We start from the raw sequence: 49,493 nt of genomic DNA, 5'->3' as shown, positions 1-49,493 counted from the left end.
GGAATTTCAGGTTTTCGCCTGATTCAAATCGTTCAATTATTTTCTCGTTCGTGTAGTTCATTCAAATTAATGGCAACTTGTTATATAAAAACAAATATAACAGTTTACATATTATAATTTCGGGATAACAAAACTTCTGTATTGTTTTTATTGGATTTTGTTATTGACTGAATTATAGTATCCAAAGGACTACTAATTTGCATTAAATCTTTATGAGCGACGTGTGTATAAATCATAGTCGTCTCTGGCTTAGCATGACCTAATAACAGTTGTATATGACGTAAATCTACTCCGTTTTCCATTAAATGCGTAGCATAACTATGGCGTAATACATGTGGTGTCACTTGCTTTTTTATACCAGCGTAACCACAACTTTTCTTTAAAAACTGACGTACGCTAGTTGCAGAGTATGGCCCTCCGTCACGCCCTTCAATGATAAAAATATTTGGCTTGTAGGTGTTTAAATAATTAAATATTAAAGGTTTTAAAACTTCGCTCATTACAACACTGCGGTCTTTTCGGCCTTTACCTTGATTTACTCGTAATAAATTCCTGTCAAAGTCCAAAGAACTGATTTTTAAATCTAATAATTCTCCAATTCTTAAGCCGCAAGAATATAAAAGTCCAATAATAGCTCTATGCTTTAGATTTTTAGTCACTTGAATAAGGTCAAGAATTTCTTCCTTAGATAACACTATTGGCAGTTTTTTACTCTTTTTTGGACGTTTTAAGTCATCGGGTTCCAATGAAGGTAAATTACAATAATCAATAAAATATTTTAAAGCACTAACACATTGCCTATGACTACTAATACTAAAATTCTCACCTGCCAATACAATTTCAAAAAAATAATCGATATCCTTTTTCTTAATGTCTTGTATATCTTTTGGCTTATAGAAATTCATTAACCGTAATACAAAATAGCCGTAAGAACGAACCGTACTTTCACTTAGCCGTTTGCCTTTAAGAAAACCAGCATAATCCTTTAACAACTCTTTATACGTTGGCGGAAGAGCCTTAAACATTTCTATCATGTTCAGACTTGGTTTAATTTTTATTAGAGGTTGATACGTATTTCGAATAGGTTTTTTAAACTGACTGTAATCAACAAAATAACTTTTGCTTCTAAAATAATTGAATAACGTATGTATGGTACTTTTCGAATATAGAACATAATACGTCTTGTGAGTCTGTGACCACGCAACCCCTTCAACCTCCTTAATAATTGCTTTTGTTATTTCTTTATCATCAAAACCTATGGCTATTTGATTGTCATTATTATGATGCAATTTAGATAATGTAATCTTCATGATATTAGTCGTTTACGGAGTTGTTATAAAGATGTAAATTACGCTAAAATCATGGTTTATTTGAGATATAAATAAAGAAGCTACAAATTGTAGCTATATGTTAGACAAAAATAAGAGGGCAGAAGCCCTCTCGTAATTGTTATAATCAAAAATTGTTACTCAGCACTTTCCTCCATAGTATGATACACATTCTGAACGTCATCATCTTCTTCTAACTTTTCTAGAAGCTTTTCAACATCTTCCGCTTGTTCTGCTGTTATCTTTTTTGTGACCTGTGGAATACGTTCAAAACCAGAAGAAATAATTTCAATAGTGTTCTCCTCTAAATAGGCCTGAATTTTACCAAAACTCTCAAATGGCGCATAGACCATAACGCTTGTATGTTCAACTCCGTCTTCATCTTCGTCGGTATCTTCAAAAATTTCATCAACCCCAGAATCAATCAACTCTAATTCTAATTCTTCTAAGTCTAAATCATCACCTTTAATTTTAAAATTACAGGTATGATCAAACATAAAAACCACCGAGCCAGAGGTACCTAAACTACCATCCGTTTTATTAAAATAAGAACGTACATTAGCAACGGTACGTGTATTATTATCTGTTGCAGTCTCAATAAGTACAGCAATGCCATGTTGAGCATAACCTTCAAAAAGAACTTCTTTAAAATCTCCTAAACTTTTATCTGAAGCACGCTTTATAGCACGCTCTACGTTATCTTTAGGCATATTTACAGCCTTGGCATTTTGTATAACAGCTCTTAAACGTGAATTACTATCAGGATCTGAACCACCTTCTTTTACGGCCATTACAATATCTTTACCAATACGTGTAAAGGCTTTACTCATAGCAGACCAACGTTTCATTTTCCTTGCTTTTCTAAACTCAAAAGCTCTTCCCATCTTAATTATATTTTTAGTTCCTGTAAAGCAGGAATCTGTTAACGATTATGTTTTATCTCGTGCCTTCAATAACACTGAAATTAGACGTGGTAAAATTTTTACAATAGCAAATCTAAGAAAATATTGAAATTGTTTGAATAGGAATGAAGCTAAATGTAAAAAAAAATATAAGTTTCAAGATAAAAAACACTCAAAATAAGATATATGATTCCTAAATAGAAAATTGTCTATCAATAATTTCACTCGGCACACTAAAGTCAGGCCCTAAATGCGTTATTACTTTAAATTTTTAGTTCCAACTATCAACTCTCAATTAGTCCTCAACCTCCACAATAGCCTCAATCGCTTCTGCTAATTTAAAATCTTTAAGTGTTACACCATCCTCATCATGTGTGGAGAGCGTTATTTTTAAAATATTATAAGTATTACTCCAATTAGGATGATGATTTTGTGCTTCACACTCAAAAGCAATTCTACTCATGGCACTAAAGCAGTCTTTAAAATTATCGAATTCAAATTCGGCATGAATCGCATTGTCGTAATAATCCCAATCTGGTAAATGTAATAGCCTCTTTTCTATGGTAGTTTCATCTAATTTCATAATATTGATTTTATAAGTTTAAATGTAATAAAATGATAAACCGTTTCAAGTAATTTTAATGAGATTATTTTTCACACTTCACACTTCACACTTCACACTAACCACTCACTTCCCAAGTTCCTCTAATATTTCCTGACTCGTAATTTGAAGATGTTTAGGAAGTTTATTAAACTTAGGAAGCACAGCCAAATACCGATCTTCATTAGTGGTATAAACCTGTTTTAATACCACTTTTTTATTTGTGAGAGTACTGATAATTTCTTTGGTATAATCATCATGATGTACTAAATCGGTACTTCCTAAATGAAAAATTCCAGATTTATTTCTATTAATAATATAATGAATTTGCTGTGTTAGCTTTTTATCGAGCATCACATTCATAATTAAATTCGGAAATACTTCAACAGATTCATTTTCTAAAATGGCTTGTTTTAGTTCTTCTATTCGTGGGGAAGTCGCACCAAATATCATCGGAACTCTGATAACAGCAACTTGTTCTTCAGGAAGACGTAAGATTAAATTTTCAATTTTTATCTTGAAATGTCCATAAATACTATGACTTAATGTTTTGTCTAATTCATAACTCGGAAATTTACTGTAGGCATCGAATACGTTGGTAGAGGACAAGAAAATGATTTTAGAACCAAAACTGAGTGCGTATTCTGCAATGTGTTGGTGCACAATAGTCTGTGCATTAAAATTTCCACGAAGTGCAGAAATAATAATAGTCGGTTTAGTTGCCTCTAAAACCTCATAAACATCATCTTCTTCCAAGTTGTAATGAAAAAAATGTTTATTGGCTTCAAAGGCTTTTGTAGGCGTTCTATAAGTTCCGAAGGTTTTAAAATAGGGGCCTAATTCCTTATAAATGGCATTACCAATATAACCGCTAACTCCAAGTATTAAAATACGGTGTTTTTGAGGATCTAAATGTGTCTTCGTCATTAATCAAACTACACTCTAAATTTTAGCCTTTATAAAAAGGGGCCTTTACAACAGTTGCAGGGATCGCTTTTTTACGCACCTGAATAAATATTTTACTATCTACTTTAGAAAATACCGTAGGTACATAACCCATACCAATACCAATACCTAAACTAGGACTCATAGTACCAGAAGTCACTCTTCCAATCGTTTTTCCGCTGCTATCTACAATATCGTAACCGTGACGAGGAATACCGCGCTCATCTAATTTAAAGGCTACTAATTTATTTTCTGGTGTATGCTCTTTTTCAGCTTTTAACGCTTCACTATTAGTAAAGTCTTTGTTGAACTTACAAACCCAACCTAAACCAGCTTCAATGGGCGAGGTAGTATCATCAATATCATTACCATATAAACAATAGCCCATTTCTAAACGCAACGTATCTCTCGCTGCTAAACCTATAGGTTTAATTCCGAAATCAGCTCCTGCTTCAAAAACTTTATCCCAAACTTGTTTTACTTCCGAATTTTTGCAATAGATTTCAAATCCACCACTACCAGTATAGCCTGTAGCCGAAATAATAACATTATCAACACCTGCAAAATCACCAACTACAAAATTATAGAATTTTATAGCAGATAAATCATGACTCGTTATCGACTGCATTGCTTCAACGGCTTTTGGTCCTTGTATAGCCAATAACGAATAATCCTCACTTATATCTCGCATCTCAGCACCAACATCGTTTTTAGAGGCTATCCAATTCCAATCCTTTTCAATATTACTCGCATTAACGACTAATAAATACGTTTCTTCCTTTAATTTATAAATAATTAAATCATCTACAACACCACCATCATCATTTGGTAAACAGCTGTATTGCGCCTTGCCAACTTCTAACTTAGAGGCATCGTTACTCGATACGTTTTGAATCAGTTCTAAAGCATGTGGACCTTCAATTAAAAATTCACCCATATGAGAGACATCAAAAACACCAACCGATGTTCTAACTGTTTCGTGTTCTATATTTACACCTTCATATTGAACAGGCATATTATAGCCCGCAAATGGAACCATTTTAGCACCAAGTGCTTCGTGAGTAGACGATAAAGCAGTATCTTTCATTCTGAGTTGTTTTAATTTTAGATGTGCAAAACTACATAAATTTTACGAAGAACGTCCTAAATTAATACTAAGGAAATTTAGGGTTTATTAAAGAAATCAGTCTCAAGTTTTAAGGTTGAAATTATAACGGACATTTTAAAAAATCATAATTTAATATTAAAGGATTTTTAATTATAGCCATGTAGTAGTAAAAGCGTAGCCATATATTTAAAAATAATCCCTCTCATTTTTAAAGTTGAATCTAGTTGACCTTTCGTGGATTACCCTTTATGTCAGTTTCAATGGTGATATGCTTTTTCTAAATGCGTTAATTCTTTTCCGAATCGGAACAGTTTCTTTTAATGCGATATTAGATATTAGTAAAAATTAAATCTAAAACAATAATTATGAAAGCGATTTATAGAGATGTGATTGAAGCCTGTCAGAAATGTATAGTAGATTGTAGAATTTGTCTTACAGAAATGGCCGGAAAAGAGAGCATAAACGATTGTCCAAAGTGTTGCTTACAATGTGCTGATGCTTGTGATAACTTACTTAAAATGATGACATCAGATAGTGCTTACGTTAAACAATACGCCTTACTATGTGCCGAAATTTGTGACTATTGTGCAGATCATTGCGAAGAGCATAAGCACGAACATTGTATAGAATGTGCTAAATCGTGTAGAGCATGTTCTGAAGCGTGTCGAAAAATTGCAGCATAATAAAACAATTAACATTGAAATCAAAAAATGGCCATACTAGGAAATATAATTAAAGGAGTTATAGAGTTGAAGGATACGTTTACATCTGAAGTAATTCATGAAGAAGCTCAAGAAAAAGTACTTAAGGAATTGCTTGAAACAGCAAAAAGTACGCAATTTGGTGCGCAATATGATTTTGAAACCATACTTGAAGCAGCTAACTTACAACATAGTTTTGCCAAGCATGTGCCGTATTTTGATTACAATAAAATAAATACACAATGGTGGCATAAATACCATGAAGGAGAAAGTAATGTAACTTGGCCAGGGAAACCATCATACTTTGCATTGAGTTCTGGTACCACAGGTAAAACGAGCAAACGTATTCCTGTTACCGATGATATGATTGATGCGATAAGAAATGCAGGAATCAAACAGGTGTTTGCCTTAAATAATTTTGATTTACCTGCAGATTTTTTTGAAAAAGAAATCATGATGCTCGGTAGTTCTACAGACCTAGAGGAAAATAATGATCATCTCGAAGGAGAAATTAGCGGTATTAGCGCAAGTAATATTCCATCGTGGTTTAGAGGCTACTACAAACCAGGTGAAGAAATTTCACAAATTGAAGATTGGGACGAGCGCGTGCAGCGCATTGCAGAACGTGCTAAAGATTGGGACATTGGGGCATTAAGCGGCATTCCGTCTTGGATAGAATTAATGCTTCAAAAAGTAATAGACTACCACAATCTTAATAATATTCATGAAATTTGGCCAAACTTACAAGTTTATACCTCGGGTGGAGTGGCTTTTGGTCCTTATAAGAAAAGTTTTAATGCCTTATTAGGAAAGCCAATCACAGTTATTGATACGTATTTGGCTTCCGAGGGTTATATTGCTACACAAGTACGACCAGAAACGGATGCTATGCAGCTCAATACGGATAACGGTATTTATTTTGAATTTGTACCCTTCAAACCAGAATACATCAATGAAGATGGTTCGCTTAATGACCGAGCCCCAGCCTTAACTTTAGATCAAGTTGAATTGAATCAAGACTACGTTTTAATTATTAGTACAGTCAGTGGAGCTTGGAGATACCTTATTGGAGATACTATTGAATTTACTGATGTTGAACGTGCCGAAATTAAAATTACAGGAAGAACTAAGTTTTTTATGAATACAGTAGGTTCGCAATTATCAGTTAATAAAATGGATGCAGCTATGCGAGAATTAGAAGAGCGATTTAACACTACAATTCCGGAATACACCATCTGCGCCAAACGAGGAGATGATGACGAGTTTTATCATTATTGGTATCTAGGCTCGGATATAAAAGGTGTTGATAATTCCATTATTGCAGACGCTTTAGATCAAAGCCTAAAAACAGCAAATAAGAATTATAAAGTGGCTAGGAGCAAAGCCCTTAAAGGTGTGAAAGTAAAAGTGATTTCACCAAACCGCTTTTATGATTGGAACGAACGAAACAAAAAGAAAGGCGGCCAAGTAAAAATGGAACGCGTTATGGGAGAAGAAAAATTTGCGGATTGGGAAGCATTTATTAATGAGTCTTAAATTATGTATTATTCAAAATATAAAACTCAATTATTATTGAGTTAAACCATGAAAATATCATCATAATTCTATTCAGAATCCCGTTCTTCTACCAAATGCATTATTTCTTCAGGCGATAAATAATATTTCTTAATCCGATCTTTATATGATTGTGTGATATCTGCATTATTCAAAATAAAGTCTTTCGTTTTTAGAATGTAGTTTTCCATGCCATGAGCAACAGCAAAAGAATCTGCGGCGCGTTCTGCCTCAACAATATGGTTTTGCGATAATAGATATTTAAGACCGAACCATATAAGGTTGGGCTTGTTTCGGTTTTGGTAATCCATAATATGTCCCAATTCATGACCAATCCAACCAATGAAAATGTCGTTGGGTATATGCCGAGTTAAAAACTCTTTATCTGCAATTTGAAACTTTTCACTAATTAGAATCACATAATCTCTGTTCTTTCTACTTTTAAAGAAACTGCCAAATGTTGGTCTAGCTTGCATCGTCGATTTCTTAATATTTTTTTTAAATCGGAATTCAATATTAGTATCTCCTAATTCAGGATAATACATTAAAGCTTTATTTACGTTCGTTTTTATATCTTCAGGAATAATGTGCTGTGCACTCATAGTTTGGTTTAAGGTTATTAAGGTGATGATTATGAAGTTTTTCATAGTCCTGAAAAATAAGGTTTAAATCTGATGACGTTTAAATGATATCATCAAAATATTAACCCATTTAAATTCAAAGCTGTTAGACACCGTTAATAAGCTCTATTATTTAAATTACTACAAAATGAAGCAAGGAATAGCTATTGTATGTAGTATTTTTGTGCTTAAGATTTTAACTTAAGATTCAGGAGGAAAATATTTGTCTTTTCAACGTACCCAAGAAAAATTAAAAATACTTGCAGATGCTGCAAAGTATGATGTATCGTGCTCGTCTAGCGGAAGTAAACGTGCCAATACCAATAAAGGATTAGGAGATGCTACAGGCATGGGGATTTGTCATTCCTATACTGAAGATGGTCGCTGTGTATCTTTATTAAAAATTTTACTAACTAACCACTGCATTTTTGATTGTGCTTATTGTGTTACCCGAAAAAGTAATGACGTAAAGCGCGCTGCTTTTAAAGTGCAGGAAGTGGTGGATTTAACCATTAACTTTTATCGTAGAAATTATATTGAAGGGCTTTTTCTAAGTTCAGGAATTTTTAAAAGTGCCGATTACACCATGGAACGCTTGGTGGCTGTCGCGAAGAAATTAAGATTAGAAGAAAACTTTAACGGTTATATTCATCTAAAATCTATTCCTGGAGCTTCAGATGAATTGATGCGTGAAGCCGGACTCTACGCAGATCGGTTAAGCGTTAATATTGAAATTCCCACAGAAGCCGGACTTAAAAAACTGGCACCAGATAAAAAGCGTGAAGATTTTATAAAACCGATGATTAAGGTGAAAAATGAAATCATTCAGTATAATGCCGAAAAGAAAATCATTAAAAGCACTCCTAAATTTGCGCCTGCTGGTCAGAGTACACAAATGATTATTGGAGCTAGTGGAGAGAATGATTTTCAGATTATGCAAACGTCTAATCATTTTTATAAGAACTATAATTTAAAGCGTGTATATTATTCGGGTTATGTACCAATAAGTTATGATAATCGTTTACCGCAAATAGGAAGCGCTGTGCCGATGCTTCGCGAAAACAGGTTGTATCAAACGGATTGGCTCATGCGGTTTTACGGTTTTGATGTCAGTGAAATTTTAAACGAACAACATCAAAATTTAGATTTAGATGTAGATCCCAAATTGAGTTGGGCTTTGCGAAATCTCCATGAATTTCCTGTTGATGTGAATACCGCAGACCAGCGGATGTTAGCTAGGATTCCAGGTTTAGGAATGAAATCTGTTTTTAAAATTATAAATGCTAGACGCTTTAGGAAATTAAATTGGGAACATTTAAAAAAAATAGGGGTTGCTTTAAATAGAGCACAATATTTTATGGTCTGTGATAGTAATCAGTTTGAAAAAAGAGATTTAACCTCAGAAAAGATTAAAGGCTTAATCCTTCAGAATTCAACAAGTAAGTACCAGAAAATGTTGAGTAATCAATTAAGCTTATTCGGATAGATGCAAGCAAAAAATCTTATTTACGATGGCACTTTTGACGGCTTTTTATCAGCTGTTTTTTACGTGTTTGAATTTAAATTGAAAGGGGTAACCATTCAAAATGAATTTACCGTACAACAAGGTTTATTTACAGAGAATGAATCAATTTCTACAAATGAAGTTAAAGCTAATCGTGTGTGGAATGGCATAAAATCGAAGTTGTCATCTAATGGCAGTTACCAATTATATTATGCTTTTTTAAGTGAAGAGGTAGGAGTAGAGGACTTGCTTTTAGATTATATACAGTATGCATTTTCGCAAAGGAAAAAAGTAGATAAAGATTATTCACATCCTTCAATTTTAAAAATAGCCCAAATCGCAAAATCTGTAGGTAGAGAAAAGCATCGTATGGAAGCTTTTGTGCGCTTTCGGTTGACCAAAGATGACATCTATTTCGCGAGTATTGAACCTGATTTTAATGTCTTGCCTTTAATAGAAAAACATTTTAAAAGACGTTATGCCGATCAAAAATGGGTGATTTATGATATAAAGCGTGGCTATGGATTATTTTATGACTTAGAAAAAGTAGAACTTATAAATATGGAGTTTCCTGAGAATTTCAACTTTACTAAAACCGACGATGCGTTTTTTGCCAACCAAGAATTCGAATTTCAAAAACTATGGCAAGATTATTTTAAAGCCACCAACATTGAATCGCGCAAAAACATGAAACTTCATATAAGACATGTACCAAAGCGTTATTGGAAATATTTAAGTGAGAAGCAACCTAATTAGATTTTAGTTTACTTACGTAAGCTTTTGCCCAATCTTCAATTCGCGGTCCAAAGCATTCTAAAATAGCATCGACACCAATGACACTACCTTTTGCTAAACGACCTAAAACGGCAATAGGGACATCGTCTTTATCTTCTGGTGTGATAACATAGCCATCAGGGGATGTTTCAATTCCTAATTTTGAATGGATAGGTTGTATCAAATCATTTTGAAGTAAATTTTTAATCAGAGGAGTGTTAATGTCAAGTAATTTTGGGGCATCCAAAACACTATTAATCATCACAGAGCAAGTAACAGATTTACTTTCAGAATTCGTTAAGGTCCAACCCTCAGCTACTAAGTCTATATTAGGATCAGTGACAAAGTCTAATGTTAAAATATCGGCATCAATTAATGCTAAAACTTGCTGCATACTTTCAATTGGTGGTCCGTAAGAATAGCGTTTACTGCGCTCATCTAAGGCTATCACTTTTTCTATAATATCAGTGTTCACCTTAGCATGAGAAAAACCTTTATATAACGTCGGCTGACAATGACGCCAAACTTGTCCGATACAGAAATCAAGTGAAATAGGAATGGTTCCTAAAGCCATATTTATATAATTCTGAATTAACTTATACGTGGAAATATTATGATCTTGAATTAAAGGATGACTAAAATTTTCATCAGTTAACCAACTTAAGATTAGGCGCTCTAAATCCGATGGACTTAAAGAGTTCGCAATACCTTTGCCTTTTAAGTCTAAATAGACCCGCGATGTGATTTTGGCAAAAGGATTTGTTAAAAAATCAATGGAATCTATTTCAGTTGATTGTTGTGAAACGGCTTCAATTTCAGATTTAAAAAAATCTAATTCTTCTTTCGTAGGTTGGTACCATAAATCAATGCTTTCGTTTAGAGGTTTTGGAACCAAGGGTAAGCCGTCTAAAGAAAACGGAATTAGTTTTAATTCTTGTACTTTACTTTTATAATAAATGGTTTCAAAAGTGTCTTTATTAATCACTTTAAAATTCCCAAAATCATTAATAGTCAGATAACGCATCACATCAATCATGGCCAAGCCAAAACCTCTTAAACCTATATTGATATTCGTTTTATCTTTAACAATGTTTAATTGGGTAACTGGGTAAGCGTTTTCAAAAAGCGTTAATGATTTATAAGACGCAACATGTGATTGCCATTTTTTTAATTGGTCAGATGGCATTGTAGATTGGTGTCCAATGGTTAGAAGTAAATCATCATAGGTCCAAACTTTATTATGAGTAGCAATTTCTAGTTTCTGATCTTTTAAATTAATGCTTCTGACTTCCGCTTTTATAAATTTGAAAGATTCTAATTCGTTTAAAACAACTTCTAGGGATTTATAACGCGCATTAAGATAGTTTCCGAGTTTGTTTCTTGCAGAAAATGAATCAGGCTTATCACTATTTTGAGAAAATTGACACCACTCATGGTAAGACGGGAATTCACCAATTATAACATTACTATAGTTTATTTGAGGTCGCTTTTCTATTCCTGCTAAGGCACGTTCTGTAATATTAATCCAGTTAGAATCGGGTTGCGATTTATCCCAAACATTTCCAGTTCCAGGACTACTCGTTGCATCAAAAATATGTATTATCGGTCGCTCCCTAGCTTTGCTAAGCTCGGTTAGAAGACTTTCTAAAGCGTACAGACCTCTTGGTCCCATACCTATGATTGCAAGTTGTTTCATACGAATTAAAATAAAAAAACCACCTCTTTAAAGGTGGTCTTAAATATATAATTTTAAATTTTTTAGAATTGGTATCTTATTCCTAAAGCAATGTCCAAATCAAGATCATCGTTAAAATCACCAAACCCTAGTTCTGGTCTAAAGTCTAAAGACAATAATAAAGGAAAATCAAAACTGTATTCTATACCAACATCACCAGCAACGAAAGCAAAGGTATCATCAAAATCATCACCAGCATTATTATCGTAGCTGTAAGACCCAAGTCCACCACCAGCACCAGCATACCAATTAAAACCCCCTTCAATGTTCCAAACCCACTGGTATAAACCTGCTAATTTAAATCCATCATAATTACTTCCGCTTCGCCATCCTAAATCTACTTCTAATCTGTTGTTGTCACCAAGTGCACGTTGGTATGAAATCTCCGTACCAAAACCATCACTATCACCTAATCGTAATCCAATAGCATTATCTGCTATTTCTTGTGCGTTAGATAAACTTGCAAATCCTATGGCGAATACACCTAATAAAAATAATTTCTTCATAATAATATTGAGTTTTAAATTCTTAGTTTTAGCATTTTGTTGGTTGCTAATTTCTATAACGACAAAATTAGAATATAATTGGGTGATCTGCTTTATTTTTAAGACAAAATTATAACTCATTACCATAGATTGTTAACCCTTATGCAAAATGATATGATAAAGGCACTTAAAGCCTTAGAAACAACTATAGAAGGTGATTTGCACTATGATGATTTAATGCGAAAGCTATACGCTACCGATGCATCAGTGTATAGAAAATTACCCTTAGCTGTGGCGCTGCCAAAAAGTATTCAAGATATTAAAGAACTAATAGGTTTTGCAAACTCACAGAATACGTCATTAATACCAAGAACGGCCGGAACCTCTTTAGCCGGACAATGCGTAGGGGGGGGCATTGTGGTAGATGTTTCTAAGTATTTTACTCGGATTTTAAATATTAATGAGTCTAAAAAAACGGTAACAGTGCAACCTGGAGTCGTAAGAGATGAACTGAATAATTACCTAAAACCCTTTGGTTTATTTTTTGGACCCAATACATCCACATCTAACCGCTGTATGATAGGTGGTATGGTTGGAAACAACTCTTCAGGAACCACATCAATTCAATATGGAGTAACACGTGATAAAGTTCTTAGTCTGAAAACGATATTAAGCGATGGAAGTGACGTTGAATTTTCAAGTGTAACATTAGAAGAATTTCAACAGAAATTAAAATTAGATGGGCTTGAAGGTACTATCTATAACAGTATCTATAAAGAATTAAAACCTGAAAGTGTTCAAAATCAAATTAGTGATAATTTCCCTAAACCTGAAATACATCGTAGAAATACAGGGTATGCTATAGACGAATTAATTAAATCTGATATTTTTTCAAATTTGGTCACTGAGCGTGGTCAAAGTGTAAATTTTAACATGTGTCAACTTTTAACAGGAAGCGAAGGTACCTTGGCATTTACAACAGAAATCACATTGCAATTAGATGATTTACCACCAAATGAAAGTGCGATTATAGCTTTGCATTTTGAAAGTGTAGCTAAATGCTTAAAGTCTGTCGAAACCGTTATGCAGCACAATTTGCATACCTGCGAAATGATGGATGACACCATTTTAAATCTAACCAAACATAATAAAACCCAGCAGGTAAATAGACAGTTTATAAAAGGCAATCCGGCAGCTATTTTAATGTGTGAGTTAAAAGCAGAAACTCCTGAACAATTACAACTAGCTATTGATCTATTTATTACCGCTGTAAACGCACTCAATTTATCATATGCATCACCGATTTTAAGAGCTGAAGATATTGATAAAGCTGTAGAACTACGAAAAGCAGGTTTAGGATTGTTGGGAAATATAATTGGAGATAAAAAAGCGGTTGCTTGTATTGAAGATACAGCTGTAGCCTTGGAAGATTTGGATGCTTATATTTCAGAGTTTACAGCGTTAATGAAAACGTATAACCAAAATGCGGTTTATTATGCACATGCAGGAGCAGGTGAGCTGCATTTACGTCCCATATTAGATTTAAAACACGCTGAAGACGTCGTCTTATTTCGTCAAATAACCACCGATGTTGCGCAACTCGTAAAGAAATATAAAGGTTCAATGTCTGGTGAACATGGTGATGGTATTGTGCGTGCGGAATTTATTCCCATGATGATTGGAGATGCTAATTATCAAATTATCAAACGGATCAAGTCGGCTTTTGATCCTCAAAATATTTTTAATGCAGGAAAGATCGTAGACGCTTATCCTATGGATGAGAATTTTAGATATGAAATTGATAGAGTAGAACCTAAAATTGAAACCTTGCTCGATTTCTCTGCCTCTGAAGGTATCTTACGCGAAGCAGAAAAATGTAATGGTTCTGGTGACTGTAGAAAGTTACCAGAATTTGGAGGCACCATGTGTCCAAGTTATAGAGCTACAAAAAATGAAAAAGATACGACGAGAGGACGCGCAAATACACTTAGAGAATTTTTAACGAATTCTGAAAAAGCAAATCGATTTGATCATAAAGAATTGAAAGAGGTTTTCGATTTATGTCTCAGTTGTAAAGCATGTGCAAGTGAATGTCCAAGTAGTGTGGATGTAGCGAGCTTAAAAGCCGAGTTTCAGTACCAATATCAGAAGGTGAATGGCGTGCCTTTTAGAACTAAATTATTCGCTTACAATAATAGAATAAATGGTATTGCTAGTCGCGTTCCTAAGCTAACAAATTTCATGTTTTCAAATGGATTTACAAGTGCGATTATAAAATTTGTTGGTGGTATAGCAAAAGAACGCAGTATACCATTTGTGTCAAGTAAGAGTTTATATGAGGAATTTAAAAGTTTTGAAAATAAAATAGTTACAAAAAAATATATTAAAGAGGTGATTTTATTTAATGATGAATTTACAAATCATTTAGATACTGAAATAGGTGTCGATGCCATTGAGTTGTTAAGTCGTTTAAATTACAAAGTAACTATCATTTCGAATTCAGAATCAGGACGCTCAATGCTCTCAAAAGGGGTACTTAAAGATGCAAAAAAAGTAGCCAATGAAAACGTATCAAAATTCAAAAATATAATATCAGAAACCACTCCGTTAATTGGTATTGAACCCTCTGCAATTTTAACTTTTAAAGATGAATATATCCGATTAGCAGATGATAAAGACGGAGCAAAATCTATTGCTCAACATACGTTTTTAATTGAAGAGTTTATTCAACAAGAAATTAAATTAGGACATATCAATTCAGAACAATTTACAACAGAAGCGAAAACTATAAAGTTTCACGGCCATTGCCATCAAAAGGCATTATCGAATCAGAAATCTAGTTTTGATATTTTAAATTTACCCGAGAATTACGCGGTTACTATTATTCCTAGTGGATGCTGTGGAATGGCTGGTAGTTTTGGATACGAAAAGGAACATTATGAGATCAGCATGAAAATTGGGGAGCAGACGTTATTTCCATCGGTTAGAAAAGCATCTCAAGAAACACTTATTTCTGCAAATGGAACAAGTTGTAGACATCAGATTAAAGATGGAACAGGGAGATTGGCAAGGCATCCGATTAGTATACTAAATGACGCTTTACTTTAGTCGTTGTCTTTATTATGTTTCTTTTTGTCAGGTTTTGGTTGCTCTACAATTGTTATGGCAGCAATTAAATCTTTAAGTTCCATATCCTTAATATCTTCATCGGCATAAAAAGCGGATAATTTATCCTCGTTGTAATTGTAGATTTTCCAACGTTTAAATTGGTATTCTAGAGCAGTGAAATTTTCAACCCAATCGCCAGAATTTAAATAAGTAGTTTTACCATGCTTATTTTTCTTTATTAACATTTTTGGTTGGTGAATGTGTCCACAAATGACATAATCATAACCGTTTTCTATTGCTAAATCCGTGGCGACTTCTTCAAAATCATTAATATACTTTACAGCACCTTTTACACTGTTTTTTATACGCCTTGATAAAGAATAACGCTCTTTACCCATTTTATCCGAAACCCAGTTAGTTAATTGATTAATGAGAATTAGAGAATCATAGCCCCAACCTCCAAGTTTAGCTAGCCATTTTGCGTTTTGTATAGAAATATCAAAAACATCACCATGAAAAAACCAAGCGCGTTTACCATCTAATTCTAAAACTAATTTATTAACTATAGATACATTTCCTATTTCAGTATCGGTAAATTTTCGCAACATTTCATCATGATTACCAGTGATATAAATGACTTCGGTGCCATTGGCTGCAAAATCCATGATTTTTTTTATAACACTAAGGTGCGATTTCGGAAAGTATCGTTTTTTAAATTGCCAAATGTCTATAATGTCTCCATTAAGAATTAATTTCTTTGGCTCTATGCTATTCAAATAAGTCAATAACTGTTGAGCATGGCAACCATAAGTGCCAAGATGCACATCTGAAATGACCGCTATTTCTATTTTTCGTCTTATTTTCACAATATTTAAAATCTCTTTTACAAAGAACTTTAATATTTTAAACATATAGGTTATGTTATAATTAACTAACTATGAGTGAAATGTTATCATTATATTAACTTAGTATTATTAAATTTTGAATGTAATTATAAGATTGATTAGGCATGAAATACTAAATGGTATTTTCGTTTTCATAATTTTACAATTACATTAGCGTAAAATAAATTGCAATGGCAGGAAATTCCTTCGGAAAATTATTTAAGCTTACTACTTATGGAGAATCGCATGGAAAGGCGATTGGAGGTATTATAGATGGTTGCCCATCAGGTATAAAACTAGATTTTGATGCGATTCAGAACGAATTAAATCGTAGAAAACCAGGACAATCCAAAATAGTTACACAACGTAAAGAACCAGATACGGTTGAATTTTATTCAGGTGTTTTTGAAGGTGAAACTACGGGAACTCCAATTGGTTTTGTAATTCATAATACCAATCAGAAATCTAAAGATTATACGCACATAAAAGATGTTTATCGACCAAGTCATGCTGATTATACCTACGATAAAAAATATGGTGTAAGAGATTATCGAGGCGGTGGACGAAGCTCTGCACGCGAAACAGCATCTAGAGTGGTTGCTGGAGCGATTGCAAAACAAATGGTGAGCAACATTAAAATTAACGCGTTTACCTCTTCGGTAGGTGAAATATTTATAGATAAACCTTATCAGGATTTAGATTTTAATAAAATTGAATCTAATGTCATTCGTTGCCCCGATGAAGCCACAGCAGAAAAAATGATTGCTAAGGTTGAGGAGATCAAAAAACAAGGAGATACCATTGGAGGTACAATCACATGTGTTATTCAAAATGTACCTGTTGGTTTAGGCGAGCCTGTTTTCGATAAATTGCATGCCGAATTAGGAAAAGCCATGTTATCCATAAATGCTGTCAAAGGTTTTGAATATGGAAGTGGGTTTTGCGGAGCCAAAATGAAAGGAAGTGAGCATAACGATTTATTTAACGTAAACGGCACGACAAAGACGAATTTATCTGGAGGTATTCAAGGTGGAATTTCTAACGGCATGGATATTTATTTTAGAGTCGCCTTTAAACCTGTCGCAACAGTGATTCAAAAGCAAGATGCTTTAAATAGTACTGGTGAAATTGTAGAAATGCAAGGTAAAGGGAGACACGATCCTTGTGTTGTGCCTAGAGCTGTACCAATTGTTGAGGCTATGGCTGCTTTGGTCATTGCAGATAACATGCTTTTACGCAGACAAGAATCTAAAGAATGGTAATCATTTTGTGATTATGAATAAAAAATATTAATCAACAGACTCCTATTTTTATAGGTTTATAACATATGAAAAAACTAGCACTACATTGGAAAATTATAATAGGAATGGTTCTAGGTATCATTTGGGCTTTGCTATCAAGTACAATGGGGTGGAGTCAATTCACAATTAATTGGATTGATCCGTTTGGTACTATTTTTATAAATTTATTAAAGCTAATTGCAGTACCGTTAGTGTTGTTTTCAATTATAAGTGGTGTTGCTAATATTGGTGATCCAAAAAGTTTAGGTAGAATGGGAGGTAAGACCTTAGGGATTTATTTGCTAACCACCATTATGGCTATTTCATTAGGGTTACTTTTAGTTAATGTCATTAAACCTGGAGAATTAATTGATGAACAGAGTAGAATCGATAATCGTATCAGTTATGAAATTTGGGCAGCAAGTGAAGGCCATGTCATTAAAGATGGCATAAATTACCTTCAAGATCCAGAATTTTTTGAGCGTGCTCAAGAGATTTCAGAATTATCTAAGAGTGAGTTAAAAGAAGCTGCCGTTGCAGATAAAATGGAAACTGTTAAAAGTCGTAAAGAAACTACGCCTTTGCAGCCTCTAGTAGATATTGTACCGAGTAACTTTTTTCATTCATTATCCAACAACGGATTGATGCTTCAAATTATATTTTTTGCCATTTTCTTTGGTGTGTGTTTATTATTTGTGCCAGTTGAAAAGTCACAGCCAGTACTAAATTTAGTAAATGGCGTTAATGACGTTTTTCTTAAGATGGTTGATATTGTTATGCAAGGGGCTCCATTTTTTGTGTTTGCTTTATTAGCAGGTGTTGTAAGTAAAATGGCAGGTGATGATATTGGTAAGGTCGTAGAGATTTTTAAAGGTTTGAGCTGGTACTCCATTACTGTTTTAGTAGGTTTGTTGTTGATGATTTTTGTAATTTATCCTTTAATTTTAAAGCTTTTTGTAAAGCAAATACCATATAAAGGTTTTTTCAAATCAATGAGTCCTGCGCAGACTTTAGCATTTTCAACATCGAGTAGTGCGGCTACACTTCCTGTAACAATGGAGTGTGTTGAAGAAAACTTAGGTGTAGATAAAAAAATAAGCAGTTTTGTGCTGCCTATCGGAGCAACCGTTAATATGGATGGTACAAGTATGTATCAAGCTGTGGCGGTTATATTCTTAGCACAAATGCACATGATAGATTTAACAATAGGGCAACAAATAACTGTAGTATTAACTGCAACTTTGGCGTCTATTGGTTCGGCTGCTGTACCAAGTGCTGGTTTAGTAATGTTGATTATAGTATTGAGTTCTGTAGGATTAAATCCTGCGTGGATTGCTATTATTTTTCCGGTGGATAGAATATTAGATATGTTCAGAACTGTGGTTAATGTTACAGGTGATGCGACGGTATGTTCAATTATTGCAGATGGTGAAAACATGTTAGATTATCAGGGTGAAAAAAATCCAACGGAGACTTTTGATTTAGATTCTTAAGTTTCAGTATATTTAAATATGATAAATTATTTTAACTTTATACAATTCAAATTAACAAAGAAATAATGAAATGCACTTTAGCATGTCGTGTTCAATTCCATAGATTAAATGTATAATCAGTTGGAAATAAAAAAATTAAATTCAGATTTAGTTTCGGTTGAATGGCTTCATAAAAACAGTGATGCCAACAATTTAATAGTGCTAGATACTACGATTAACAAGGTGATTAGTCCTGATTCAATACGAATACCCAACGCTAGGTTTTTTGATATTAAACAAAAATTTAGTGATGTATCAGCCCCTTTCCCAAGCACCTTACCTTCAAAAGAGCAATTTCAAACAGAAGCACAATTATTAGGAATCAATAATGATTCTGTAATTGTGGTTTATGATGATAAAGGCATTTATTCAAGTGCAAGAGTATGGTGGTTATTTAAAGTTTTCGGTTTTAAAAATGTCGCAGTTTTAGATGGCGGCATACCACAATGGCAACAAGATGGTTTTCCTATTGAAAACTATACAGGTACAGTGTATGATTTGGGTGATTTTGTAGCAGAATTCCATGCCAGTTTAATGACAGACTTTAATGGCGTTAATGAATTCCACAATGAGAAGGACACTTTAGTTGTTGATGCACGTTCTGAAGATCGTTTTCTGTGTAAGGTAGACGAACCTAAAGATGGTTTGCGACGCGGTACCATTCCGAATTCAAAAAATTTACCTTACACCGAATTATTTCAGGGGTATAGAATGAAGTCGATAGATGAACTTCAGATCATCTTTGACAGTTTAGTAGAACATGAAACGCAAATAGTATTTAGTTGTGGCTCTGGTATTACGGCTTGTATTTTAGCCTTAGGAGCAACACTATGTAATTATAATAATTTAATTGTCTATGATGGTTCATGGACAGAATATGGAAGCCTAACACCTTAATTCAATGAACACAATCGACTGGACGCGAGATGAACTCGTAGCCTACATTTTACTTTTTGCTGCAAATTCTGATTTTAAAGAAAAAACAGAGGAAAGAAACCTTATTCTTTCTAATGTAGATAAGCAAACTTTTCAAGATATTCATGATGAGTTTAATCGTGATAACGATTACCAAGGCATCAAGAAAATTACGACGAGTTTAGAGCAGCATAATTATACTAAAGACGATATAGATATCCTACTTGAAGATATAAAAGTTCTATTTCTATCTGATGATGATTTTGATATCACAGAACAGAACATGCTTCGTTTTTTAGAGCGCTTATTAAAGCATTAAAAAAAGCCTCAAAACGAAACTAGTATTTCTATCAAAATTAGTGACACTGATAGAAAGTTAGACAAGCTTTCTACTAGAATTAAATTCATTCCTAACTAACAGAAGTTAGGGTTTAATTGAAACTATTTTGTTTTGAGGCTGTGTATTTATAGGTTAACGCGTTTACCTTTCGGAAATTTTACAGTGTAGGAAATTTTAACATTTTCTGTGGCACTAGATTTTAAATTTAGAGTCCATTTTAAAATTCCTTTGTCTTCATCGTAGTTAGAGTTTCCTGTTTCTATGTAATCTATTTTTATGGTTTTATCTTGATTTTTAGGAATGCGATCTAACAGTGTTAATTGAATATCAGAGGTTTTGTTGTTTTTAATTTCAATTTCAAAAGCTTTTTGAATCACTCTGTTGTTACCGATAAATGTAGTTTTCTTAAAATCATTTCGTTGCTTGCGTTTTACAATAATGTTTGGGTCTACTCCAAGTGAAATTGTTAAACTATCTGTGGTTGCACTCGGATTAATATTGGTTTTACCTGAATAACTGCCTTGACAATTCACGGTTAATTTCGGCTCCATCTAAATAGACAGTAACCATTTTAATTTTACTAGGTTGCTGAAAGGCATTGGTTAATTGTGTTCCTAGTAGAAATAGAAAAATAAGAAGTGTTTTTAAGGGTTTTGGTTGGGTTGTCATAATGTTAGAATATTAATGTTTATTCCAAAATTATGATTTTACTAGGCATACTTTAACCCTAAATAAGTACAGCATATCAATTGAGAAGTAAACCTATCTTATTAATTAGTAGGATAATTACTATGAAAAGGTTATTGATGGATATAATTGACATTTTTACGACCAAAATCATTCTTATAGCGTCTTATATCGATTTTTTTATGAACAAATTAAGGATGTGCATATATTTGCAGTAACAAAATAATGTGCTATTAATCAACTTATTATTACCCTCAGTATAGGAGTTGAAAATATGTTTTGTTCAAATTAGTTTTAAGTAAGTTGTTAATTAAAAAAGCCTTTTCATTGGTTGTGAAAAGGCTTTTTTTTATTCTAAAAATTTAGATTTTAACTCAGGTGTTGGAATCATACATGATTCCTTCCTTCCGTACCATTGATAGCGATGCTTAGCTATATAATTATAAACCCAATTTCTAGCAAAAACCGGTAGAATTAAGAATACAGATAATATACAGGTTGGAAAACCTAAATTTTTAGCTACTAATAATGCCGCCGTAGATTTGTAAGTTAAACTATCTTTCTCGGGATTATAAAGTAAAATGGAATCTGTTTGTTCGGTATTTATATTGAATTTTTTTTTGATGGCGTCACCGATGTCACTCTGCAATGGTGCAAATAGAAACTTGTTTTTTTTATCTCGTTTTATCACATACAAAACACTGCTATTGCAGAGGTTGCATACACCATCGAAAAGAATGAGTTGTTTGTCTTTTGGAATTTCTGAAATCACTATATAAAGATAAGCCTATTGTTTCTAATCGATTTATATTTTAACAATGGTTTATTAATTATTTCTTTTTTGCCTCAACCAACTCTAACTGATCTAAACTTACGTTGGTGGTAAACATGCCATAATTAACAATAGCTTTGTTTTTTTCAATAGAATCAATACTTCCGACAGCTCTACCATCTTGCATTCTCACGCGATCACCAAGTCTTAAAATGGCTTTTGGTTTTTCTACTTTAACCGCTTTCTTTTTGGCTTCTTTCTTCTTTTGTCGAATGACCTCAACTTTTTTCTCAGCTTCTTGCTTTACCTGTTTTTCTTTATGCTTTTCTGCACGTTTTTGTTTTGCTGATACTTTTTTACGTTTTGAGTTTTCAATTTGAACAAGTCTAAAGAGTTCAGCCATTAGCTCTCGTTTTTTATGATCTTCAAAGTACTTTTCAGAAATGTCATTCACCTTCTGTCCTAAGTAAATTAGACGTTGGTTAGAATCATACAATTCTTGAAAGCTCTCTAATTTTTTCTGAACTTTTGCATTGACTTCTTCCAATTTATCAGCTTCAGAAATCTTCTTTTTTTCGTTTTCTTTTAATGAGCGTTCGGTACGTTCTAATTTGCTTCGTTCTTTTTGAAGCTTTGCAATGGTCGCATCGAAGCGAACTTTACCGCGTTCAATTTTCTTTTTCGATTTGTTGATTAGACTATAAGGAATACCATTTTTCTGTGCCACCTCAAACGTAAATGAGCTTCCGGCTTGCCCTACAACCAGCTTATACATCGGTTCTAAGGTTTTTTCATTAAAAAGCATATTGGCATTTTTAATGTGGGGTAACTCGTTAGCTAATAATTTTAAATTGGAATAATGTGTCGTTATAATTCCGAATGCTTCACGTTCATAAAAGACTTCTAAAAATGTTTCAGCTAAAGCTCCACCTAATTCTGGATCACTTCCTGTTCCAAATTCATCAATTAAGAAAAGCGTTTTATTGTTACACTTCTTCAGAAAATAGTTCATCTGTTTTAGGCGATAACTATAAGTACTTAGATGATTTTCTATAGATTGATTGTCTCCAATATCACTAAGAATGCGATCAAATAAACACACATGACTGCGCTCGTGTACAGGAATCAGCATACCGCTTTGAATCATGGTTTGTAATAAACCCACTGTTTTTAAAGTAATACTTTTTCCGCCTGCATTGGGACCAGAAATGACAATAATTCGACTGTCTTTTTCTAACCCAATAGACTGAGGAAACGTTTTTTCTCCCTTTTCTTTATTGTTTAAATAGAGTAGAGGGTGATAGGCATCACGCAAATTCATACTACGTTCGTCAGAAAACTCAGGAAGAATCGCATTCATACTCTGCGCGTATTTAGCTTTTGCTGAGATGACGTCTAGATTGATAAGAAATTCTTGATAATCTTTAAGAAGGGGTAGAAATTCGCGTATAAAATCCGTCAGCTCTTTAAGGATTTTAATAACTTCTTCTTTTTCCTCGTATTCTAAGTTGTTAAGTTCTCTAGTGTGTTGTAATGTAGTTTCTGGTTCAATGTAAACAATACTTCCAGTTTTACTGCCTCCCATTATCGCGCCTTTTACCTTTCTACGATACATAGCTTTTACAGCAAGCACACGTTTATTATCTACAACAGATTCTCTTATGTCATCTAAGTAATCTAGATTGTGATAGGTGTGTAATGCTGAAGAAAAACTACTATTAATTTTTCCCTTTAGGAGATTAATGGATTTTCGTAAGTTAGAAAGCAAAGGAGACGCATTGTCTTTAATATCCCCAAAGCGATCAACTACAGCGTCGACTTGTTCTATGATGGTAGTGTTTACCTGAATATATTGGCCAAATTGTTGAAGTTTTGGATAATATTCTTTAAATTTTTCTAAAAATTTTAAAATAGAATTAACGGTCAACGACATGCTGACTATTTTCTGCAAGCCAGTCACTTCGAGATAGGTGTTTTCTATCTTAAGTAGCTTTAATTCTTTCGCAATGGTATCGAATCCGTGGCTTGGGATTCTGTTATCATTTTCAAAAGACGATAAATATTCATTAACGTAAACAAGTTCAAGCATAAGTACGTCTTTACTCTCGAAAGGAAGAATGCTCAAAACTGCTTCTTTTCCTAAAGCTGTCAATGTATGCGCGCTAATTTGTTCTAAAACCGTAAAGAATTCAAGATCGTTTAAAGTTTTTTCATGAATGTTTATCATGTAGTATGGTACGTTTTTTTTAGAATTGCAAATTTAGGATATTATGTAATACTATAAGTATGAAGACACCGCTAATACAAGTAAGGTTACAATAATTAATATGATAAATAAAGGCATTATAAATTTCAACCATTTACTAAAGTTAATTTTAGCGACAGCTAGAGATGCTAAAATCAATCCTGTAGGATTTACAAGATAAAATAAGCCTAGTCCGTATTGGTATGTATTAACTACAACTTCGCGACCTACACCCACGGTATCTGCCAAAGGCGCCATAATTGGCATAGTTAGAACAGCCATTCCTGAAGAACTCGGAATAAAGAATGATAATCCAGAATAAATGATGGTCATAACACTCGCAAAAACTCCTTTGTTCATTCCGGTGGTAATATCGCTAGCATAATATAATAACGTATCACTTATTAAACCGTCTGTCATTAAAACGGTTACACCTCTTGCGATGCCTATAATGAGTGCTACACCCAAAAGATCACCCGCTCCTTTGACGAAGGTGTCTATAAAGTCGGTTTCACTGATTTGAATAATAAACCCTATAGCAATAGCGCTAATTAAGAATACAGTCGTCATTTCTACAAACCACCAGTCTAATATAGAAACACCGATAATCATCAAAATAAAACTACTTGTAAAAACAAGCAAAGCCAGTTTTAATCTCCAATTAAAATTAATATGAGTCGCGTCTTTTAAAGTAAATAATTGTGCAATTTGGTCTCTTTGGTCGTAAATAAGCGATTTGGTTGGGTCGTTTTGAACACGCTTAGCGTACCGCATAATATAAGCAATGGTAATCGTTAAACATAAAAAGAGCATGAAGATACGACCATTTAATCCGGTTGTCCAATTTATACCAGCAGCATCACTAGCAATAATTGTAGAAAAAGGATTTATTGTAGAGCACATGGTGCCAATTGCAGAACCCAAAAAAATACTAGCAACTCCAACAAGTGCATCATATTTTGCCGCTAAAAAAACAGGAATTAAAATAGGGAAAAAAGCTATGGTTTCTTCTGCAAAACCAAAAGTGGTTCCTCCTAAAGCAACTAGAGAAGTGACTAGTATAATTAATAGAGGTTCTCTACCCTTTAAGACAATAGCTAGTTGTGATATAGCGGCGTCAAAAGCTCCTGATTTGTTTAAAACGCCTATTAATCCACCAATAATTAATACAAGGAAAATAATATCTGCAGCTTCAATAATACCTTTAATTGGGGAGGTTACAAAATCAAAAAAACTTTGTGGTTTAGGTTCTAATTTGTTATAAGTCCCAGGAATATTAATGGGCTTGTAGATATCTCCATGAGTAAACTTTTTAATAGGAATTTTAATATTTAAATCATCTAAAGACGCCTGAGTTGCCGTTAAGCTTATTTCCTTATCTAGACTTAAACGCGTAAATTTGTTTGATGCCGCGTTATAACTTAAAGTATCATATTTTCCTGCAGGAACAAACCAAGTTAAAAGCGTTACTAGCCCTGCAATTATAAATAATATGGTCTGTGCAGAAGGGAATTTTAAATTTTTCATTCTGAGTTACTTATTCGTGAATTTAAATTTTATAAGATATAATCTGTTTCAAAATATGACTGTAAATATAGATCAAAGCTGGAAAACTTATCTTAATCCTGAATTTGAAAAACCTTACTTTAAGGATTTAGTAGATTTTATTAAGCACGAATATAAGACGCATACTTGTTTTCCAAAAGCATCTGATATTTTTAACGCTTTTAATCATTGTAGTTTTGATGATGTTAAGGTTGTGATTATTGGTCAAGATCCTTACCATGGTATCGGTCAGGCTAATGGTTTGTCTTTTTCTGTTAATGATGGAATAAATCATCCACCATCTTTAACTAATATTTTTAAAGAAATAGAGCTAGATCTTGGGATTCCGTATCCTATAAGCGGTAATTTAGTGCCTTGGGCAGATCAAGGCGTTTTATTATTAAATGCAACTTTGACCGTTAGAGCACATGAAGCGGGAAGTCATCAAAAGAACGGTTGGGAGCAATTTACAGATGTTGTAATACAAACGATTAGCGAAGAAAAAAACAACATTGTGTTTCTACTTTGGGGAGGATTCGCTAAAAAGAAAAAGAAATTAATAGATACGTCTAAACACATCATTTTAGAAAGTGGACATCCATCTCCGTTGAGTGCTAATAGAGGGTATTGGTTTGGTAATAAGCATTTTAGTAAAACTAACTCCCAGTTGGAGCAAGTTGGTGTGTCTGTAATTGACTGGGAACTAAAGTAGGATATTTTTCAGGTTGAGAAGAATGATGTCGCTTAGTATCAGTTTTAACAGGTTGGACTAATTTATTATTAACTTTTTTAGCCGTTTTGTTACAGCTAAAGACTAATAATAAAAAATTAATAGCAACTAAGCAAAATAAAATCAGGATAATGTTTACGATCATATTTATCTATTTGGGTTATCAATAATATTGATGCAGAGGAAAACAAATATAATTATTTTTTTTAGATATTAAAAGTTATAGCCCAAAACACTTTAACTTTAAATAATTATCTACCTAAATATTATGCTTTTAACTCGTTTTAAATGTTAAAACTGTATTGATTCTTAACTCAAAAATGTAAAGAATTCTTAACTTTTATGAATCAATTTAGAATACTCTACTTTCTCCGAAATAATGTTCAAATCGTACAATTGTTCTTGTACATAATCTAAAGTCTTTTTATCCATAGGGTTTTGTGACCATTCTGTAAGTGATAGCCATTCTTGTACATCCTCTAGCTCTTGCCCATAGCGATTAGCAATAGTTTTATCTATGCGCGGTATGGATTTAAATTCGGAAGTTGTTTCATTAATGATATCTAAAATGATTTTTAAATCAGCTCCATTGTTATCAATAAATTCTTGTCTGACAGCAATTACAAAGCATGGCCATGGGGATGGGCAATTGTCAATACGTCTAAAGACACCCTCATCTACTATTGGTTTGGTGGTAAACTTTTCCCACATAAAATAATCAGCTTGGCCTTCGGTTAGCCCTTTAATTGCGCCATCTAGATTTTTAATAACTTCAAAATTCAAGTCATTTTCTATGTCCCAATTATTATTTTTGGCATTTATATAAGCCATAAGATGTGAACCAGAACCGTACCTACTAATCGCGGCTCTACTTCCTTTTATATCATCAATAGTTTTGAATTGAGAATCCGCAGCAACATGAATTCCCCAAATTAAAGGGGTTTCAACAAAAGTTTGAACAATTTTAGAAGGATTGCCTTCAATGATATCTTTAACAATACCTTCTGTTAATATTACTGCCATATCAATTTCGCCAGAACGTAATGCTTTAGTCATAGCGCCAGTGCCTCCATAATAATCATGCCATCTTAAATTGATATCTTGATCTTTATATTCACCATTTTTAAGTGTTAAATACCATGCTAAATTAAAGTGTTCTGGTACTCCACCAATGTTTACTTTTTTCATTTTTATTCTGAGTCCCTTCTAAAAAAAGGGGTTAATTAAATATTAACAATACGCTCTAAAGCATAGATAATTAATCGATCTACAACTTTTTTAGGGTCTTTACTAAAATCTCCATTTGCTCTGTTTGCAATAATGGCATTTAATGATAATGCTTCATGTCCTAATAATTTTGAAAGGCCATAAATAACCGATGTTTCCATTTCAAAATTTGTAATTCTAAAGTCTTTGTAGCTAAAGTTATCTAATTTAGTGTTAAGGTCGGCATCTTGCAGCGGTAAACGTAAAACACGACCTTGCGGTCCATAAAACCCACCAGCAGTTCCTGTCATGCCTTTGTAGATCTTATCACCTTCAAAATATTTTTCTAGGTACTTACTGTTATTTATAATAATTGGTCTTGCTTTATTTTTATCCCAATCCGTATGCTTAATAAATTCATCTTCTATTTCAGGGTTACTAATACCTTCAATTTGATAAAAATGTAGCATACCATTAATGTCTAAGGCGTGTGTACTAATCAAAAAGGCGTCTACAGGAATATCATTCTGTAAAGATCCAGAAGTTCCAATTCTAATAATATTTAGACTTGTTAATTCTTCTTTTAATTCTCTTGTTTCTAAATTAATATTAACTAAAGCATCGAGTTCATTTAAAACAATATCAATGTTGTCTGGACCTATGCCTGTTGAGATAACAGTTAGTCGCTTATCTTGATAATATCCCGTTTGCGTTTTAAATTCACGTTTTTGCGTACTAAATTCTATGCTGTCAAAATGTGCAGTGATTTTTTCTACGCGATCTTGGTCGCCTACAAAGATTATTGTATCGGAAATATTTTCTGGTTTTAAATTAAGATGGTAAACACTACCATCGGAATTTAAAATTAGTTCTGAGTCTTTAATTGCCATCAAATATGGTTTTTATAAGTTTATTTTGCTCTACATTAAATTGAAAACCTAAACGATTTACACCTCCATAAACCATATTATCGTTTATCTCTTTAGCAAAGTTGTTTTGTCCTAATAGCGCTTTATGTCCTTTTCTATTAAGCGTTATACCTTCGTCATCTTCGTTAAAAAACAAATCTAATTTATCGATAATACGTAATAATTGTATGTCTCCGAACCCATAGTAACCTTGGTAATTAAGGCTATAACCTAAAAGATGATCTTTAGACCTTATAAAATTATCTTTAACTATTGTTAAAATATTCGCTTCTATTACACTAAGACCACTTTTTCGATATGGAAACCGTTCTAAATGCGCTTTTAGACAATTACTCATATATTTAAAACTTGAATTTTTAACGATGTAAGGTTTTAAAATATTATGATCTTTACCACAGTAGGTTCTCCATAGCGCGATGGCTATATCAATATCCTCTTTTGTCAGTAATATCTTTTCTTTATAATGTGATTTTAGTTGATCTGGATTAAGTTCACTCAAACCTTTTAGACGTTTCTCACCTTCAACGCGCCCACTACAAATTAAATAAAGTGGTTTATTAATTTCTTTTTGGTGTAAAAGATTAATAACCCCAATTAAATTAATGTGGCAGAATAAATCATATTCAAACCAAAGGTTTATTTCGGTATATGTATTTATGTCATCTAATTTAGATAGTTCTGTAAGAATTTCTCTAGTATTAACTTCAATTTCATAATATTCTTTTAAAAATTCAGCCCGAAGTTTTAAAAAAGCTCTCGAGTTTATAGCAGGAATAGTTGGTCCTTCGCAAAGCATTTCTTGCCATGTTAAAATGTCTTCTTTAAAATCTAATTCTCTTAAATAATCCGTGAGGTTATTACCATTTGTAATATGTAAACAATTTTTAGTCATATTTTTTAACCTCCTACACGTTTAACATTAAAGCCTTTATCTTTTAAAATAGACATTATTTTATCGCGATAATCTCCTTGTATTATTATTCTATCCTCCTTAAAACTTCCCCCAACACTAAGTTTAGTTTTTAGTTCTTTAGCTAATTTCTTAAAATCTTCGGTAGCTCCGGTGTAACCTTCAAGAATCGTAATCGGTTTTCCTTTTCGCTTTTCATACTTACAAATTATAGGATCATCTTGAAGCCATAAGCTATTCTTTTCGGAATCAGCATTATTTGTAAGTTCTGGTTCATGGTCTGGGAAGAGATTTTTTAATTGATCTTGTAAATCCATTTATTTGGTGTTTAATTCTCAGTGTTCAGTTCTCAATAGTTGTCTGTAAACTAAAGGTTGCATACTGCTAGCTACTTTTTAATAAGGCCTAGTTCAATTAAACGTTCATTTAAAAATTCGCCAGCCGTAATATCCTCAAACTGTTTAGGGTTATCAGCATCGATACAGCTTTCTAAAACATCTAATTTCATTTCGCTTACAGGGTGCATAAAAAATGGCATCGAATAGCGCGATGTTCCCCAAAGCTCTCTTGGTGGGTTTATTACACGGTGAATTGTGGATTTTAACTTGTTATTAGAGTGTCTCGATAACATATCACCAACATTAATCATTAGTTCGTCTGGCTCTGCAATGGCATCAATCCATTCGCCGTCATTGCGCTGTACTTGCAAACCTCTACCTTGAGCTCCCATTAACAAAGTGATCAAATTAATATCCCCATGAGCAGCAGCTCTTACTGCATTTTTAGGTTCTTGGGTAATTGGAGGATAATGAATAGGTCTTAATATAGAGTTACCGTTGTGTATGTAATTGTCAAAATAGGTTTCTTCTAAATTTAAATAAAGCGCTAAAGCACGCAACACATATTTTGCCGTTTTTTCGAGCATTTGATAGGTTTGTTTTCCTACGTTATTAAAATCGTCTAGCTCTTTTACTTCGACATTTTCAGGATATTCTTTTCTACGCTCTTCATCGTCTTCAACATATTGACCAAAATGCCAAAACTCTTTTAGATCACCTTCTTTTTTACCTTTAGCACTTTCTTTACCAAAAGACACATAGCCACGTTGACCGCCAATACCAGGGATTTCATAACGCTCTTTAACGTCTACAGGTAAGTCGAAAAAATTTTTGACTTCACCATATAGATTATCAACTAAGGTATCATCTAAAAAATGGCCTTTTAAAGCTACGAAACCAATGTCTTCATAAGCTTTTCCTATATCATTTATAAATTTCTGTTTACGTTTAGGATCTTCAGAAATAAAATCTTTTAAATCTACACTAGGTATTCTATCCATGGATTTATATTTAAATTTTTGTCAATATACAAATGTAACGATAATAGTGCTAAAAATTGGGTTGGAATTATTGACAATTTGAAGTGTTTAATGGTTTATTGAAGCAATTTTATTTACATTTGAATCATTAGATAAATAACATTTATGCCAACAATTACCAAAAGTAACATCGCTTACGATAAACGAAGTTTAAACGATCAAACGTTATTGAAACTTTATTATAATATGTTGAAGCCGCGACTAATAGAAGAGAAAATGCTCATTCTTTTACGTCAAGGAAAAATATCAAAATGGTTTTCTGGAATTGGACAAGAGGCCATTTCAGTAGGTGTAACTATGGCTTTAAAACCAAGCGAATATATTCTTCCTATGCATAGAAATCTTGGTGTTTTTACAACACGTAAGATCCCACTTCATCGTTTATTTTGTCAATGGCAAGGTAAAACAAGTGGATTTACGAAAGGTAGAGATCGCTCATTTCATTTTGGGACTCAAGAGTTTAATATTGTAGGTATGATATCTCACCTAGGCCCCCAATTAGGGGTTGCAGATGGAATCGCTTTAGGGAACCTCCTGAAGAAAAACGGCAATCTAACAGCAGTCTTTACAGGCGAAGGTGGGACTAGTGAAGGTGATTTTCATGAAGCGTTAAACGTTGCCTCCGTTTGGCAATTACCTGTTATTTTTTGTATTGAAAATAATGGTTACGGACTTTCTACACCAACTAATGAGCAATATAATTGTAAACATTTAGCAGATAGAGGTAAAGGTTATGGCATTGAATCATTTATTTTAGACGGTAATAATGTGATTGAAACCTATACTAAGGTTCAAAAATTAGCAGAAAGCATTAGAAAACGACCACGTCCGATTTTAGTAGAATTTAAAACCTTCAGACGAAGAGGTCATGAAGAAGCTAGTGGAACAAAATATGTTCCAAAAGAATTGATGGAACAATGGGAAGCAAAGGATCCTATAGAAAATTATAGGAGCTTTTTATTTAGTAAAAAGATTCTTACTCAGCAGATGGATGAAGCTTATATAAATGACATTAAATCTGAAATAGATTCAGCTTTAGAGTCGGCTTATGCTGAACCCAATATAATTCCGAGTGAAACAACTGAGTTAAATGATGTTTACAAACATTTTGATTATAAGGGATATACACATAGTAAAGAAACAAAAGAGTTGCGTTTTGTAGATGCTATTTCAGAAAGTTTAAAACAGTCCATGCGAAAGCATAAAGATCTTGTTATTATGGGACAAGATGTTGCAGAATATGGAGGTGTTTTCAAAATTACAGAAGGCTTTGTAGAAGAATTTGGAAAAGATCGTGTTAGAAATACTCCTATTTGTGAATCAGCAATTGTTGAAACGGCAATGGGGTTATCCATCTCAGGAATTAAATCGGTTGTAGAAATGCAATTCGCTGATTTTGTAACTTCTGGCTTTAATCCTGTAGTTAATTATTTGGCAAAATCGCATTATAGATGGGAACAAGAAGCCGATGTAGTGGTTAGAATGCCTTGTGGTGGTGGTGTAGCCGCAGGCCCGTTTCATTCACAAACCAACGAAGCGTGGTTTACTAAAACACCTGGGTTAAAAGTGGTATATCCAGCATTTCCTTATGATGCTAAAGGGTTGTTGGCAACAGCAATAAATGATCCTAACCCAGTGTTATTCTTTGAGCATAAAGCTTTATACAGAAGTATTCGTCAAGATGTTCCTTCTGATTATTTTACCATTCCATTTGGAAAGGCTGCGGTATTAAAAGAAGGTAAAGCGGTAACAATTATTTCTTATGGTGCTGGAGTGCATTGGGCGTTAGAAACTTTAAATAAAAACTCTGATATTTCAGCTGATTTAATTGATTTAAGAACTTTACAACCCCTAGATAAGGACGCTATTATAAACTCGGTTAAAAAGACGGGGCGTGCTATAATTTTACAAGAAGATTCTCTATTTGGAGGCATTGCTAGTGATCTTTCTGCTCTGCTAATGGAAGAGTGCTTTGAACATTTAGATGCACCTGTAAAACGTGTAGCAAGCATGGAGACTCCAATTCCGTTTATTGGTCAGTTAGAAGATCAATATTTAGCTAAACGGAAGTTTGAGAGCGCTTTATTAGAGTTATTACACTATTAGAATTAAGGATAAAGAAATATCATATATTAAAAAGAAGAGCCAGCAAATTGCTAGCTTTTCTTTTTTTGTAGGTTTTGTTGAAACAAAATTAAGATTGAATGCTCTTCGCTACAGCCTCAACGTCATCTAAAACACGTAATAAATTTCCACTCCATAGCTGTTCTATCTGTTTTTCTGTATAGCCACGTTTAACTAGTTCTAAGGTTACGTTGAATGTTTCTGAAGCATCAGACCAACCTTCGATGCCTCCTCCGCCATCAAAATCACTACTAATACCGACATGGTTAATACCAATTTTTTGAACTAAATAATCGATGTGGTTTACAAAATCTTCAACATTTACAGCTGCTGGAAAATCTTCTATTTGGTCAATTTCTTTATTAGTTATGTCCATTATCTTTTTTCTATTCTCTACAAATTCCATTTGAGCCTGATCATCCAAATTTCTAAATTCATCCCAGTCGTACCAAGTTACCCCTAAAGAATCAATAATTTTATCTCGAATGTGTTCCATAGCTGTATTACGCGCATTATATTTTTCAGTATTCAAGTATGATGTAAAAGCAACGGTTTGCACCGCACCACCGTTTTCTTTTAACCAACCTAGTTGTTCGTCGTCTAAATTTCTACTGTGGTTACATAAAGCTCTTGCAGATGAATGAGAAGCTATGATTGGAGCTTTACTTAATTCTATCATTTGTTTCATGGATTCTTTTGAAGGATGAGACACATCGATCATCATTCCCAAACGGTTCATTTCTGAAACCACTTGTTTTCCTAAATCGCTTAAACCATTATTAAGCCAAACATCGTCTGCTTCCCCAGTATTACTATCACAAAGTTGACTATGTCCATTGTGAGATAATGACATATAACGTGCCCCAAGGTTATAGAATTTTTCAACATTGCTAATGTCTAATCCAATAGGATAGCCGTTTTCTATTCCTATCATGGCTATTTTCTTTCCTTTAGCGTTTATACGCCTTACATCTTCAGAAGTTACCGCCAATTCTATGGCGTTTGGAGCAATATCTTCAACTAATTTATGAATAGCCTTAAATTTAGATATTGCATTATCATAAGCTTTTATATAACCAGTATCATTTAATGAATCTTGCCCAGTATACACAATAAACCAAGCCACATCTAATCCGCCTTTTTCCATTTTTGGAAGCGTAATTTGTGTGTCTAAATCTTGAGTATAATTAAGTGAATCGGTAAAGTTTTTGACATTGATATCACAATGTGTATCTAAAGTAATCACACGTTTATGTATGGCTTTAGCTCTAGCAACAAAATCATCTTCTTGTGAATGTTCAGATTTACAACTTGACGTAACTAAAAAAAATAGACTAAAATAGAGAATAGGTGTTTTATGCATGGTTGGTTTTATTTCTCTAAAAATAATTAGAAATTGAATCAAAAACAAACATTCTAATCGTGAGGGTTGCGTTCGAAATATGTTAATTTTTATACCAAACAAGTGAAATAGGTTTTAAAAAGGTATTAAATACTTACTTTTATGCTTCTAAAAAAATACATTTATGAGACTAAAATTACTATTCGTATTCTTATTTGCTTGCTTATTTTCTTTTGCGCAGCAAATACCAGAGGACATTAAACCACCAAGTTGGGGCCAAAAATCATTATCTGATTTGACCGCTTTTAAACTTCCTTCTTTCGATTTAAAAAAATTGCAAGAAGAAGATCTAATTAATGATCAAAACAAATCTAAGCCATGGAGATTTGGACATGATATCTATGTTGATCATAACTTTAATGATGTAGGGGAGTGGACTACATTAGAAAACGGAGACCGTATTTGGAGAATGGCATATACCTCTAGAGGAGCTTATTCATTAAACTTTATGTTTGACGTCTTTAAAATTCCAGAAGGAGCAAAACTTTATGTTTATAATAAAGAAAAAACAGACTTATTGAGACCTTTTACGCACCACAATAATAATACTGAAGAAGTTTTGGGAACGTGGTTAGTTGAAGGTAATTCTGCATATATAGAATATTATCAACCTGCAAATGTAGTTGGGGAAGCTAAAATTATAGTAGGCTCAGTTGTTCATGGGTACCGTACAGCTCAAACGTATGAAAAATCATTGGGAGATTCTGGAAACTGTAATTTTGATGTCGATTGCGATATTACGCCTGCAAGTGACCCTTATGGTTTAAATGCAGTAAAAGAAAGTATAAAAACTTCAGGAGCATTAATTTTAAGAAATGGTTCGGACTGGTGTTCTGGGACCTTAATCAATAATACTAATAATGATGGAACACCATATATCATGACAGCTAATCATTGTGGTGGTGGCGAAGGCACATGGTCCTTTAGATTTAATTGGAGAAGTCCAAATCCATCTTGTGGTACAACTACAAATAGCACTAATGGCTCATTTAACCAAACGGTTAGTGGTGCTACGCTTAGAGCAAGTAGTTCGCAGTCGGATATGGAGTTAGTGGAAATTAATGATACAAGTTTCTTTGAAAACAATTATGATCTAGTTTGGGCTGGATGGAATAGGTCAACAACCCAAGTACCTGCTGTAAGTTTTGGATTTCACCATCCAAGTGGAGATATTCAGAAGGTCTCTAGAAATGATGAAGGTGCAGTAAGAACCACAACAACATTTAATGGAAATTCTGCAGCGCAAATGTGGCGTATTAATGATTGGGAATTAGGTGTAACTGAAGGTGGATCATCTGGATCTGGTTTGTTTAATGAAACAGGTCATTTAATAGGTATGCTTTCTGGGGGTAATGCAGCATGTTCTGGCACTAATGATAACGGCGGTTTTGATATTTATGGACGATTTGGTGTCGCTTGGGATTTTGGTAGTACGTCTTCAACACGTCTTAGTGATTGGTTAGATCCTTCTAATTCTGGTGTTGAAGTATTGGATCAATATCCTGCTTTACAAACTTATGATATTGATGCAAGAGCAAGTGCCGGGGCTGGTAATGCAGCAGAGCTTTGTGGAGAAGATTTTACACCGCAAGTCACACTAATAAACTCAGGCGTTTTAGCTCTGACTTCTGCAACTGTAACCTATTCTTTAGATTCTGAAACAAGCACTGTACTAAATTGGACAGGAAATTTATTTGCTGGTGGAAGTATTGTAATTGATACACCAACATACTCTAATTTAGGATCTGGAAGTCATTCATTTAGTATAAATGTTTCTAATCCTAACGGAATTACAGATGAAAATCCATCAAATAATGATTTTGCTCTCAACTTTAATGTTTCACCAGCTTTTGCAACCTCAACTGTTGTTTTTGACCTTTTAACGGATAATTTCGGTCAAGAAACTTCATGGAGCCTAGTGAACAGTTCTGGTACAGTAGTGGATAGTAGATCTGGTGGTACTTATGGCGCTGCAACATCTTACCAAGAAACTATAACTATTCCAAATTTTAATGAGTGTTATACTTTTACAATATTTGATTCCTACGGAGATGGTATTTGTTGTAGTAATTTTACAGGTTCGGGTAACTATAGCTTATCTGATGAAAATGGGAATGAGATAATTGTTGGAAGTGAATTTACTTCAGAAGAATCTATAACATTTAATGTGCAAAATCCATTAAGTGTTAATGAATTTACTTTAGAAACCGTTATTAACATATATCCTAATCCTGTTAAAGATAATTTAAATATTGAATTAACGCATGTTAATGAAACCGTAGATTATCAAATTTATAATACCTTAGGACAGAAAATTAGCGAAGGGAGTTTAGAGCCTAATAGCACCTACAATATGAATATGTCACAGTATGAGACAGGATTATATTTTGTAAAACTTTCTACGAGCACAAATACAATAACCAAAAAGATTATTAAAAAATAAAGTTGATAATTTTTCATAAAAAAGTCAGTTTCTTTAAAAGGAAACTGACTTTTTTTTTAAAATAAAATTGGATGAATTAAAACTTAAGCTTTGATGGTGTTTAGGTCTTCATCTAAACTATTAGATGTATTCACTATTTTTGATAAAACTCTCATATTGAATGATTGATTGATTGATTGATTGATTGATGAAATTTTAAGTATTATCTATAACGTCTCTTTAGATTCCAAGCAAAGCTTTTAGTTTCTACAGAAGTACTAGATAGTTGATTGTTGTTTAAAGTTCTCATGATAAATGTGTTTTTATTGGTTATACTTAATAGACGACAAAATTCTCAATTTGTTACAGTACTATGCATAACATAATTCATTTTAAACAAAATTTGTTATTTAAGATGTATATTTATAATCATGAAAACTAAGTTATACTGTATTATAATCTGTTTTAGCTTACTTAATTGCAAGCCTGATACAGATTCTACATGTCATAAAAACACATTGAAGGTAATTGCTACAGCTTATAACTCATTAGCCTACCAAACAAGTTCTAATCCAAATATTACAGCTTTTGGAGATAGTTTAAAACCGGGATTGCGATACATTGCTGTATCACGTGATTTAATAGACTCAGGCTTAGTTCATAATACTGAAGTTAAAATTGAAGGTTTTGACAGTTTATATATGGTAAAAGACAAAATGAATCGTCGTTATAAAAATCGTATCGATATTTATATGGGTAATGATGTAAAAAAAGCTAAGAAATGGGGCAAAAAAAAACTAACTATTGAATACTGCATTCTCGCTAAAGATTCAATTTCTAATTAGTTTGTTTTAACAAAATTTCAGAGACTATAAAAGGGTAGGCTTTTTGTACATTCACTAATTCTTCCTTGCTTAACCTATCTGGGGTTTTATTATAAATTTCTTTGGCATAACGTGCTCTTAAATTATAATAAGCTTTCGTAATTTCATCTTGCACGGAAATAAAATTACTATATTTTGTTAACGCTACATGTTGTAAAGATATTACAGCAACCTTCGGGTGATCTGAGGATTCCTTTGATTGGTTACCTGTGCAAAAATTGCAACTTCCAGCTCCATTATTATCAATAAAAGTTTCTACTATTTTTTGAACATCAGCTAATTCCACAACAGCATCTTCAATCATAATTTCTTGAGTTTCATTCATTGAAATACGCAATAAATTTCGTTCGGGAATATTAGCAATACAATCAGCGGTATCACAAACAGGTGGTAATTTTCGCAAAATTCCTTTGTCTGCAGAAATAGTCGTAGTTACTAAAAAGAAAATTAGTAATAAAAAGGCAATGTCTGCCATGGATCCTGCATTGACCGATGCAGAATGTCTTCTAAATGATTTCATAATAATTGATTTAAATGTTAATGCTATGTTAATCACAATAACAGTACCACTCTTTTTAAATCTTCTCAAAAATTCATTCCATAAACCTTTACAATGTGCTATTTTTGCAAAATTAATAAAGTGCTAAATTCAATCTATGTCGTCAGAAATCAGAACTATACAACAAAAAAAAAGTGAGAAGAGTCTCTATGATTATCAAATCAAAGACCTTAATCGCATTTTTGATGTAATGAGAGATGAAGCTGATGATTTCAACCTCTTATATCAGTTACCAACAGGTGGAGGAAAAACAGTCATTTTTTCTGAAATTGTTAGACGCTATGCAGAGCAACACCAAAAGAAAGTAGTTATTCTTACACACAGAATTGAACTTTGTAAGCAAACCTCAAACGTACTTTCTGGATTTAATGTAAAGAATAAAGTTATTAATAGTAAGGTTAAAACACTTCCAGATCAAGACGATTTTCAATGTTTTGTGGCGATGGTTGAAACCTTAAATAATCGATTGTCAGACAAGGATTTCGATTTAAAAAATATTGGGTTAGTAATTATTGATGAAGCCCATTATAATTCATTTAGAAAGCTATTTAAGTTTTTTGAAAATTGCTTTATTTTAGGTGTAACTGCAACCCCATTGAGTAGTAATATAAAACTACCAATGAAAGATAATTATAATAAGTTAATTGTCGGTGATGATATTTCTACATTAATTAAGAATGGATTTCTTGCCAATGCAGATGTTCATAATTACGATGTTGGATTAACATCCTTAAAAATTGGTGTCAATGGTGATTATACGGTAAAATCATCCGAAGCCCTATATACCAACAGCCTTATGCAGTCTAAGTTATTAATGGCTTATGAAGAATTAGCAAAAGGAAAGAAAACACTTATTTTTAATAATGGAATTTATACCTCTAAAGAAGTCTACCATACCTTTAAAAAGGCAGGTTATAATGTACAGCATTTAGATAATACAACGACTAAGCAAGACCGTAAAGAAATTTTAAAATGGTTTAAACATACTCCAGATGCCGTGCTATCATCGGTAAGTATTTTAACTACAGGTTTTGATGAACCATCTGTAGAGTCTATAATTTTGAATAGAGCCACACGTTCTTTAACCTTATATTTTCAAATGATTGGTAGAGGTAGTCGAATTTATAAAGATCGAAAAACGTTTCAAGTCATAGATTTAGGAAATAACGAAGCGCGTTTCGGAGCTTGGAATCAACCGGTAGACTGGCAACACATTTTTAAACACCCAGATTACTACTTAGAAAATATAGTAGATGATGATTTATTAGAGCGCGATTTTGTTTACACCATGCCAGATTCATTAAAAGTAAAATTTAAAAAATCGTATACTTTAAACTTTGATGTAAAAGCAGAGTATAAGGAGGTCATTAGTGAAGGTAAAAAATCATTTACTGTAATAGAGCGTTCTATAGCGCAACATTCTCAAATTTGTATTGATAACAGTGAGGACGTTTATGACGCAAGAGAGCTAATTAAAGATCTTCAAGATGAAATAGCTTTTAGAATAAAACAATACTGTTATTGTATTATGAATAGTACACAAAACTATAAGGACTGGTTATTTGAAGAGTATAATAGAAAGTTAAGAATTAGTTTTAATGGAAAGTTTTAACTTTTTTTTGTAAAGATTTCTATTTTTATATCTTTATTTTGAAGCAGGTACGGTTATTGTAACTTACTACTCGAATATTTAATAATAAAAATACTAAAGTGAAAACCACTAATTTCATAGCATTTATCTTCTGCATTTTTTGCAGCATCACGGTTTCTGCCCAAGTTATTAAGGACAAAGAGAATAAATCTATTCGTATACCGGCCGAAGAATCTAAGAAGAAAACGGATTCTGCTTTAGTTAAAATTAAGGTGGCACCAATTCTAAAGAAAGAAAATGAAAAGTCTAGTGGTAGCGCTAACAAAGGCGAAGAAAAATTTGTGATCAGAGAAACCGAAAAACCATTTTCAATGACTGATGATGATGATGGTTTAAAAAGTCCAAGTGAAATTTATGAAAAACGCTGGACCAAAGAAGCTGTTAAGGGTGGTATTATTAGAACAATGTCCGATCAATTTCTTGGAGAACATCGTGTAGATACAAAATTTGTAAATATTGTTTGTAGAGACCACCAATATCCTGATGGTGACCGTGTTCAGATTTTAATAAATGGTGCAGTTGTAAAAAGTAATTTAGTGTTAACGAGTAGTTATAGAAGGGTAGAAGTCAACTTAGTAGACGGCACAAATACCGTCGATATTGTAGCTCTAAATCAAGGTGAATCAGGACCAAATACTGCTGAATTTGTTGTTTACGATGATAAAGGCAATATGATTTCTTCAAAAGAATGGAACCTTTTGACAGGTGTAAAAGCGACTATTATTTTTCAGAATGAAAAAGTTACAATTAAAGAGAAAACTCCTCAAGAAACAGCAGAAGCTTCTAATAACTAATAGGTAAAACCTCAGCAGGTTTCATAAGGCCTAATCTATAGTCTCCAATTCTTACACGTACTAATCTCAATGTGGGCAAACCTACTTTTGCTGTCATTTTTCGTACTTGTCTAAATTTTCCTTCTGTAATTGTAATGGATACCCATGATGTAACACCATGACGTTCATCACGGACAAAACGTTCTACAATATGTGATGTATCGGTTAGAATTTCAGCTTTACATGGTTTAGTTTTATACGCCTTTCCTTCAACGGAAATTTCAATACCATGTCTTAATTCTGATATTATTTTAGGGGTGATAATACCATCAACCATAACATGATATTCTTTTTCAATCTCAGAACTCGTTATATAATTGCTAAACTTACCATCTGTGGTTAATAATAATAAGCCTTCAGATTTTTCATCTAGTCTACCCACGGCCATGACGCCATTTGGAGAATGAAATAATTCACCTAAAAGCTTTTTAGATTTTCGCTTATTCTGATAATTTACAAATTGACTTAAATATCCGTAAGGCTTGTATATTTTGTAGTAGTTCTGTACTTTCATTATTACCAGAAAGTTATAAAACATTTAACGAATTTGGTTTCGCTATATTTTAGCCAAACTAATGGTGAGCGTTTAGCTTCAATCTCTTCTTGAATCAGTAGTTTAGCTGTCTTGTAAACTTGCCAAATAACATTATTATGGCAACTGACCAACCAATCTAATTTTTGAGGGATATAAAAATGTAGCTCTTTGAAAGTTGAAATGGCGCTAAACGATAGATATACACCCTTAATACAATCCTTGTTAAGCGGTTCTATCGCAATATTAGATTTATGATATGGCAAAAATAGTTGCGCTTTAAAGCAAAGTTTTTGAGAGACTTCTGCCGTGTTAAGGTTATGTTCACTAAGCTGAATACTTGTTTCACTTTTAAAAAGAAGAGGAAATTGTTTATATCGTAGTTTTTCTAACTTGTAACAAAGCGAATCATTTCGATTAGGGCCAATCCAATAGGCGAGTGGCTCGTCATAGTCCTTTAAAGTATCGTATAAATAAAACTTATACACCACTTCGAGATGGATAGGGTGATCATTTAGAAAGTATAGTGCATCTAATTCTCCAATGGTTCTTCTTTCCTTTTGAATTTGTATGTTTTCAACAATCCATTTAACTGAAGCTTGCTGTTGTAGTTGGTAAAAAACAAATTCTTCTACGAGTTTACCTAAGCGCTGATTTTTAAACTTTAGCTCATCACTAATAAGCTCAGATTCTGAGCTAAGTTTAATTTGATCAATTCCTGGTATATCAATACTCTTAAAGAGTTCGGGAGTTTTGGTATATCCTTTATAACGTAAAAGCGTGCTTTTATTCATGACGGAATAAAAGTATAACTATTTTAGATAAAGTTGCCCTTGTCCTCAGCTTTATTATCCATAGTCTTACTGTGGGATGTATGTTTAATATCAGCACTATCTACGTCAAAGTACTTAAGAACTTCAGTTACTGTGGTTATATGTGTTGTCTTTTCACCATTTATTATGATTGCTCCTTGAAATGCTTTTGGATTATTCTCTAAAATAGTGACATAATCATTGGCGTCAAATTTAGAATCATTATCTATATTTTTAATTTTTGAAAAATCTAGAAAATTATCGATTCCTATATTTAAATCAGTCGACAATTCTTGCCACTGGGTTGGGGTTGGCATTGTTTCGTTGATATTAATCATTAAAATGTCTTTCCCTGAAGCTTTTAAATAGCCTTCAAGTTGTTTTCCAAAATCAGAATCGCTCGCATATATACAATTTATCTGTTTTTTATCTCTACTAATTACTCCCATTGTGTTTCCCATTTATTAATATGTTTTCATTTTATCTTTACGTTTTTCTAATTGTCTCGATAATTCACTAACTGTTTTAGATACAGCATCGTAGAAATTATCAAATGAAGATTCCGAGAATAATCTTGGGCCTGGTGCACTTAATCTTATGCCACATATTTTTCCTGTCTGATCGCTCGTTGTATTTTCTGTTTTAAAAAAGACATCAGCCCTAACAACAAAATCAAATCGTATTAATAATGTTTCTAATTTTTCCTTAGCATGTGCTTCTAATCGCTCGCTCGTCGCAACATCGTGATATTCAAATAATATTTCCATTTTATCGTTTTTAAAAGTTTAATACAAGGTATGTATTGTTCTATTGTAGATTTAGCTTAAAAGAATTATTCCTTAACGTAATCCCTTTTTGCCGCAAAGAATACTTGTTTTCGATGTTTTGAAATCAAACAAACTCATTTTATAATAAAAATTAGATCAAAAAAAACGCAAAATCAAGTTTAGATTTCACGTTTTAAATACTAGTTAAGAAAAGTGACTATTTAATTATTAATTTCTGGATACGTTCATCTCCTGAATCGGTTTTTAACGCTACAATATAGATACCTGTGCTCAGGTGCGCTACATCTACAGATTGACTTGTAGAGTTTGTATCTAATTTTTTGGTAACCATAATACGTCCATGTAGATCATAAAGGATAAACGATGTTTGCGCGTCTAATTGACCTGTAATTTCAATGGTTCGTTTAGCTTGATTTGTTGAAATTTTTAAGATCTCAAACGTAGGGGTGTTAGTATTTAGCAGACCCGTTTCGAACCTAAGGTAAAAACGACCAAAACCAGACATCTCATTAGTTGCTGTAAATGTGTAGCTATTAATATTAAGCAGCGTAAATGTATTATTAAAAGTATCCTCTAAATAAATATGAGTGGTTTCTGGAATATCTGTTTCGGAAATAGCAATGGTAACCTCTTCACCTTGATTAGCATTAACACCTAATGCTAAAGTAACATTATTTATTGCTGTATCCCCAAGCGCTTGAATCATAAATGGCACACCTGTATTATCCTCTACTAACTGTGTATAGATTGAAAATGCAGGGGCATTGCTATTATAGAGTGCAGCGTCATAGCCAGGATCTAAACCAGAAGTCGCATTACCATTAAAGTAAATGTCAGTATAGTAGTTTGAAGCCGTAGTATTTGATTTAAGTTTCAAATAACCCACATGAGCTGAAGAAACTCCTCTTCCCAATACAAAATCATCGCTAGAACCAATAACGCGCATTTCTGGTGTAAATTCAATAGAACCACCTCCAGGCTGACTCTTTATAAAGAAACCTTGACCAGGTGCAATTAATTGTTGCGTTGTTACATTGTTGAGAACAGTCCAACCATCAGAAGCATTTCCATCATAGCCATATATAGCTTGGTATACACCACTATTCAATTGGTTTTTATTGTGAATAAAGAAAGTGTCAAAGTCAATATAAGAGGTATATGGATTACCTATTAAATTCCACCCATCAAATGAAGAACCAGATGTCGTTATCGTCCTCATTACCGCATTGGTTTCAACACCACCATAAAAGCTGAGTGTAGTGCCATACAATGCATCTTCTAAACTATCTCTTGCCGCTCTATAACCTATACCTAATTCTAGTGGAGTAGAAGCATTTGTATCTGTTTCAAAGATATTATAAACTCCTGCTATTTCATCGAATGTACCAAATAATTTTTGAGTAGTATCATTGGCATTTTCATATAAATTTGGATTGTTGTCTATTGCGAAATCACCAAAAGTTTCACCACTCACAGGTGTAGCTATTAAATCGTTTCCAGAAATACTGTTATTTGCATTTACATGTCGTTTATAGGTCACGTTTCCTACACTTGTTCCTTCAACAATTAAACTTGAATACTTATTAGATATAGAGTTTAAAACGACTTCACCATTTATGATTAAGTTCCCGGTTATGGTTAGACCACCTCCTTCATATATTTCTATTTTTCCCACAGCAGAAACAGTATAATCGTCATCAATGATTAAAGTTTCGTCAACACCAATGATTAAGTCTACACAATTTTCGGGTGCTGTGAAAACGGTGTCACCACTTAAATAAACACTTTTATAACCATCAGTAAAATCCGCATTAACTTCTACATCTTGTCCATCAGCTAGTAATCCCGTTAAGGTAATTGCTTGTGGGCTCTCTGTAATAGGAAAGTTTTGACCGTTTACCACTAAATAGCCAGTAGTAGGAGCATTGGTATAGGTTACAATTAAATCTTGAGAATATGTATTGGTGTTTGCGTCACATGCCGATTGTTGAAGCCCGGCTACAACACTATCTATAGTTGTTTTGGTCTGGTATGGTAAAAACTGAAATAATGTAGCTTTAGTTTGAGTATTAACATCATTGTAGTAAGGATTTCCTGGGTTGTGATCTCCTACGCCTGAGTTTCCTCCTCTTCCTCTTAAGTGAATGCTAACCAGGTCATTGATTCCGTCGCTATATAACACGACTTTAATAGCTTCCGCAAAAATAGGTGTTTGAGTAGAACCTCCCCATTGATAAATTCCAGATTTTATCCAACCTCCCTTGCCTTGGTCTAAAGTTATCCAATTACCTTCTCTTAAATAACTAACACGCCACATTGTATCTGTCTGTGGTTGGCTACTGTAGGCACCTCCAATAGTTATGTAATTCACAAATTTTGGATTTGGCCATTCTACATTTAAAAAGAATCCATTGGTTTCATCAACAGTACCAGCATTAGATTGGTATGGCCATCCATATTCCGCATATTGTGAATATGTTTTGTAAGCGTGGATCATTGGATCGTATAAAATTTCATTTGGTGCACCTCTCCCTACATCTGCATTAGGACCAACGGTTCCTGTAACTACAGCTGATGGTAATAATGCTAAATTACTCATAGGATTGGGATTATTGGTAATGTCTATAAGATCCGTGTCTAATTGGTTTATCCACGTCTCAATTAAATTTATACCAAGATTATCTAGTTCTAATTTAGCTAGAGGAGGCATCATAATGGACTGGTCTATACTATTAATTTTATGATATAATATAGATTTTGAAGCATCACCTGGATAAATAATTTTTTCATCAGGATCAACATCTAATGGACTTAGTATTCCTGTTGTTAATATTCCTGTAGCTTCTAAGCTATTATAAAAACGCAAATCAAAATTGGTTCTTATAGTATTGTCCAATCTGTGGCAATACGCGCAATTTAAATCTAAATAAGAACGTGCTCTATCATCTAATGTAGCTGTAGGATCTTCAATTGATTTATTTGTTACAATACTTTCTGTATCTGGGTCAGTTATAGATTGGTCAATAATACCCAAATGACTTAAAGTTACCAGCTGGTTTCTTTCTAATCCTGTTTCCTCATAAGTATAATCTGTATTTAAGTATCTTGTCTTTAACCCTAGATTACCTTTATTTACATCATTATGGCAGGTTATACACTCTGTATTTGATGGGAAGTGCCAAATTTGAGTTCTGGTGCCGCCTAAGTTATCTGTTGAAATAGTTACAGGTTCATTTAAACTCGTTTTTTGAAGTACAGCGTCTGTTTGGGCGTCATTCCAATTATATGTTAGAAAATACCAACCACCATCTTTATCGACAATAGAAAATCGGGTTTCAATTTTTTTAGTAATTGAAGGATCTGTATCGTCCACTGGTAAATTAAACTGTTTGATAATAACCGTTCCAGGAGGAAATTCCCAATCATTATATTCAGAATATTTTATTTGCTCATTAGGACCGCTATGCAATCCATCGTTATTAGGAACTGCAATCCAACGTTTTTTTAAAGCGCCATCGGACCAAAATGATTCATATAACTCATAAGGAACAATGCCATCTATAACCTCTAAAGTTGATAAATTAGAGAACACTCCTGTATCCGATAATAATTGTGGCATCGTAATATAGCCATCGTCAACACCTTCTATAAGCTTATGAATATTTCGGTTATTACCATGACGAAGAAGATAGAGCTCCCCGTCTTTATCTTCACCAAATGAGATAACATTTTGTAAGATTGATATCTGTTCGTAATCCCCTGTGATTATATTAACAGTGAAAATTCCATTTCTAGTATAATCTGCGCATACATACTCTCCATATAAATCAGGAATTGAGGATCCTCTATAAACAAATCCACCCGCTAGAGCCCTAGCATCATTTCTCGAAAATTCTGTTAATGGTTCTTCATGTGGCATACCGTCTAACATAGAAGCACAGTTTGTATTACGAAACCCAAATCCTTCATATATAGGCCAACCATAATTGGCTCCTTTTTTTAAAATATTTACTTCTTCGTGACTATTTAAACCCACGTCACCTATATAGAATTGACCAGTAACGCGATCTTTAGTCATTCTAAAAGGATTTCTTAATCCTATACTATAATATTCTTCGTAACGTGATCCATCAGGACTTAAAAATGGATTATCATTTGGTATCCAATAATTAATTCCTGAAGATTCCTCGGCAAAACCTACATTTTGTTTTTTTCTAATTGGTGCATGACTCTTAGTTGGATCTTTATCTACATCTATTCTAAAAGCACCTCCATTTAGATTATCAGTCATATCTTGTGCTCTTCGCCAAGACGCTTGATCTCCTATCGTTAAATATAAAAATCCGTCATCACCAAAGTCCATACCACCACCATAGTGGGTTGTTCCATACATTCTTATATCAAAAAGATTTGTTCTAGAGCCTAAAATAAAAGATAAATTAGTTGGATTAACTTCAAAACGTTCTAGAATTAATGAGTTGCCTTGATATTCATTTCTATCTTCACTAAACGTACAACCCTGACCAGTATGAGATCCAACTGCTGGACTATTTTGTCCAGCGCTATTTTTGGACGTATAATAAACATAGATATAGTTTTTAGGATTTAGTGCGGCATTAAAATCAGGGTGTAAAGCTAATCCAAGAAAACCACCGTCATGAACGATTCCAACTTCATCTTTTAAATCCACTAACAGGTTTTTCACTAAGGTTGTTTCATCATCATCAAACCAATATATTTCACCATCGAGCTGTGCAACAATAATTCTATTTTGTTGAGGAACGGGCTTAAACACAATAGGAGAGTTGAAGAATAAATTAGGATAAGCAATTCTATGTGCTATTGATAAGTCGATACTAGCTTCATCAGGAAAAGCTAAATTTGCATACGGTCCAATCGTTCCATGATCTTGTAGTGTTAAACCAGAGCCTTCTCCGTTGAAGTAAGGGAAGGCTCCAAACAATAACATAGATCCAAAAATTATTATAGTTGATCTTATCTTAAATGATTTGGATTTAATAAATAAAAACGCAGATCCAAACGTTTCCTTATGGAAATAATTTTTCATTGTTAAGATATATGATTAGTAGCATAGTAAACATACTAATTAATAATCTTAAAAGTTAATAATTTCGTTATATGTATTAGTTAATCCGTTAAAGCATAAGGACTACATAATGAGTTGGTTACAGTTAATGTTGTAAATTATTGAATGGGATTTTTATAAACAATCGTTTGTAACTATTTTATATTAAAATTATATTTTAATGTATTATTACCTTGTAAAAGGAAATAAAACCTATCTGTAATAACTTTGGCTCGTTCCTTTTGTACATGAGCAATTGCTAGCACCTTGAAGAAAATCTAATCCAATAGTGACCATATGCGTCCCTGTGTTAAAACCAGATAAATCATTTAATGTTAACTGATATGAATACGCAAAAAAGAACTGGTTAAATGTAATACCAGCCATTGGTCCAATATTTAATGGCTTCATAAATTGATCATTAAGGAAACGATAAGAAGCCCCTACAAAATAATAATCTCCTTTTCTATCAAATTTTCTAAATTTAAAATTGATATCAGTACTAGATCGTCTATCACTATCAAACATTTGATAAAAAACAGAAGGTTCAAATTCTACATCTTTGTTGTTTTTGTTTTTAATAACTACACCAGTGTATAATTGATAATTTAATAGTCTACTTGGTTCTAACCCTAGAAAGCCATCAGTATCCTTTTTTACAATATTGTTAGCATTAAAACTTAGATAAAATGCTTTCCATCGGTATAGTACCCCTGCATCAAAATTGTTATTCGATACCCCTCGGTCGTCCGTAATAGCAGGATCTATTGTCGGAATATCATAAGTGGTATTAAAGTTTTCTATATCAAGTCTAAAACTATTAATATTATAAGATAATCCAAAAGACAAAAATTGTTTGGTCTTGTAATCTAATGTTAAATGGTGCGCAAAAGAAATCTTAACTCCCTTCTGACTTGTATTTCCATTCTTATCATTATAGGCTGATATACCAACTCCGGTACGATTCGATATTCTAAAATCAGCATAGACAGATTGATTGTCTGGCGCATTTTTAATTCCAACCCATTGTGTTAATCCATTTGCTCTAATTTTTAGATTATCTCCAATTCCTGCATAAGTCGGAGAAATTACAAAATCGTTATCTGCCAAATATTGTGTAAATACCGGTAGATTTAATTCTTGGCCATAACCGTTTACGAAGACCAAAAAAAGAATATATAGTGCGAATTTTTTCATAATGTTATCTTTTTAATATTCTGTCTTTTATCTGTATAATGTAAAATGTCCAACAAATTCTTTATCGTGTGTGGCGTCATTAGTTTGAACTACAAACCAATAATCACCAGAAGGTAATTCTCTTCCCTTATACTTTCCATCCCAAACTTCACCAACATGGTATGTTGCTACTTTACGACCATAACGGTCAAAAATATCGAAGGTTAGATTTGGATAATTCTCAGTACAACCTGGTGCCCAAGTATCAAATTCACCATCTCCATTTGGTGTAAACCAATTAGGAATACAGATTTCTTGAAACTCTAATTCTATTTGTAAAGAGGCATAACAACCACTACTATCCATTACTCTAATAGTATATAAGCCTGATTCAAAAATGAAGAATGAATTTTCATTTCCATAATCCTCATCGTTAATAGTGAATTGATAATCATCAGCACCTCCAGTAGCATTTATGATATATTCATTTAGTCCACCCTCAGTAA

Annotated in this window: 42 protein-coding genes (1 of these 42 running past the window's edge); 15 read left to right on the top strand and 27 right to left on the bottom strand. The window is 33.1% G+C overall.

What is annotated here, in order from left to right; genetic code table 11:
- Positions 1 to 104: 104 nt before the first annotated feature.
- From HM986_RS10220 to gcvT, 5 genes are all read right to left on the bottom strand, one after another.
- A complete protein-coding gene (locus HM986_RS10220; protein ID WP_179334986.1) occupies positions 105 to 1,310 on the bottom strand; it encodes a tyrosine-type recombinase/integrase in 1,206 nt (401 codons plus the stop codon).
- A 155-nt stretch (positions 1,311 to 1,465) separates the two neighbouring features.
- Complete coding sequence (locus tag HM986_RS10215; protein ID WP_179334985.1) at positions 1,466 to 2,212, bottom strand: YebC/PmpR family DNA-binding transcriptional regulator; 747 nt, start codon at positions 2,210 to 2,212, stop codon at positions 1,466 to 1,468.
- Between the two features lie 313 nt (positions 2,213 to 2,525).
- On the bottom strand, positions 2,526 to 2,813 hold the full coding sequence (locus HM986_RS10210) for a 4a-hydroxytetrahydrobiopterin dehydratase (RefSeq protein ID WP_218841423.1): 288 nt from the start codon (positions 2,811 to 2,813) through the stop codon (positions 2,526 to 2,528).
- Between the two features lie 105 nt (positions 2,814 to 2,918).
- Positions 2,919 to 3,758, bottom strand: coding sequence for a sugar nucleotide-binding protein (locus HM986_RS10205; protein WP_179334984.1), 840 nt, complete (start codon positions 3,756 to 3,758; stop codon positions 2,919 to 2,921).
- A gap of 22 nt (positions 3,759 to 3,780) precedes the next feature.
- Positions 3,781 to 4,863, bottom strand: a complete 1,083-nt coding sequence (gene gcvT / locus HM986_RS10200; protein WP_179334983.1) for a glycine cleavage system aminomethyltransferase GcvT — start codon at positions 4,861 to 4,863, stop codon at positions 3,781 to 3,783.
- 386 nt (positions 4,864 to 5,249) lie between these two features.
- On the opposite strand from gcvT, the gene HM986_RS10195 reads away from it, so the two are divergent.
- Positions 5,250 to 5,567, top strand: a complete 318-nt coding sequence (locus HM986_RS10195; protein WP_179334982.1) for a four-helix bundle copper-binding protein — start codon at positions 5,250 to 5,252, stop codon at positions 5,565 to 5,567.
- Between the two features lie 27 nt (positions 5,568 to 5,594).
- Positions 5,595 to 7,121, top strand: coding sequence for a GH3 family domain-containing protein (locus HM986_RS10190; protein ID WP_179334981.1), 1,527 nt, complete (start codon positions 5,595 to 5,597; stop codon positions 7,119 to 7,121).
- A 68-nt stretch (positions 7,122 to 7,189) separates the two neighbouring features.
- On the opposite strand, the gene HM986_RS10185 is transcribed toward HM986_RS10190, so the two are convergent.
- Positions 7,190 to 7,786, bottom strand: coding sequence for a hypothetical protein (locus HM986_RS10185; protein WP_246288495.1), 597 nt, complete (start codon positions 7,784 to 7,786; stop codon positions 7,190 to 7,192).
- Between the two features lie 196 nt (positions 7,787 to 7,982).
- Between HM986_RS10185 and HM986_RS10180 the strand changes: the two genes are divergently transcribed.
- Both HM986_RS10180 and HM986_RS10175 read left to right on the top strand, forming a co-directional pair.
- The gene (locus HM986_RS10180; protein ID WP_179334980.1) at positions 7,983 to 9,245 is read left to right on the top strand and encodes a putative DNA modification/repair radical SAM protein; all 1,263 of its coding nucleotides are present in this window, start codon (positions 7,983 to 7,985) and stop codon (positions 9,243 to 9,245) included.
- Positions 9,246 to 10,019: a TIGR03915 family putative DNA repair protein gene (locus tag HM986_RS10175; protein WP_179334979.1), complete on the top strand. Its 774-nt coding sequence runs from the start codon at positions 9,246 to 9,248 to the stop codon at positions 10,017 to 10,019.
- Here the strand turns inward: HM986_RS10175 and HM986_RS10170 are convergent.
- Positions 10,012 to 11,733 carry an FAD/NAD(P)-binding protein gene (locus tag HM986_RS10170; RefSeq protein WP_179334978.1) on the bottom strand — a complete coding sequence of 574 codons (1,722 nt, stop codon included), beginning with the start codon at positions 11,731 to 11,733 and terminating at the stop codon, positions 10,012 to 10,014. The genes HM986_RS10175 and HM986_RS10170 overlap by 8 nt on opposite strands.
- 62 nt (positions 11,734 to 11,795) lie before the next feature.
- The gene (locus HM986_RS10165; RefSeq protein ID WP_179334994.1) at positions 11,796 to 12,278 is read right to left on the bottom strand and encodes a hypothetical protein; all 483 of its coding nucleotides are present in this window, start codon (positions 12,276 to 12,278) and stop codon (positions 11,796 to 11,798) included.
- Positions 12,279 to 12,431: 153 nt separating this feature from the next.
- On the opposite strand from HM986_RS10165, the gene HM986_RS10160 reads away from it, so the two are divergent.
- Positions 12,432 to 15,365: an FAD-binding and (Fe-S)-binding domain-containing protein gene (locus HM986_RS10160; RefSeq protein WP_179334977.1), complete on the top strand. Its 2,934-nt coding sequence runs from the start codon at positions 12,432 to 12,434 to the stop codon at positions 15,363 to 15,365.
- Here HM986_RS10160 and HM986_RS10155 read toward each other — a convergent pair.
- The gene (locus HM986_RS10155; RefSeq protein ID WP_179334976.1) at positions 15,362 to 16,276 is read right to left on the bottom strand and encodes a UDP-2,3-diacylglucosamine diphosphatase; all 915 of its coding nucleotides are present in this window, start codon (positions 16,274 to 16,276) and stop codon (positions 15,362 to 15,364) included. The genes HM986_RS10160 and HM986_RS10155 overlap by 4 nt on opposite strands.
- Before the next feature lie 164 nt (positions 16,277 to 16,440).
- Between HM986_RS10155 and aroC the strand changes: the two genes are divergently transcribed.
- The 4 genes from aroC (at position 16,441) to HM986_RS10135 (ending at position 20,295) form a co-directional block, all read left to right on the top strand.
- On the top strand, positions 16,441 to 17,511 hold the full coding sequence (gene aroC / locus HM986_RS10150) for a chorismate synthase (RefSeq protein WP_179334975.1): 1,071 nt from the start codon (positions 16,441 to 16,443) through the stop codon (positions 17,509 to 17,511).
- A gap of 65 nt (positions 17,512 to 17,576) precedes the next feature.
- Positions 17,577 to 19,022 (top strand): dicarboxylate/amino acid:cation symporter, encoded by a 1,446-nt coding sequence (locus HM986_RS10145; RefSeq protein WP_179334974.1) that lies wholly within the window; start codon positions 17,577 to 17,579, stop codon positions 19,020 to 19,022.
- A 120-nt stretch (positions 19,023 to 19,142) separates the two neighbouring features.
- Positions 19,143 to 19,958, top strand: coding sequence for a sulfurtransferase (locus HM986_RS10140; RefSeq protein WP_246288494.1), 816 nt, complete (start codon positions 19,143 to 19,145; stop codon positions 19,956 to 19,958).
- A gap of 4 nt (positions 19,959 to 19,962) precedes the next feature.
- Positions 19,963 to 20,295, top strand: coding sequence for a hypothetical protein (locus HM986_RS10135; RefSeq protein ID WP_020897272.1), 333 nt, complete (start codon positions 19,963 to 19,965; stop codon positions 20,293 to 20,295).
- Between the two features lie 146 nt (positions 20,296 to 20,441).
- Here HM986_RS10135 and HM986_RS10130 read toward each other — a convergent pair whose 3' ends face one another.
- From HM986_RS10130 to HM986_RS10115, 4 genes are all read right to left on the bottom strand, one after another.
- Positions 20,442 to 20,867, bottom strand: a complete 426-nt coding sequence (locus tag HM986_RS10130) for a DUF4139 domain-containing protein (RefSeq protein ID WP_179334972.1) — start codon at positions 20,865 to 20,867, stop codon at positions 20,442 to 20,444.
- A gap of 485 nt (positions 20,868 to 21,352) precedes the next feature.
- A complete protein-coding gene (locus tag HM986_RS10125) occupies positions 21,353 to 21,775 on the bottom strand; it encodes a thiol-disulfide oxidoreductase DCC family protein (protein ID WP_179334971.1) in 423 nt (140 codons plus the stop codon).
- Positions 21,776 to 21,833: 58 nt separating this feature from the next.
- Positions 21,834 to 24,002 carry an endonuclease MutS2 gene (locus HM986_RS10120; protein WP_179334970.1) on the bottom strand — a complete coding sequence of 723 codons (2,169 nt, stop codon included), beginning with the start codon at positions 24,000 to 24,002 and terminating at the stop codon, positions 21,834 to 21,836.
- A gap of 51 nt (positions 24,003 to 24,053) precedes the next feature.
- Positions 24,054 to 25,547 carry a YfcC family protein gene (locus HM986_RS10115; RefSeq protein WP_179334969.1) on the bottom strand — a complete coding sequence of 498 codons (1,494 nt, stop codon included), beginning with the start codon at positions 25,545 to 25,547 and terminating at the stop codon, positions 24,054 to 24,056.
- A 55-nt stretch (positions 25,548 to 25,602) separates the two neighbouring features.
- Here HM986_RS10115 and HM986_RS10110 point away from each other — a divergent pair, with 55 nt between their 5' ends.
- Entirely contained in the window at positions 25,603 to 26,277 is a 675-nt protein-coding gene (locus tag HM986_RS10110) for a uracil-DNA glycosylase (protein ID WP_179334968.1), read from the top strand.
- A gap of 351 nt (positions 26,278 to 26,628) precedes the next feature.
- Here HM986_RS10110 and HM986_RS10105 read toward each other — a convergent pair whose 3' ends face one another.
- The 5 genes from HM986_RS10105 to HM986_RS10085 form a co-directional block, all read right to left on the bottom strand.
- Positions 26,629 to 27,483: a substrate-binding domain-containing protein gene (locus HM986_RS10105; RefSeq protein ID WP_179334967.1), complete on the bottom strand. Its 855-nt coding sequence runs from the start codon at positions 27,481 to 27,483 to the stop codon at positions 26,629 to 26,631.
- A gap of 35 nt (positions 27,484 to 27,518) precedes the next feature.
- Positions 27,519 to 28,391: a nucleoside phosphorylase gene (locus HM986_RS10100; RefSeq protein WP_179334966.1), complete on the bottom strand. Its 873-nt coding sequence runs from the start codon at positions 28,389 to 28,391 to the stop codon at positions 27,519 to 27,521.
- Positions 28,381 to 29,322, bottom strand: a complete 942-nt coding sequence (locus HM986_RS10095; protein WP_179334965.1) for a DUF1835 domain-containing protein — start codon at positions 29,320 to 29,322, stop codon at positions 28,381 to 28,383. The genes HM986_RS10100 and HM986_RS10095 overlap by 11 nt, the downstream gene beginning before the upstream one ends.
- Positions 29,323 to 29,327: 5 nt before the next feature.
- Entirely contained in the window at positions 29,328 to 29,657 is a 330-nt protein-coding gene (locus tag HM986_RS10090) for a translation initiation factor (RefSeq protein WP_179334964.1), read from the bottom strand.
- Positions 29,658 to 29,728: 71 nt separating this feature from the next.
- Positions 29,729 to 30,679, bottom strand: coding sequence for an isopenicillin N synthase family dioxygenase (locus tag HM986_RS10085; RefSeq protein ID WP_179334963.1), 951 nt, complete (start codon positions 30,677 to 30,679; stop codon positions 29,729 to 29,731).
- A 144-nt stretch (positions 30,680 to 30,823) separates the two neighbouring features.
- Between HM986_RS10085 and HM986_RS10080 the strand changes: the two genes are divergently transcribed.
- Positions 30,824 to 32,824: an alpha-ketoacid dehydrogenase subunit alpha/beta gene (locus HM986_RS10080; protein WP_179334962.1), complete on the top strand. Its 2,001-nt coding sequence runs from the start codon at positions 30,824 to 30,826 to the stop codon at positions 32,822 to 32,824.
- Between the two features lie 88 nt (positions 32,825 to 32,912).
- Here the strand turns inward: HM986_RS10080 and HM986_RS10075 are convergent, their stop codons facing one another.
- Entirely contained in the window at positions 32,913 to 34,205 is a 1,293-nt protein-coding gene (locus HM986_RS10075) for a dipeptidase (RefSeq protein ID WP_179334961.1), read from the bottom strand.
- A gap of 163 nt (positions 34,206 to 34,368) precedes the next feature.
- Between HM986_RS10075 and HM986_RS10070 the strand changes: the two genes are divergently transcribed.
- Together HM986_RS10070 and HM986_RS10065 are read left to right on the top strand one after the other, a co-directional pair.
- Entirely contained in the window at positions 34,369 to 36,687 is a 2,319-nt protein-coding gene (locus HM986_RS10070; protein WP_179334960.1) for a T9SS type A sorting domain-containing protein, read from the top strand.
- 410 nt (positions 36,688 to 37,097) lie between these two features.
- Positions 37,098 to 37,511 (top strand): 3D domain-containing protein, encoded by a 414-nt coding sequence (locus HM986_RS10065; protein ID WP_179334959.1) that lies wholly within the window; start codon positions 37,098 to 37,100, stop codon positions 37,509 to 37,511.
- Here HM986_RS10065 and HM986_RS10060 read toward each other — a convergent pair.
- Positions 37,504 to 38,070, bottom strand: coding sequence for an ExbD/TolR family protein (locus HM986_RS10060; protein ID WP_179334958.1), 567 nt, complete (start codon positions 38,068 to 38,070; stop codon positions 37,504 to 37,506). The two genes, HM986_RS10065 and HM986_RS10060, sit on opposite strands and share 8 nt — an antisense overlap.
- Positions 38,071 to 38,206: 136 nt before the next feature.
- On the opposite strand from HM986_RS10060, the gene HM986_RS10055 reads away from it, so the two are divergent.
- Together HM986_RS10055 and HM986_RS10050 are read left to right on the top strand one after the other, a co-directional pair.
- Positions 38,207 to 39,721, top strand: a complete 1,515-nt coding sequence (locus tag HM986_RS10055) for a DEAD/DEAH box helicase (RefSeq protein ID WP_179334957.1) — start codon at positions 38,207 to 38,209, stop codon at positions 39,719 to 39,721.
- A gap of 98 nt (positions 39,722 to 39,819) precedes the next feature.
- A complete protein-coding gene (locus tag HM986_RS10050) occupies positions 39,820 to 40,554 on the top strand; it encodes a hypothetical protein (protein ID WP_179334956.1) in 735 nt (244 codons plus the stop codon).
- Here the strand turns inward: HM986_RS10050 and HM986_RS10045 are convergent.
- From HM986_RS10045 to HM986_RS10015, 7 genes are all read right to left on the bottom strand, one after another.
- Complete coding sequence (locus HM986_RS10045) at positions 40,544 to 41,107, bottom strand: pseudouridine synthase (RefSeq protein ID WP_179334955.1); 564 nt, start codon at positions 41,105 to 41,107, stop codon at positions 40,544 to 40,546. The two genes, HM986_RS10050 and HM986_RS10045, sit on opposite strands and share 11 nt — an antisense overlap.
- A 2-nt stretch (positions 41,108 to 41,109) precedes the next feature.
- Positions 41,110 to 41,919: a DUF1853 family protein gene (locus HM986_RS10040; RefSeq protein ID WP_179334954.1), complete on the bottom strand. Its 810-nt coding sequence runs from the start codon at positions 41,917 to 41,919 to the stop codon at positions 41,110 to 41,112.
- Positions 41,920 to 41,942: 23 nt separating this feature from the next.
- A complete protein-coding gene (locus HM986_RS10035; protein WP_179334953.1) occupies positions 41,943 to 42,398 on the bottom strand; it encodes an arsenate reductase family protein in 456 nt (151 codons plus the stop codon).
- A 3-nt stretch (positions 42,399 to 42,401) separates the two neighbouring features.
- Entirely contained in the window at positions 42,402 to 42,704 is a 303-nt protein-coding gene (gene hpf / locus HM986_RS10030) for a ribosome hibernation-promoting factor, HPF/YfiA family (RefSeq protein WP_179334952.1), read from the bottom strand.
- A 217-nt stretch (positions 42,705 to 42,921) separates the two neighbouring features.
- Positions 42,922 to 47,793, bottom strand: a complete 4,872-nt coding sequence (locus tag HM986_RS10025; RefSeq protein ID WP_179334951.1) for a PQQ-dependent sugar dehydrogenase — start codon at positions 47,791 to 47,793, stop codon at positions 42,922 to 42,924.
- A gap of 231 nt (positions 47,794 to 48,024) precedes the next feature.
- Complete coding sequence (locus HM986_RS10020) at positions 48,025 to 49,008, bottom strand: PorP/SprF family type IX secretion system membrane protein (RefSeq protein WP_179334950.1); 984 nt, start codon at positions 49,006 to 49,008, stop codon at positions 48,025 to 48,027.
- 27 nt (positions 49,009 to 49,035) lie between these two features.
- Positions 49,036 to 49,493, bottom strand: the 3' portion of a protein-coding gene (locus tag HM986_RS10015; protein ID WP_179334949.1) for a T9SS type B sorting domain-containing protein. The gene runs 7,753 nt beyond the window's last position; 458 of the gene's 8,211 nt are visible here — the last part of the coding sequence; its start codon lies beyond the right edge, outside the window; its stop codon occupies positions 49,036 to 49,038.

This window comes from Winogradskyella costae (genome assembly GCF_013403865.1).
GTDB classification, from domain to species: domain Bacteria; phylum Bacteroidota; class Bacteroidia; order Flavobacteriales; family Flavobacteriaceae; genus Winogradskyella; species Winogradskyella costae.
This window is presented reverse-complemented; position numbering and strand designations above follow the sequence as displayed.

Excerpts from the sequence above, each read along its gene's own strand:
- HM986_RS10220 (WP_179334986.1), bottom strand. The coding sequence starts at position 1,310 with ATGAAGATTACATTATCTAAATTGCATCATAATAATGACAATCAAATA.
- HM986_RS10215 (WP_179334985.1), bottom strand. The coding sequence starts at position 2,212 with ATGGGAAGAGCTTTTGAGTTTAGAAAAGCAAGGAAAATGAAACGTTGG.
- HM986_RS10210 (WP_218841423.1), bottom strand. The coding sequence starts at position 2,813 with ATGAAATTAGATGAAACTACCATAGAAAAGAGGCTATTACATTTACCA.
- HM986_RS10205 (WP_179334984.1), bottom strand. The coding sequence starts at position 3,758 with ATGACGAAGACACATTTAGATCCTCAAAAACACCGTATTTTAATACTT.
- gcvT (WP_179334983.1), bottom strand. The coding sequence starts at position 4,863 with ATGAAAGATACTGCTTTATCGTCTACTCACGAAGCACTTGGTGCTAAA.
- HM986_RS10195 (WP_179334982.1), top strand. The coding sequence starts at position 5,250 with ATGAAAGCGATTTATAGAGATGTGATTGAAGCCTGTCAGAAATGTATA.
- HM986_RS10190 (WP_179334981.1), top strand. The coding sequence starts at position 5,595 with ATGGCCATACTAGGAAATATAATTAAAGGAGTTATAGAGTTGAAGGAT.
- HM986_RS10185 (WP_246288495.1), bottom strand. The coding sequence starts at position 7,786 with ATGAAAAACTTCATAATCATCACCTTAATAACCTTAAACCAAACTATG.
- HM986_RS10175 (WP_179334979.1), top strand. The coding sequence starts at position 9,246 with ATGCAAGCAAAAAATCTTATTTACGATGGCACTTTTGACGGCTTTTTA.
- HM986_RS10170 (WP_179334978.1), bottom strand. The coding sequence starts at position 11,733 with ATGAAACAACTTGCAATCATAGGTATGGGACCAAGAGGTCTGTACGCT.
- HM986_RS10165 (WP_179334994.1), bottom strand. The coding sequence starts at position 12,278 with ATGAAGAAATTATTTTTATTAGGTGTATTCGCCATAGGATTTGCAAGT.
- HM986_RS10160 (WP_179334977.1), top strand. The coding sequence starts at position 12,432 with ATGATAAAGGCACTTAAAGCCTTAGAAACAACTATAGAAGGTGATTTG.
- HM986_RS10155 (WP_179334976.1), bottom strand. The coding sequence starts at position 16,276 with ATGTTTAAAATATTAAAGTTCTTTGTAAAAGAGATTTTAAATATTGTG.
- aroC (WP_179334975.1), top strand. The coding sequence starts at position 16,441 with ATGGCAGGAAATTCCTTCGGAAAATTATTTAAGCTTACTACTTATGGA.
- HM986_RS10145 (WP_179334974.1), top strand. The coding sequence starts at position 17,577 with ATGAAAAAACTAGCACTACATTGGAAAATTATAATAGGAATGGTTCTA.
- HM986_RS10135 (WP_020897272.1), top strand. The coding sequence starts at position 19,963 with ATGAACACAATCGACTGGACGCGAGATGAACTCGTAGCCTACATTTTA.
- HM986_RS10130 (WP_179334972.1), bottom strand. The coding sequence starts at position 20,867 with ATGGAGCCGAAATTAACCGTGAATTGTCAAGGCAGTTATTCAGGTAAA.
- HM986_RS10120 (WP_179334970.1), bottom strand. The coding sequence starts at position 24,002 with ATGATAAACATTCATGAAAAAACTTTAAACGATCTTGAATTCTTTACG.
- HM986_RS10115 (WP_179334969.1), bottom strand. The coding sequence starts at position 25,547 with ATGAAAAATTTAAAATTCCCTTCTGCACAGACCATATTATTTATAATT.
- HM986_RS10110 (WP_179334968.1), top strand. The coding sequence starts at position 25,603 with ATGACTGTAAATATAGATCAAAGCTGGAAAACTTATCTTAATCCTGAA.
- HM986_RS10105 (WP_179334967.1), bottom strand. The coding sequence starts at position 27,483 with ATGAAAAAAGTAAACATTGGTGGAGTACCAGAACACTTTAATTTAGCA.
- HM986_RS10100 (WP_179334966.1), bottom strand. The coding sequence starts at position 28,391 with ATGGCAATTAAAGACTCAGAACTAATTTTAAATTCCGATGGTAGTGTT.
- HM986_RS10095 (WP_179334965.1), bottom strand. The coding sequence starts at position 29,322 with ATGACTAAAAATTGTTTACATATTACAAATGGTAATAACCTCACGGAT.
- HM986_RS10090 (WP_179334964.1), bottom strand. The coding sequence starts at position 29,657 with ATGGATTTACAAGATCAATTAAAAAATCTCTTCCCAGACCATGAACCA.
- HM986_RS10085 (WP_179334963.1), bottom strand. The coding sequence starts at position 30,679 with ATGGATAGAATACCTAGTGTAGATTTAAAAGATTTTATTTCTGAAGAT.
- HM986_RS10080 (WP_179334962.1), top strand. The coding sequence starts at position 30,824 with ATGCCAACAATTACCAAAAGTAACATCGCTTACGATAAACGAAGTTTA.
- HM986_RS10075 (WP_179334961.1), bottom strand. The coding sequence starts at position 34,205 with ATGCATAAAACACCTATTCTCTATTTTAGTCTATTTTTTTTAGTTACG.
- HM986_RS10070 (WP_179334960.1), top strand. The coding sequence starts at position 34,369 with ATGAGACTAAAATTACTATTCGTATTCTTATTTGCTTGCTTATTTTCT.
- HM986_RS10065 (WP_179334959.1), top strand. The coding sequence starts at position 37,098 with ATGAAAACTAAGTTATACTGTATTATAATCTGTTTTAGCTTACTTAAT.
- HM986_RS10060 (WP_179334958.1), bottom strand. The coding sequence starts at position 38,070 with ATGAAATCATTTAGAAGACATTCTGCATCGGTCAATGCAGGATCCATG.
- HM986_RS10055 (WP_179334957.1), top strand. The coding sequence starts at position 38,207 with ATGTCGTCAGAAATCAGAACTATACAACAAAAAAAAAGTGAGAAGAGT.
- HM986_RS10045 (WP_179334955.1), bottom strand. The coding sequence starts at position 41,107 with ATGAAAGTACAGAACTACTACAAAATATACAAGCCTTACGGATATTTA.
- HM986_RS10040 (WP_179334954.1), bottom strand. The coding sequence starts at position 41,919 with ATGAATAAAAGCACGCTTTTACGTTATAAAGGATATACCAAAACTCCC.
- HM986_RS10035 (WP_179334953.1), bottom strand. The coding sequence starts at position 42,398 with ATGGGAAACACAATGGGAGTAATTAGTAGAGATAAAAAACAGATAAAT.
- hpf (WP_179334952.1), bottom strand. The coding sequence starts at position 42,704 with ATGGAAATATTATTTGAATATCACGATGTTGCGACGAGCGAGCGATTA.
- HM986_RS10025 (WP_179334951.1), bottom strand. The coding sequence starts at position 47,793 with ATGAAAAATTATTTCCATAAGGAAACGTTTGGATCTGCGTTTTTATTT.
- HM986_RS10020 (WP_179334950.1), bottom strand. The coding sequence starts at position 49,008 with ATGAAAAAATTCGCACTATATATTCTTTTTTTGGTCTTCGTAAACGGT.